This window comes from Streptomyces sp. NPDC047108, assembly GCF_040643575.1.
GTDB lineage: Bacteria > Actinomycetota > Actinomycetes > Streptomycetales > Streptomycetaceae > Streptomyces.
The window spans coordinates 458,078-515,748 of record NZ_JBEYUP010000003.1; the positions used below are offsets into that span (position 1 = coordinate 458,078).

The window sequence follows — 57,671 nt, forward strand, 5'->3', positions numbered from 1 at the left end:
CTTCGTGTGCCCCGGCACGAGATGATCAGGCGGCGATCCCCGGTCACCTGTGACGGGGGTCACAGACCGCGCGGCCCCGGTTCCCGTACGCACGGGAACCGGGGCCGCCTGGCCGGTGATCGGCGATCAGCCGCGACCGCGGGGCAGCGCCCTCCTGGGAGGCGCCAGCTGCTCCGCGGGCGCCGCCTCGAGCCGGAGCGCCAGCGCGGGGCACCGCCGTACGGCGCGCTGCGCGCTTCCCCTCAGGTGCATCGGTACGGCCGCGTCCGCCAGAGCCGGATAGCCGTCGGGGCCGAGGCGGATCAGCTCCGGCACGAGCTCCGCGCACACCCCGTGGCCCTCGCACAGCGTCCAGTCCACGGCGAGCTTCTCGCCGCTGGGGATGCCCTCCTCCTCGTAGCCCGGGACGGGCAGCGGCAGCACGCCGTGCGTCGGCCGTCCGCAGCCGCCGCCCAGGACGTGCGCCGCGAGGTCGTCGGTGAAGACCTGCAGAGCGGACTGGATGAAGCGCACGGAGCCGTCCGGGTGCTTGCACGCCCCCCGGCCCCGTACGGCCTGTGTGACCTGGCGTACGGCCTCCAGGGCGGTCGGGCCGCCCCCGCCCAGGACCTCGGAGAGCCCGGCGGCCGCCGCCGGGAGGCCCAGCTTGCAGGGCCCGCACTGGCCGGCGGTCTCGGCGGCCAGCCAGTTCACCACGCGCAGGGACTCGCCGAGCGGACAGGTGTCGGGGCCGATGGGCAGCAGCGCGCCCGCGCCCAGCGCCCCGCCCGCGGTGGCCAGGGCCTTGCGGGAGACGATTGCGCCCTGCGCGGTCATGCCGTCCATCCAGTTGCCGTGGTAGCCGCCGGAGAGGACGGCCTGCGGCATCGGCGGAGCCCCGCACAGCTCCATCACGTACCGCAGCGGCACCCCGACGGGCACCTCGAGGACGGTGGGGCGGGCCACCGAACCGGAGACGGTCAGCATGACCGTGCCCGGCTCGTCGGTCAGGCCGGTGTTGCAGTAGCGGTTGGGTCCCAGCCGTGCGGCGATGGCGAGTTGGGCGTACGTCTCGGCGTTCGACAGCAGCGTCGGGGCGCCGGCGACACCCGCGTCGGAGGCCCGCACCTTCCGGCCGGGAGGCAGGGACGGACCGCCGTTGACGGCACGGACCACGGCCGACGCCTCACCGGAGACCATGCGCTCCGGCGTCCTGACGACCCGCGCGCGCAGGCCCCTGCCGCGCCGGTCGCTCAGGCCGCGCTCGGCGAGGGCCTCGCGCATCGACGCCTCGGTCGAGTCGCGCGTCACCGCGATGGCGAGCTGGCGGGCGCCCAGGGCCTCGGCGGCCAGCAGGGCGCCGTCCAGGATGAGGTGCGGGGCACGGCACAGCAGCACCGTGTCCTTGCGGCACGCGGGCTCGCCCTCACTGCCGTTGACGACGACGACCGGGCGCACACCGCGCCGGATCGCGCTCTTGGCCACGGCCCGCAGCTTCCTGGCGAACGGGAAGCCCGCGCCGCCCCGCCCGTTGAGCGAGATGGCCTCGGCCAGCTCCGCGAGCCGTTCGCCGACCATCGGCTCCAGTGCCCCGTGCACCTTCAGGTGCATGGGCAGGTCGAGGCGGTGGACCAGGTCGAAGCCACTGGTCAACTGGGGCAGGCCGACGACCCGGACCTCCGGTACGTCGGGCAGGGGTGCGTTCATGGCCGGTCTCCTGCGTGCTCGTTCCACGGCTCACCGGGTGGCGGGGGGTAGGGCGGTCCTGACCGGCGGCGGGAGACCGGGTCCGGTTCGGCCGGTGCGGGTGGTGGCGGCGAAGGCGCCGGCCAGCGCTGCGCCTGCGGTTCGGGTGCGGAGGCGCCCGGCCAGAACTCCGAGGAGTCGTCGTCGAACGGGAAGGACCCGGGCGGGGTGGGCGTCGCGTAGGAGCCCATGGTCGGCAGCGGGTCCGCGGACGCGGCGGCACCGGACCCGTAGAGCGAGTTCGTCCCGTAGAGGGAGCCCGTCTCGTACAGGGAGCCGGTGTCGTAGAGCGAGGACTGCTCGGGCATGCCCGACAGCGGCGTGGGTGTCGGGAAACTGCCGGTGTCGGAGACGCCGGGGAAGCTTCCCGTGTCCGAAACGCCGGGGAAGCTCCCGGTGTCGGAAACTCCGGGGAAGCTGCCGGTGCCGCCCATGCCGGGGAAGCCTCCCGTGTCCGAGACGCCGGGGAAGCCTCCCGTGTCCGAGACGCCGGGGAAACTGCCGGTGTCCGAGACACCGGGGTAGGAGCCGGTGTCCGCGGGCCTCGGGAACGAGCCCGTGTCCGCCGGCCTGGAGAAGGACCCCGAGTCCATAGGTCGCGGGTCCGGCACCGGCGACAAGGGGCCCGTGTCGAAGAGGGGCCCCGACACCGTGGTGGGAGCTTCGGTGAAGCCCGGCGGCGGGGGCGGGGGCAGGGACGACAGCGGCCGTGCTGGCGGCGCCGCGAACGGCTCCGTGGGCTGGGACGTCGAGGAGACCGCGCGGTATGCCGCGGATATGCCTGCGCCCCGGGTCGCGGATATCGGCGGGGGGCGCGTCGAGTCGAGACGCAGCGGCGGCTGGCCGACCGTGGGGTCGACCCGCTGGCCTGGCACCTTGCGCGATCCGGGAAGGGGGGCGACCCCCGGGTCCCGCGCGGGCGGGGGCGCGTCCAGGCCCGACAGGGCTTCCGGACGGGTGAACGACATCAGCAGCCGGGCGATGCGCCGGCGCTGGGGCTGGGGGAGCAGCCGGATGACCAGGGCGCCGCCCACGGCGAGCAGCATCAGGGAGTACATGGTGACGACCCAACCGGCGGCAGGTCGTCCCGCCTGGAGGCCGTGCACGAGAGCCGCACCCCACGCGGGGTAGGCCAGGGCGTGCAGCGAGCGCCACCGCCCCGCCGACTGCCCGGGGTTGGCGAAGGCGCTGCGGGCCGCGCCCGTGGCGCCCGCGATCACCATGAGGTACGCCGCGAGGGAACCGAGACCGATCAGGATGCCCGGGCCGCGCAGGCCGAGCCCGAAGGGAACCAGCACTCCGAGCATGCCGACGTGGCTCAGGAACACCTTGGTCGTGATGTGCACGAGCAGGAACGCCAGCGAAGAGACCGCGAGAACACGGTGGATGGCCTGGGCGAGCAGACGCTGCCGCGGCTCCAGCAGAACGCGGTCGGTGGCTATCAGCCCCCATATGACTGCCGAGGTCAGGGACACCAGCGTGAGGACGCCGGTGGTGAAGTCCAGAGCGGTACGGAACGCGTCACCGGTCGCAAGTGCAAGCACGGGGATGACGACGATGACCGCGACGGTTCCTGCGATGAGGACCGGGCGGGGCACGTTCGTCGGTGGTCGGATCTTGCGATGAGGGTTCATGCGGACGACTCCAGTGGTGCGGGGAGAGGGGTCCCGGCACCGCATGCTAAGTCCGTACGGGAGCCTCGTCGTAGCCCTTTCGTTATTTGCTCGAATGTCAATTGCAGACGGTCCGTGGTTCCGCGCGGTACTCAGGAGCCCTGCAAACAGGGCTATTTGAGGACTAAACGTCCAGGCGGAATCGGACAGTCTGTGAGAAAACTGTGATGACTCGTTGCCCTTCGAATGCAAAGCGGCGGCCCCCTCCGGCCACCCCTCGATGTGACGTGGATCTCGTTTCGATTCGCCCCGTCCGGGGGCACTATGGCGCCTTCGGCGCAGCCGCGAACCGGAACCCGCGGACCGTTGATCGCAACGGTTGCTGTCCGCAAGCGGAAGGTGGCTCTGTGCGGCCCGAGCGCCCCCTGCGGTACCCTGAGCCCATGCGTGCCGTACGCCTTCTGCTTAGCGGGCCGCGCTGATCAGTCCCGGCCGGTGAACATCCCGGCCGGAATCGGCGCGGCGTCCCCTCCTGTGCGAGGGGTTTTTTCGTTTCCGAACCGCCGGCAGAGACGATCGATGGAGCCTTAAGGATCATGAGCGAGACGAATTCGTCCCCTGCCCCGGGCACGGGAGGTGCCCCCGCGGAGGTGGCCGCGCCGCACCGCTACACGGCCGCCATGGCCGCCGAGGTCGAAGCACGCTGGCAGGACTTCTGGGACGACGAGGGCACGTACGAGACGCCGAATCCCAGCGGTGACCTGGCGGGTGACGCGGAGCGCGCCGCGCTGCCCAAGAAATACATCATGGACATGTTCCCGTACCCCTCGGGCGCGGGACTGCACGTCGGCCACCCCCTGGGCTACATCGCCACCGATGTCTACGCCCGCTTCAACCGGATGACCGGCCACAACGTCCTGCACACCCTGGGCTTCGACGCGTTCGGCCTGCCCGCCGAGCAGTACGCGGTGCAGACCGGCACGCACCCGCGGGTCTCCACCGAGGCCAACATCGAGAACATGAAGGCCCAGCTGCGCCGGCTGGGTCTGGGCCACGACAAGCGCCGGTCGTTCGCGACGATCGACCCGGACTACTACCGCTGGACCCAGTGGATCTTCCTGCAGATCTTCAACTCCTGGTACGACGAGGAGGAGAACAGGGCGCGCCCCGTGGAGACCCTGGTCGAGCAGTTCGCCTCCGGCCGCCGCGCGACGCCGGACGGCAGGTCCTGGAGCGAGCTGACCCCCGCGGAGCGGGCCGACGTCCTGGGCGAGTACCGCCTGGCATACGCCTCCGACGCGCCCGTCAACTGGTGCCCGGGGCTGGGCACCGTGCTGGCCAACGAGGAGGTAACGGCCGAAGGCCGGTCCGAGCGCGGCAACTTCCCCGTCTTCAAGGCCAAGCTGCGCCAGTGGAACATGCGCATCACCGCCTACGCGGACCGGCTGCTGGACGACCTGGACGCGCTGGACTGGCCCGAGGCCATCAAGCTGCAGCAGCGCAACTGGATCGGCCGCTCCGAGGGCGCCCGCATCGACTTCCCCGTCGGTGACGAGGGCTCCATCACCGTCTTCACGACCCGTCAGGACACCCTGTTCGGCGCCACCTACATGGTGCTGGCGCCCGAGCACGACCTGGTGGACGCGATCGTCCCCGCGGCCTGGCCCGAGGGCACCCGGGACGCGTGGACCGGCGGGCACGCCACCCCGGCCGAGGCCGTCGCCGCGTACCGCAAGCAGGCCGCGGCCAAGTCCGACGTCGAGCGGCAGGCCGAGGTCAAGGACAAGACCGGCGTCTTCACCGGCGCGTACGCGACGAACCCGGGCAGCGGCGAGCGCATCCCCGTCTTCATCGCCGACTACGTGCTGATGGGCTACGGCACGGGCGCCATCATGGCCGTCCCCGCGCACGACTCCCGTGACTTCGCCTTCGCGCGCAGCTTCGACCTGCCCATGGCTTGCGTCGTGGAGCCCCCGGACGACCGGGGCACCGACCCGTCGACGTGGGACGACGCCTTCGTCTCGTACGACGCGAAGATCGTCAACTCCTCCGGCCCCGGCGTCTGCCTGGACGGCCTGGGCGTCGTCGACGCCAAGGCCAGGACGACCGAGTGGCTGGCGGCGCAGGGCATCGGCGAGGGCACCGTCAACTTCCGCCTGCGGGACTGGCTGTTCAGCCGCCAGCGCTACTGGGGCGAGCCCTTCCCGATCGTCTACGACGAGGACGGCACGGCCCACGCCCTGCCCGACTCGATGCTGCCCGTCGAGCTGCCCGAGGTCGACGACTACGCGCCGCGGACCTTCGACCCGGACGACGCCGACACCTCCCCGGAGACCCCGCTGTCCCGCAACGAGGACTGGGTCCATGTGGAGCTGGACCTGGGCGACGGGCCGAAGCGGTACCGCCGTGAGACCAACACCATGCCGAACTGGGCGGGTTCGTGCTGGTACGAGCTGCGCTACCTGGACCCCGGGAACGGCGAGAAGGTCGTCGACCCGGCCGTCGAGTCGTACTGGATGGGCCCGCGAGACGACCGTCCCGCGGGCGGCGTCGACCTGTACGTGGGCGGTGCGGAGCACGCCGTCCTGCACCTGCTGTACGCCCGCTTCTGGCACAAGGTGCTGTACGACCTGGGCCACATCTCCTCGTTCGAGCCGTTCCACAAGCTGTACAACCAGGGCATGATCCAGGCCTACGTCTACCGGGACAGCCGCGGTGTCGCCGTCCCGGCGGCCGAGGTCGAGGAGCGGGACGGCGCGTACTTCTACCAGGGCGAGCAGGTCTCCCGGCTGCTGGGCAAGATGGGCAAGTCCCTGAAGAACGCGGTCACTCCGGACGAGATCTGCGCCGAGTACGGGGCGGACACCCTGCGCCTGTACGAGATGGCCATGGGCCCGCTGGACGTCTCCCGGCCGTGGGACACGCGTGCCGTCGTCGGCCAGTACCGGCTGCTGCAGCGCCTGTGGCGCAACGTCGTCGACGAGAACACGGGCGAGGTCACCGTCGCGGAAACCGGGCCCGACGAGGACACGCTGCGCGCCTTGCACAAGGCGATCGACGGCGTCCGGCAGGACATGGAGAACCTGCGCTTCAACACCGCCATCGCCAAGGTGACCGAGCTGAACAACCACCTGACGAAGGCGGGCGGCGCGGTTCCGCGCGAGGTCGCGGAGAAGCTGGTGCTGCTGGCCGCCCCGCTGGCGCCGCACATCGCGGAGGAGCTGTGGCACCGGCTGGGGCACGAGTCGTCGGTGGTGTACCAGCCCATGCCGGTCGCCGATCCGGCGTACGTCGTGGACGAGACCGTGACGTGCGTGGTGCAGATCAAGGGCAAGGTCAGGGCGCGACTGGAGGTGTCGCCGTCGATCGGCGACGAGGAGCTGGAGAAGCTGGCACTGGGCGACGCGGCGGTGCAGTCGGCGCTGGGCGGGGCGGGCATCCGCAAGGTGATCGTGAGGGCACCGAAGCTGGTGAACATCGTTCCGGCGTGAGGCGGGCCGGCCCGGCCCGCGGGCCGGCCGGCTTCCGCGTGCGGCGGGTCCGGGCGGTTCCCGCGTGAGGTGGGTTCGGATGGTTCGTGCGTGAGGCGGGTTCGGATGGTTCCCGCGTGCGGCGGGTTCGGGCGGCTGTTGTCCGGGCGGCCCGGTGGGCGCGGGCGCTTCCGGCCGGTGACCGGCCGCCGGGGCGCTGGAGATACCGGACTGAGGGCATTCCCCTACGGGCCGGTTGGGGGTTCCGCAGGAACCCTCGACCGGCCCTGGCCGTTTAGGCTGGAGACACGACCTCGTCACGGCCATGACCGGCCGGTCCCCGCGCGTCAGGGGCCCGTCCCGGCCGGGCCATGACCGGTAGCGCCGGCCCGGCATCGTCACCGCGAAGGAGCGACCGCCCATGGACATCGCGATCCTCATCATCGCGCTGCTCTTCGTCGCTTTCGTGGCGCTGGGTGCCTACGCGACGGTGAAGGCCGTGGGCGCGGCGAAGCGGGGCGTGGACCGCACGGTCGCGCAGGCACGCCGTGCCGTCGAGGACACGACCCTCAGGGCGCGCCAGATCGCCCAGCCCGGCCCTCAGGGGCAGCTTGCCGAGCTGCGTCTCTCGCTGCGCACGTCGATGCGGGCCACCCAGGACGTGCTGCGCGCCGGGCGCCATGAAGACGCGTCGCTGGCCGAGGCCCAGGGGCTCTTCGAGCGGCTGAGCACCCACGGGCGCGAACTGGACGACGAGCTCAGGCGGCTGGAGCGTGAGCCGGACCGGACCTCGCTGGCGGCCCGGCTGCCGGACCTGCGTGAGCGGACGCACCAGATCATCGGTCACGCGGACTCGCTGCGCTGGGCGGCGCAGGACCGGGCGCAACGGTTCGCGGACGACGACCTCTCCACGCTCGGGACCCAGATCGACATCGAGACGGGGGCGCTGCGGCACTGGAAACCGGCGACGTCCGCGGCGGCCTCCGCTGCGGCGACGCCTTCGGGGGCTTCCGCCTCGCCGGGGGCGTCCGAGTCGTCATCGGCATCGGGATCGGCATCGAGATCGGGATCGCCATCGGCATCCGGGCCCGCGCCCGCGTCGCCCTCCTCGCCGACGCCCACCTGGCCGGATGTCTCGCAGCCGGGAGCCGCGTCACAGGAGCCGCCGCCCGCGATCACCGCGCGGGACCCCCGGGAGCAGCGGGCCCCGTATCCCTGGGAGAAAGCCGCCCGGCGGCCCGAGAGCACCACGTGAGCGGTTCGTCGTCCGGGGTCTCCCGGGAGGCCGAACCGAGAGGCACGTGACACCGAGAGTTGAGCAGGCGGCGCAGCAGTGGGCGACTCGACCGGGGATGTGAGGGTGGACGGTAGCGCGGGCCCGGACTGTCGGCCGTCGGCGCGCCCGGATAACCTCCCAGTCATGTCCCGGCTTGTCGCTATCGTCACCGATTCCACGGCGTACCTGCCCCAGCAGGCGATGGAGCGGCACGGCATCACAGCGGTGCCGCTGACGGTGGTGCTGGGCAACGAGGCGCTGGAGGAGGGCACGGAGGTCTCCGCCCGGTCCGTGGCGCAGGCGCTGCAGCGCCGCACTCCGGTGACCACCTCCAGACCGAGCCCCGCGACGTTCGCCGAGGCCTACCGCGCGGCGGCGGACGCGGGCGCCGAGGGGATCGTGTCGCTGCATCTGTCGGCGGAGATCTCCGGCACGTACGACGCCGCTGTGCTCGCCGCGAAGGACGCGCCCGTGCCTGTACGGGTGGTGGACACCGGCATGGTCGCCATGGCCCTCGGGTTCTGCGCCCTGGCGGCCGCGGAGACCGCGGAGGCGGGCGGCACGCTGGACGAGGCGGTGGCCGCGGCCGAGAAGCGCGCCGAGGGGACCTCCGCGTACTTCTACGTCGACACGCTCGACTATCTGCGGCGGGGCGGGCGGATCGGCGCGGCGCAGGCTCTGCTGGGTTCGGCACTGGCGGTGAAGCCGCTGCTGCAGCTCGACGGCGGCCGGATCGAGCTGCTGGAGAAGGTGCGCACGGCCTCGAAGGCCATCGCGCGTCTCGAGGAACTCGTCGTCGAGCGGGCCGGCACGACGCCCGTGGACCTCGCGGTGCACCACCTCGCCGCGGCCGAGCGCGCCGATCAGCTCGCCTCCCGGCTGCGGGCCCGTGTGCCCGGTCTGCGGGAGCTGCACGTCAGCGAGGTGGGCGCGGTGATCGGCGCGCACACCGGTCCGGGGCTGCTGGGCGCGGTGCTCTCGCCGAAGGGCTGAGCGACGCGCACGGGCATACGGGTCGGCATGACCCCGGTGTTCGGTGACGGTTTCCGGTGCCGGTGCCGGTGCCGGTGCCGGTGCTGGGAGCGGCCACGATCTGTCACTCGTGCGGGTGGTGAGGTTGTCCACAACACGTGGACTGTCCACGGGATTTGGCCCTGCCGAGCGGGTGTCGCGGATCGTGCCTACGGTCGGTGGCCATGGAGATGCGAGCACGCAGCGTAACGAGCGGACCTGGCCGGGCACCGGACTCGGATCGGCGCACCCGCCGGCGCCATGGGGCGCGTCGGGCCGGGGCGCGGGGGTTCGGCAGCCGAAGCCCGGGTGTGAACCGAGGTGGTTCGCACCGGGCCGGGGCACACCGTGCGGACCGTGCCGGTGCGCTGCCAGGTGGTCGGCGTCGTACGGGCGCGGCAGGGAGAGGTGTGACGCTCGGGGTGACGGGCTCTGCCGCTCTGCGCGCCCGCGCGGAGGCGCTCTTCGGCCCACCGGGTGCGGCTCCTTCCCCGCCGCAGTCCACCGGTCCCGTCGGCGAACGTACGGTGCCCGGCGGCATGCCCTCGCCTCCTCCCGGCCGTCCGGACGCGTTCGTTCTCCCGCGCGGAGCGGTCCAATTACGGCCCGCGCTGGCGCAGTTGTCCCCGCAAAGGGAAGCGGCTCGGGCTGCCACCGCTGAGCGGGTCGTGAACAGCCGTGGAGGGAGCTGCCGGGTCCCGAGCTGGGCCCGGCAGGACATGGAGGAGGCCCCGGAGGGATCGATCGAGCGGGGCACTCGGGAGGCCGGACCGGAGCGAGAAGCACCCGCAGGGGCGGCCGTTCGGCCGGCAGGCGAGAGCGGCGCAGGATCCGGGCGGCAGGACGTCGTGCGAGCGGGGCAGGTGAGGACTGCTCCCGTTCGGCCTGCGCCCTCACCGGGGGACCGGCTCGAGGCGGACATGGCCGGGCCGACCGCCGGGCCGTGGGTGCCGAGCTGGTCCGCCTCACGGGTGTCGGCTTCCGTACGGGTGGGAGCGGTGGGTGCGATCCCGGCCCAAGCGGCGCCGGAGCATGCGGAGTCGAACGCGTCGATGGCGGTTCTCGGCGCGGTGCGAACCGGACCCGGTGGCGGGCGGAATGGCGCGGCGGCGGGACACCTCGTCCCCGGGCAGCGGAAGCAGGGAGGGCCCGGAACGGCGACGGAGGTGCCTAGCGGGGGAGGGCACGGCCGCGGAGAGGCACGTCCGATCGAGCCCCAGTCCGGCGAATCCCACCGGCAGTCGCGGCCAGTGCCGAGCCGACCGACGCGTCGACCGGCGAGGCCCGGCGCTGAGGACGCGCCCACGGTCGAGTTGGCGCTCGACCCCGCACCGGCAGCACGGGCTCCGGGGACGGCGCGGGCGGCGACGGTCGAGCAGACGCAGGCGTGGTCGTCGGCGGGGGAGCGGGACGCCGTTCGCGCATGGCGGGACGGGGCTCCGCCTCTACGGCCGAAGTCCTCGCGGCAGGGCCGACTCCGGGCGCCCGCGTCGGGGCGGAAGCGCGTGCAGCAGGAGCTGGGACGCGGGGAGTCCGAGCAGCAGGAGTCCGAACGGCGGGAGTCCGAACGGCGGGAGTCCGAACGGCGGGGCGGGCGGCCCAAGCCTGTCCCCGAGCCGCCGGAACGGGCCGGGTCGGGGGTGGACGTGACCCGGACGGACCTCGGTGCTTCCGACGATTCGTCCGCGGGCCCGCTGCCTCTCCGGCTGCGGTGGCAGTGGGCGCTGCGCGAACGGTTGCCGTTGTGGCTGCAGTTGAGGTGCGGCATCGAACCGCGGACACTGGCCGCACTCGCCGTCGTCCTCGTGCTGGCGGGCGGCATGGCCGCGTTTCACTTCTGGACCGGCCGACCTGAGACGGTACGGGCCCCGGCGGCCGAACCTCCGCACCGTCATCAGCCTGCCCCGGGCTCCGTCGAGCCAGGTCCCTCGCCCCATGTGCCGGGCGCAGGCGGAGCCCGACGTGTCGTGATCGATGTCGCGGGGAAGGTCCGCAAACCCGGCATCTTCCGGCTGCCTGCCGGTTCGCGGGTCGCCGACGCCCTGGAGGCGGCCGGCGGAGTGCGGCCGGGCACGGACACCCGGGCGCTGAACCGGGCCCGTGTCCTCAACGACGGTGAGCAGATCGTCGTCGGCGGACCGACCGGTGCGGGGGCCGCGCCCGGAGCGGGAGGCGGTGCCGCGGGTTCCGTCGGTGCCTCCGGCCCTGGTGGCAGCGGCACCGCCACCCCGATCAGCCTGAACTCCGCCACCGCGGAGCAACTCGACGCACTGCCCGGCGTCGGACCCGTACTGGCCCGGCACATCCTCGAATACCGCGAGCAGAACGGCGGATTCACCTCCGTCGCGCAGCTCCGCGAGGTGAACGGCATCGGGGACGCTCGCTTCGCCGATCTCCAGCCCCTCGTCCAGCCATGACGACGACACGGACGATGGCGCACACGGACCCGGGGCACGGCCCCGCGGGCGCCGTCCTGCATCCAGGAGAGCCCGCGTCGCATCCGGGAGGGCCCACGCCGCAGCAGGAGGAAGGACCGGCGGACCTGCGTCTCGTCCCGCCGGCGCTCGCCGCCTGGGCCGCCGCGGCGTTCGCCGTCACCGCCCCCGCAGGGTGGGCCGTCGGGGTTGTCGCGCTCTGCCTGTCAGCGGCACTGGGCGTGCTGCTGGGTGGCGCGGCGGTTCGCCGAGCCCGTCACCGCGTGGGGATCCGGGCCCGGTTGGTGGCGGCGACGGCACTGCTCTGCGCGGCTGCGGCCGGTGCGTCCGGGATCCTGCACGCGGCGGACCTCCGGCGCGGGCCGCTGCCGGACCTGGCCCGTGAACAGGCCTACGTCACGGCGGATGTGACCCTGACCGGCGACCCGCGGCTCACTCGCCCGCGCGTGGTCGGGGCGCAGCGCGCCCCGACGGCCGTCGTCCTGGAGGCCGACACGGACCGCTTGACGGCCCCGGACGGCTCGGTCACGGACATGCGCACACCGGTGCTGGTCATCGTCCAGGCGTCGGCCTCTCGGTCTCCATCACGCCCCGGTCGAACGGGCGTTGGCGGAGCCACGGTCGGCAGCGGCCACAGCGGTACGGCCGCCCCACCCCATGCATCCGCTCGCCCGCGGGCGGCCTCGCCACAGCAGCGGTGGCTCTCGCTGCTGCCGTCGACCCGCCTGCGGGTGCGGGCCCAGGCGGTGACGCCGCTGCCCGGTGGAGGCGGGGAACCGGTCGCCGTCGTCCTGCGCGTCGCCGAGAGCGGACGCGCAGCACCGCTGGTGATCGACGGGCCGAGTGCCGTGCAGCGCGTCGCCGGAGACCTGCGCGCCGGGCTGCGCGAGGCCACCGACGGGCTCTCGTCCGACGCCCGGGCCTTGCTGCCCGGACTGGTCATCGGCGACACCAGCAGAATGCCGCCCGATCTCGACGAGGCGTTCCACGCAACCGACCTGGTGCATCTGACTGCCGTCAGCGGTGCCAACTTCTCGATCATGCTCGCGCTGCTCATCGGGCCTCCCCACCTGGCGATCCGTGCCGAACGCCGCGGCCTGGCACCGCTGCTCGGCGCGTCCCTGCGCACGACCGCGTTCCTCGGCGGGCTGCTGACCCTGTCGTTCGTGGTGGTCTGCCGGCCCGAGCCCAGTGTCCTGCGGGCCGCGGCCTGCGGGCTGGTCGCGCTGCTGGCCATCGCCACAGGCCGCCGCAGATCGCTCCTCCCCGCGCTCTCTGCGGCCGTCCTGCTCCTCGTCCTGTACGACCCGTGGCTCGCCCGCTCCTACGGGTTCCTGTTCTCCGTCCTCGCCACGGGCGCGCTGCTGACCCTCGCTCCCCGATGGAGCGTGGCACTCCAGCGGCGTCGCGTACCGCCCAGGCTCGCCGAGGTGCTGGCGGCCGCGGCAGCCGCGCAGGCGGTCTGCGCTCCGGTCGCCGCGATGCTGGCGGCGCGCGTCAGCCTCGTGGCCGTTCCGTGCAATCTCCTGGCCGAGCTGGCCGTCGCGCCCGCCACCGTCCTGGGCTTCGCCGCACTGGCCCTAGCCCCGGTCGCCCTGCCTCTCGCCAAGTGCATGGCGTGGGTGGGCGGTTGGCCCGCCGAGTGGATCGCCACGGTGGCCCGTACGGGTGCGGACCTGCCCGGGGCCGAACTGGACTGGCCGGGCGGCTGGACCGGCGGGGTGCTGCTCGCTGCCGCCACGGTCGTCGCCGTCCTCGCAGCGCCCCGGCTGCTGCGCCGCCCGTGGATGTCCGGAGCCTGCGCGCTGATCCTGCTGGTGGCCATCGCCCGTCCCGCGCCGCTACCGCGGCTGATCTCCGGCTGGCCGCCGCCGGGCTGGCGCTTCGCGGTGTGCGACGTGGGCCAGGGGGATGCCCTGGTCCTGGCCGCCGGAGAGGGGACGGCCGTGGTCGTGGATGCCGGTCCCGACCCCCGGCTGGTGGACCGCTGCCTCCGCGCGCTGGCCGTCACGCGGATCCCGCTGGTCGTGCTGACACATTTCCACGCCGATCATGTGGCCGGACTGCCCGGGGTGTTGCGAGGCCGCAGCGTCGGCGCCATCGAGACCACGACGCTGGGAGAGCCCGAGGATCAGGCCGGTTTCGTACGGCGGGTGGCGGCCGGTGCCGGTGTGCAGATGGTCCGTACGGCACCGGGGGAACGGCGGCTCGGCCCGCTCCGCTGGCGAGTCCTGTGGCCACCCGCCGATGGGCCGACGGTCGCCGTCGCGCCGTCTGCTCCGTCCGGGCTCCCTGAGCCGGGGTTCGCGGGGCCGCCGCCAGGGGATCCGAACGACGCGAGTGTGACGCTGCTGGTCCGTACGGCCGGTCTGACCCTGCTTCTGCTCGGTGACCTCGAACCCCCGGCCCAGCAGGGGTTGTTGACGGCTGTTCCCGACCTACCGCCCGTCGATGTCCTCAAGGTCGCCCACCACGGTTCCGCCTACCAGGACCCCCAGCTCCTGAGCCGGGTCCGTCCCCGCCTGGCGGTGATCTCGGCCGGACGGGACAACCCGTACGGGCATCCGTCCCCTCGTACCGTCGCGGCGCTCCGTCAGAACGGCGCCACGGTGCTGAGCACCGACGCGGTCGGCGCGATCGCCGTGACCGGAGGTCCGTCGTCGGGCCTGGCCGCAGCGGTGAGGGGACGCGTGGGCGGGCGGGGCGCCACCGTGCGCGGGCACCACGGTCCGCGGCCGCCCGCACCCGCGCCTCGCCGGTGCGGGTCACCCGGCATGTCCGGTCGGCGACGCCAGGGCGACGTGCCCGGCATCCTCCGCGACGTCGTGCGAGGTCCCAGGGCCAAAGACCGATGGCACGCGCCCGCCGCGTGCGCGATAAAGGGGACATGGATTCCGCACAGACCGACGCGTACCTCCGGCGGATCGGCGCGACGCCCCCCGCCAGGGCCGATGACGATGCGCTGCGCGAGCTGCAACTGCACCACCTGCGGTCCGTCCCGTTCGAGAACCTCTCCATCCACCTCGGCCAGGAGATCGTCCTCGAGGAGACCTCGCTCGTCGACAAGGTGGTGCGGGACCGGCGAGGAGGGTTCTGCTACGAACTCAACGGCGCGTTCGCCGCGCTGCTCACCGCCCTCGGCTGGTCGGTGACGCTTCTCGCCGCCCGGGTCTTCACCGAGCCGGGACACGTCGGCCCGCCGTACGACCACATGACGTTGCGAGTCGAGAGCCCGGACGGAGGTGAACCCTGGCTCGCGGACGTGGGATTCGGAGACCACAGCCACCATCCGCTCCGCTTCGCCGACCGGGGGGACCAGGCCGACCCGAGCGGCACCTTCCGGATCGTCGAGGCCCCGGACGGGGACCTGGACGTCCTCAAGGACGGTGAACCGCAGTTCCGTCTCGACACGCGCCCGCGCGAGCTGGGCGACTTCGAGGCGACCTGCTGGTGGCACCGCACCTCACCGAAGTCCCACTTCACCCGCTCCCTCGTCTGCTCGCGACTGACCGAGGACGGCGGCCGGATCACGCTCAGCGGCCGCAAGCTGGTCACCACCACGGCGGACGGTCGCCGGAAGGAGGAACTGACGACCGACGACGACGTGTTGTCCGCCTACCGGTCGCACTTCGGCATCGAGCTACGCCAGGTCCCGGAGGTGCGGGAGCCGCTGAGCCCGGTCTCCGGGCGTTAGGCAGCGGCGCCAGGCGTCACTCCTCCTCGAGCCAGCCCTCGTGCTCCTCCGCGAAGGCGGCGAAGGCGGAGGCGTCCAACCGTCCGTCCGGGTCGTCGACGACGACCAGCCACTGGGCGTCCTCGGCGTCGTCCTCACCGGCGAGCGCGTCCCGTACGAGCTGCGGCTCGCCGCTCAGGGCGAAGCGGCCGACGACCTCCTCGGCTGCCTCCTCCGCCGTGTCGCGGTCGAGGAACACGAGGACGTGGTGCGGGGGTGCGGTGTCGCCGGAGGGGACGGGGGAGTGGTCCGTCTCGGGAGGGCGGGACGCGGCGCTGCTCATCCGCCCATTGTGCGTGACGGGTACCGGTCGCCCCGCGGCACCGTCGCGGGAGCTCGACAGCGTCGGCGAAGGCGGTACAGCCGCGGTGGATGCCTGGCTCCGGCCTGGACGGTCCCCCCTGGCGGCTGTGACCGGGGCGCAGCCGCGGCGGCACTCGTCCGGCGGGGACTCCTGACCAGGCACCCCCAGCACCGGCTCTTGACCGGGAGCCCTCGGCAGCGGTCCCTGACCCGGCATCCCCGGCACCGGTCCCTGACCCGGCATCCTCGGCACCGGTCCCTGACCCGGCATCCTCGGCACCGGTCCCTGACCCGGCATCCTCGGCACCGGTCCCTGACCGGGCGCCCCAGGCACCGGCTCCCGGGCGGGGCGCCCTGCCCGCACCGGTTCCTTGACGGGATTCCTCTCCGGAACTGGTCTCGGCCTCCGGCACTGGTCCCTGGCGGACGTCCGCCGCAACCCTTCCCCGCGATGGCTGTCGGTGGCCCGTGGGATGCTGGGTCGCGATGGCCAGGAAGACTGCGACCCAAGACGATCCCCTCGCCCCCATCACGCTCGCCGTGGGCCAGGAGGACCTGCTCCTCGACCGTGCTGTGCAGCAGGTCGTCGCCACCGCGCGCGCGGCCGACGCGGACACCGATGTGCGCGAGCTCACGCCCGACGCGTTGCGGCCGGGCACGCTCGCCGAGCTGACGAGCCCGTCGCTGTTCGCCGAGCGCAAGGTCGTCGTGGTGCGCGACGCGCAGGACGTCTCCGCGGACGCGATCAAGGACGTGAAGGCCTATTTCGCGGCCCCGGCCGAGGAGATCACCCTCGTCCTGCTCCACGCGGGCGGCGCCAAGGGCAAGGGGCTCCTGGACGCCGCACGCAAAGCGGGAGCCCGCGAGGTCGCCTGCCCGAAGATGACCAAGCCCGCGGACCGGCTGGCCTTCGTGCGTTCGGAGTTCCGTGCAGCGGGACGTTCCGGGACGCCGGAAGCGTGCCAGGCCCTGGTCGACGCCATCGGCAGCGACCTCCGCGAACTCGCCAGTGCCTGCTCGCAGTTGGCGGCGGACGTCGAGGGCACCATCGACGAGGCAGTCGTCGCCCGCTACTACACGGGCCGTGCCGAGGCGTCGAGCTTCACCGTCGCCGACCGGGCTGTGGAGGGCAGGACCGCCGAGGCACTGGAGGCGCTCCGCTGGTCGCTCTCCACCGGCGTCGCGCCCGTTCTGATCACCAGTGCGCTCGCCCAGGGCGTACGGGCCATCGGCAAACTCGCCTCCGCCCCGCGCGGCATGCGTCCCGGCGACCTGGCGCGCGAGTTGGGGATGCCGCCCTGGAAGGTCGACCGCGTGCGGCAGCAGATGCGAGGTTGGTCGGCCGACGGCGTCTCCGTCGCCCTGCGGGCGGTGGCCGAGGCGGACGGTGCGGTCAAGGGCGGCGGGGACGATCCCGAATACGCCCTGGAGAAGGCCGTGGTGACGATCGCGCGCGCCGCACGCCCCTCCCGCCCGCGGTGACCCGCCCGCGCTGAACCGGACACGCTGCCCCGCCCGCGCTGAACCGGACGCCTTGACCCCGGCCGGGGCTCCGACCCGACTCGCCCCGACCAGACCCGAGCCGAACGTCCCGTTCCGCGCGGCGGTGCGACGCCCGGCCCCTTCCGCCCCAGGGTCCCACGTCTCACGTCCCGGCGTGGTCCGCAGCAACGCGCACCGCGAGGTCAGCCCTGCTTCTCTCCCGACCGGCGCTGCGGCCGTCCCGGCCACTTGTCCCGGCGGTGCAGGATCAGCCAGGCCGCCCACCCGACGGCCAGAACGACCGTTGGCCAGCGCGTGAAGCCGCCGTCCTCCCACCTCCACAGCACCAGGGAGAACACGAGCACCGCCAGGATGAACCCTTGGCGGTTCCATTCCAGTGCCTTGCGCGACGGACGCGCGACGCGGCCGTCGTCCACCAGACGCAGGGCGTACTGCTCCACGTCACCGAACGCGTCGTGCGGTCGTGTGCCCGTCGCGACCAGATGTGCCCGGGCCTCTGCCACCAACTGCCGTGCTCCGGCGCGCGGAACGCGGTGGCGGATCCGCAGCAGTGCCTCCAGACGGCGCAGCCAGCGACGGGCTCCGCCGTCCAGCGCGAATCCCCCCTCCTTTCCGGTCCCGGTCCCGGCCCCGGCCCTGTCGTCCCCGTCCCTGTCGTCCCCGGCCCCGACCGGCGGCTCGTCTCCGACCAGCCGAATCCGCCCCGGCCCGGAGCTGCGGCTGGGCTCGCCCCCCGCGGCCCAGGCCGGTCGCTTGATGCGCGAGCCCAGCCAGCCGAGGAGAAGGCCCAACGGGATCAGCAACCCCGATGGAACGCGCCCGAGTTCGGTGTGGGACAGGTGGTCTCCGGTCAGCGGCACCAGCGCCCCGAGCCCGACCGCGACGAGGAACGCCCCCGCAGCGACTCGCGGACGCGCGTCCGCCCACAGCAAGAAGAAGCATCCGGCAAGGACGAAGGCCAGACACAGCAGGGCACCGCCGGTGAGTCCGGCGGGGGTCACCGTCAGCCACATGCCCTCGGAGACCCACAGCACGATCCCGCCGAGCACCATGAAATAGCCCGGCACCGTCACCGGCGCTCCCCAGTACTCGTCCACGGAGACGCGGTCGAGATAGTCGGCCCGCGCGCGCCGGTCGGTACCGATGCCCGGGATCTGCTCGGCGTACTGTCTGGGCTCGCCGAAGGCCTGTTCCGGGGTCTCCCCGGTCTCGGCGCACCGCGCCAGCGCCTCCGCGACGACCTTCCTGGCCGCGTCTCCGCTCATGTCGCGCCGTACGAGATGCAGCAGGAGGGCGTCCGCCCACGCCTTCGTGCCGTTGTCGGCGTGCGCCATGTCGTTTCCCTGCCTCCTGCGACGGTGTGCCTCGGCACATCTCCACCCGGCACCGAACCGGACCCATGCACCCTCTGGGACGTGAACCGTGCGGAGCCGGTTCGGTGCGCGCGTGGAACGTCCGGCCGAGCCCGCCCGCCGGTACCGGAAAACCGGGAGATAAGAGACAAGTGAACGGGGCCGGCGACTCCGGATCAGCCGCCGAGCTTCCTCAGCGTCGCCTTCGTGTCCTGCTTCAGCATCTCCTCGATCTCCGACAGGTCCGGCTCCGAGACGCCGGTGTCGCTGGACGAGACGTAGTTGCTGAAGCTCATCTGGTACGTCATCCAGCCGTCGCGCACCGCGAGGTACGCCGACGAGCCCGTCTCGCGCGGCTCTTCGGGCGTCACCAGGTACGCCACGTCGCCGATGCCGGGGACCTTGCGCACCGAGAAGGTGTTCCCGCTGTCGCCGCGCTGGTCGAAACTCTCGTACTGCGCCTCGAAGTTGGCCGTCGGGTCGGTCGCTTTGTAGAGCCACATCTCGACGGTCACCGTCGCGCTGGAGTACTGGGCACCCGACGGTTCGAGCGAGGTCGTGCACCACATGGCGTCGAGCGCCTTGTGCGTGGCCGCGTCGCTCTTCGGCGACGCCTTCTCCTCGGGGTACTGCTTCTTGGCGGCGGAGAGGTCGGTGTCCGGGCAGATGTCCTCGCGGAAGGTGTACCCGGCGAGGTCCGGACTCCCGTCGTCCCGCCCCGGGAAACCTCCGGTCGCGAATACGACGGCCGCCCACACCACCGAGGCGACGCCCGCTCCGCCGAGCGCCCACAGCCAGCCGCGCCCCGCGGCGGAAGAGGGGGCGGGCGGAACGGGCGGCCCGAACCCGTAGCCACCGGGCTGCGGTTGCGGCGGCACGTACGGCACGGGCTGTCCGCCCGGCTGCGGCTGGTACGCGGGAGGCGGCTGGGACTGCTGAGGCTGCTGAGGCTGATGCCCAGATGGCTGCGGCTGTGGCTGAGCATGCGCGCCGTACGGCTGCGCGGCATACGGATTCGACTGATCCCCCGGTATCGACATGCCGTGAAGATAGCGGACCTGTCCGCATACGACACCGGCGCGCGCACCGCTCCCAGCGCCCCACTCGCGAGCCCGCGAACGCCCCCCACTCGCGAGCCCGCGAATGCCCCCCGCCCGCAACCCCGCGCCCGCCCGTCCCCACCGGAGGCGCACCCCCGACCCGAACTCCCCTCCCCGGGACGCACCGAAGGCCCGGTGCCGCCCTGGGGAAGGGACGAGCACCGAGCCTTCGGTTACGAACTCGGGTGCGCCGCACCCGCGTGGCGAACGCAGGCCGCGTGCGGCGCGAGGGTTGCCGTTCCGGAGCGGTTGAGAGGGTCCGCTGGATCCGGGCCGGCAGGGTCGGGGCCGTGGAAGACCCCTGGGGCCGGAGCCCCGTACATCACGTCACTGTGGAGATGTGAGGCGTGTGAAGCAGGTGGTGCGGGTGTCAGGCAGAGAGGGTGGCGACCCGGTGAGCCAGAGCAGCCTTCTTGTTGGCGGCCTGGTTCTTGTGGATCACGCCCTTGCTGACGGCCTTGTCGAGCTTGCGGGACGCCTCGCGAGCGGCCACGGTGGCCTTCTCGACGTCGCCGGCCTCGACGGCCTCACGGGTCTTGCGGATCGCGGTCTTGAGCGAGGACTTGACGGCCTTGTTACGCAGGCGCGCCTTCTCGTTCGTCTTGTTCCGCTTGATCTGGGACTTGATGTTCGCCACGAAAGAGCCTTTGCAGGTTCGTCTGGATTCTTGAGCAGTGCCCCGTCCCGTTTGAGAGGGCACGAGGCACAGTGGTCCAGGCTACCAGCCGCCCCGAGAGCCTCCCAAACCCGTCGCTCCCTCGTGGGCGTGGGACTATGGAGGCTACGTATCGATCCGACCAGAGGCTGCAGACGCCTCAAGAAACAGGACCCTGCGTGCCCGCGACCCCAAGTAATGTGCCGGAGCCGAGCCGTACCGACCCGGCGCGCATCCGTAACTTCTGCATCATCGCGCACATCGACCACGGCAAGTCGACGCTCGCCGACCGCATGCTGCAGCTCACCGGCGTCGTCGATCAGCGGCAGATGCGCGCCCAGTATCTCGACCGGATGGACATCGAGCGCGAGCGCGGCATCACGATCAAGTCCCAGGCGGTGAGGCTGCCGTGGGCGCCGACCGCGGGGGAGGGTGAGGGCACCACCCACATCCTCAACATGATCGACACCCCGGGCCACGTCGACTTCACCTACGAGGTCTCCCGCTCGCTCGCCGCCTGCGAGGGCACGATCCTTCTCGTGGACGCCGCCCAGGGCATCGAGGCGCAGACCCTCGCCAACCTCTATCTGGCGATGGAGAACGACCTCGCGATCATCCCCGTCCTGAACAAGATCGACCTGCCTGCCGCGCAGCCCGAGAAGTTCTCCGAGGAGCTCGCGCACCTCATCGGCTGCGAGCCCGAGGACGTGCTCAAGGTCTCTGCGAAGACCGGTGACGGCGTTCCCGACCTGCTGGACAAGGTCGTCGAGACCGTCCCCGCCCCCGTCGGCGTGAAGGACTCCCCGGCCCGCGCGATGATCTTCGACTCGGTCTACGACTCGTACCGCGGTGTCGTCACCTACGTCCGGGTCGTCGACGGTCAGCTCAACAAGCGCGAGCGGATCAGGATGATGTCGACCGGCGCCTCGCACGAGCTGCTGGAGATCGGCACCAACTCGCCGGAGATGACCCCGGCCGACGGCCTGGGCGTCGGCGAGGTGGGGTATCTGATCACCGGTGTGAAGGATGTCCGCCAGTCCAAGGTCGGCGACACCATTACTCAGTTCCACAAGGGCGCCGACCAGCCGCTCGGCGGCTACAAGGACCCGAAGCCGATGGTCTTCTCGGGCCTGTACCCGATGGACGGTTCGGACTACCCCGAGTTGCGCGAGGCCCTGGACAAGCTCCAGCTCAACGACGCCGCGCTCGTCTACGAGCCGGAGACCTCCGCCGCGCTCGGCTTCGGCTTCCGCGTGGGCTTCCTCGGTCTGCTGCACCTGGACGTGATCCGGGAGCGCCTGGAGCGCGAGTTCGGGCTCGACCTGATCGCCACCGCCCCCAACGTGGTCTACCGCGTCAACATGGAGGACGGCGACGAGCACACGGTCACCAACCCGAGCGAGTTCCCCACCGGGAAGATCGCCGAGGTCCACGAGCCGGTCGTGCGCGCCACCCTGCTGGCCCCCAGCGAGTTCATCGGCGCGATCATGGAGCTGTGCCAGTCCCGGCGCGGCTCGCTGCTCGGCATGGACTACCTCTCCGAGGACCGCGTCGAGCTGCGCTACACCCTCCCGCTCGCCGAGATCGTCTTCGACTTCTTCGACCAGCTCAAGTCCAAGACCCGCGGCTACGCCTCGCTGGACTACGAGCCCACCGGCGAGCAGACGGCCGACCTGGTCAAGGTCGACATCCTGCTGCACGGCGACAAGGTCGACGCCTTCTCGGCGATCACCCACAAGGAGAAGGCGTACGCGTACGGCGTGCGGCTCGTGGCCAAGCTGCGCGAGCTGATCCCGCGGCAGAACTTCGAGGTGCCGATCCAGGCCGCCATCGGCAGCCGCGTCATCGCCCGCGAAACCGTCCGCGCCATCCGCAAGGACGTCCTCGCGAAGTGCTACGGCGGTGACATCTCCCGTAAGCGGAAGCTGCTGGAGAAGCAGAAGGAAGGCAAGAAGCGGATGAAGATGGTCGGCAGTGTGGAGGTCCCGCAGGAGGCCTTCATCGCGGTGCTGTCCACGGATTCCGAGGGCGGCGAGGCCAAGGCCAAGAAGTAGCGGTCGGTCCGGAGGCCCGAAGGCGTTCGGACGGAACCGGGCAGAAGCCGAGCAGAAGCCGCGACCGGAAGGCCGGGCAGAAGCGGGGCGGAAGCCGAGAAGAAGTCGCCACGGCGTAAAGGCGCCCGTCACCGGATCCCCGGAGGCGGGCGCCTTCGTGCGGCATACGGGTGAATGCCGGGCCTTCCGGTTTCTCGCGGCAGAAGCGTGCCGTTACGCACTGCGGCAGCGGTGATCCGGGCGGCGCCAGCGCGGTCCCGGGCGGGCACGACGGTCGTGCCGCGCAGACACCGCTCGGGAAGGGATCCTCCAGTGAAGTACACGAAGGCTGCCGCCGTCGTCGTCGGCTCCGTCATGGCACTCGGAACCGGCTCCGCGGCCGTGGCCCACGACGGGCCTCCGGCCTCCGCTCGGACCCCGCAGGGCCAGACGGCTCTGCTCAAGGACCAGCCGCTGGGTGATGTGAAGAACCCGGTGGAGAAGCCGCTCAACGGCCTTCTCTCCGTGATCACCGGACCGCTGCAGGGCGGCCAGAAGATGGATCCGCGGATGGTGGACAACGACATCCGCAAGTCGGTCCTGGAGAAGGTCGGGCAGGGCCACGACGCGGCCGCGAACCCGTCCGCCGGAACGTTCGGCGGCGGACAGGGCGGACAGGGCGGACAGGGCGGTCAGGGCGGTCAGGGCGGACTCGGCGGGCTGCTCGGCGGTCTGCCCATCGGCCGCTGAGCCTGGTTCATCCCTGGCATCACCGTGGGAAGCGTGCGAGCGGGTCCGGACATGTCGATCCGGGCCCGCTTCTCCTTGTTCGTTGTCCATGACTGGCAGATGACGGATTCGTGCCGTCCACTGGGTGAAACGCACTTCAACGAGTGCGCAGTCCCCCCTTACGCAAAGGCGGAACGCGCCCTACTCTGATGGCTGCTCGAGGTTACTCGTCAGTTAAACAACTGGCATGGAACAGCTCCCACTCACAGCACTTGCCGCGGGGCACGGAGGATGTCGTGAGCGACACGCAGACCCTTATCGAAAACCGGCCGCCCTCCGTGGCGACGCTCTTCCTGGAGCGGGTCGAGGCCACACCGGAGCGGGAGGCATTCCGCTACCCCGTGCCGCCCGCTTCGGGTGACGGCCCGGACGAATGGCGCTCGCTCACCTGGAGGCAATCCGCGGACCGCGTCCTGTCGATCGCCGCGGGCCTGATCGCGGTCGGCGTACGTCCCGAGGAGCGGGTGGCCATCGCCTCCGCCACCTGTCTGGACTGGATCCTGGCCGACCTCGGCGTGCTCTGCGCGGGCGCGGCGACCACCACGGTCTACCCGTCCACCAACGCGGAGGAGACGGCGTACATCCTGGCGGACTCGGGCAGCCGGGTGATGATCGCCGAGAACGCCGAGCAGGTGGCCAAGGCCCGCGCGCAGCGCCCCCAGCTCCCCGATCTGGCGCACGTCGTGGTGATGAACGAGGCCGACGCGCTGACGGCCCCGGGCGACCCCGAGGACTGGGTGCTCTCCCTCGCCGAGCTCGAACGGCGCGGCGCCGCCTACCTGGAGCAGAACCCGGACGTCGTCCGCAAGCGGATCGCCGCGATCACCGCAGACCAGCTCGCCACCCTGATCTACACCTCCGGCACCACCGGCCGTCCCAAGGGCGTACGCCTGCCGCACGACAACTGGGCCTACATGGCCCGGGCCATCGAGTCGACCGGCCTCGTCACCGGCGAGGACGTCCAGTACCTGTGGCTGCCCCTGGCGCACGTCTTCGGCAAGGTCCTGACCTCGGGCCAGATCGCGGTCGGCCACGTCACCGCCGTCGACGGCCGCATCGACAAGATCATCGAGAACCTGCCGGTCGTCCGGCCCACCTACATGGCCGCGGTGCCCCGCATCTTCGAGAAGGTCTACAACGGCGTCGCGGCCAAGGCCCGCGCGGGCGGCCCGGCCAAGTACAAGATCTTCATGTGGGCCGCCGGTGTCGCCCGGGACTACGCGAAGGTCACCCAGGACAATCTCCGCCGCACCGGCAGCGGGACGGCGCCCCTCGGCCTCACCGTGAAGCACGCCATCGCCGACAAGCTCGTCTACGCCAAGCTGCGCGAGGCGTTCGGCGGCCGGCTGCGCGCCGCCGTCTCCGGTTCCGCCGCGCTGGCACCGGACATCGGCTTCTTCTTCTCCGGCGCCGGCATCCACATCCTCGAGGGCTACGGCCTCACCGAGTCCAGTGCCGCCAGCTTCGTGAACCCGGGCGACACCTACCGCACCGGTACGGTCGGCAGGCCGCTGCCCGGTACCGAGGTCCGCATCGCCGACGACGGAGAGATCCTGCTCCGCGGCCCCGGCATCATGGAGGGCTACCACGGCCTGCCGGACCGGACGGCCGAGGTGCTGGAGCCCGACGGCTGGTTCCACACCGGCGACATCGGCGAGCTGTCGTCGGACGGCTTCCTGCGGATCACCGACCGCAAGAAGGACCTGATCAAGACCTCGGGCGGCAAGTACATCGCGCCGGCGGAGGTCGAGGGCCAGTTCAAGGCCGTCTGCCCGTTCGTCTCCAACATCCTGGTCCACGGCGCCGACCGGAACTTCTGCACGGCGCTCATCGCCCTCGACGAGCCCTCGATCGCGTCCTGGGCGGCCGACCACGGCATGGCGGGCAAGCCGTACAAGGATGTCGTCACCTCCAAGGAGGTCGAGGACATGATCGGCGGCTACATCAGCCGCCTGAACGAGGGCCTGCAGCGCTGGCAGACGATCAAGAAGTTCCGGATCCTGCCGCGCGACCTCGACGTCGAGCACGGCGAGCTGACGCCCAGCCTCAAGCTCAAGAGGCCGGTCGTGGAGCGGGAGTTCAAGCACCTGATCGACGAGATGTACGACGGGACGCGCGAGGCGTAGCCGCTCCGCGTCGCTGACGTGACGGGCCCCGGGCGCACCGCCCGGGGCCCGTTCGTCTCCCCGGCCCCCGAAGGTCCGGGGCGCCGTGACCGGCCGGGCCGGGGCCATCCGTTCGGCAGTGGACAATGGGGGCATGCCCTCCGCACTGCCCGACGGCGAGCCCGTGCCCCATGACGGGACCCTGCCCGGCCACGCCCTCGACGGCGCCGCCGGCCGTCCGCTCGGCTTCTACCTGCACGTCCCGTACTGCGCGAGCCGCTGCGGCTACTGCGACTTCAACACCTACACCGCGAGCGAGCTGCGCGGCTCCGGCGGCGTCCTGGCCTCGCGCGAGAACTACGCGGACACCCTCACCGAGGAGATCCGGCTGGCCCGCAAGGTCCTCGGCGACGACCCGCGCCCCGTCGAGACGGTCTTCGTCGGCGGTGGCACGCCGACCCTCCTGCCCGCCGCCGACCTCGGCCGGATGCTCGCCGCGATCCGGGACGAGTTCGGTCTCGCTGACGGTGCCGAGATCACCACCGAGGCCAACCCGGAGTCCGTCGACCCGCGCTATCTCACCGGACTCCGCGAGGCGGGCTTCAACCGTGTCTCCTTCGGCATGCAGAGCGCGCGCCGCCACGTCCTCCAGGTCCTGGACCGCAACCACACCCCCGGGCGGCCCGAGGCCTGTGTCGCGGAGGCACGGGCCGCCGGGTTCGGCCATGTGAACCTCGACCTGATCTACGGGACGCCGGGGGAGAGCGAGACGGACTGGCGCGCCTCGCTGGACGCCGCGATCGGCGCCGGCCCCGACCATGTGTCCGCGTACGCCCTGATCGTCGAGGAGGGCACCCAGCTGGCCCGCCGTATCCGGCGCGGCGAGGTGCCGATGACCGACGACGACGTGCACGCCGACCGCTACCTCATGGCCGAGGAGACGCTGTCGGCCGCCGGGTTCGGCTGGTACGAGGTGTCGAACTGGGCCACGTCGGAGGAGAGGCGCTGCCGCCACAACGAGCTGTACTGGACCGGCGCCGACTGGTGGGGTGCGGGACCGGGCGCCCACAGCCATGTCGGCGGCGTCCGCTGGTGGAACGTCAAGCACCCGGGCGCGTACGCCCAGGCCCTGAGCGAGGGCCGCTCCCCGGGAGCGGGCCGCGAGGTCCTGGCCGGTGAGGACCGCAGGGTCGAACGCATCCTGCTGGAGCTCCGCCTGAAGGACGGCTGCCCGATGGACCTGCTCGCGCCGGCGGGCGCGCGGGCGGCCGGGCGCGCCTTGGAGGACGGGCTGCTGGAGCCGGGCCCGTACGCGTCCGGCCGGGCGGTGCTGACCCTGCGCGGACGCCTGCTCGCCGACGCCGTAGTGCGCGATCTGGTCGACTGAGGTGCGCGAGACGCGGCGGGAGCGGTGAGGGCCGGAGGAACGCGGGGAGTCCCCCGCCCGGCGCAAGGCGGCCGCCGCCGGGATGCCGTGTCCCGTGAGCTCCCGGAGAATCCTGTGATGTGAGTGACACGAGGGGCCCTTCGGGCCCTCAGCCACCTCCGTCATCACCTCGGGAGCCGGAGCGCACGGCCGAGGGGGAGGCACCGCGCGAGTCCGTGGCCCTGGCGGCCATGATGTTCGCGGTCGCGATGACCTTCATCGACCAGACCATCGTCTCCATCGCCGCGCCGAGCATCATCGAGGAGCTGAACCTCTCGTCCTCGGGCATGCAGTGGGTCGTCAACGCCTATCTGCTGACCCTCGCGGCCTTCTTCGCCCTCGGCGGGCGGCTGTCCGACGTCTTCGGGCACAAGCGGCTGATGCTCATCGGCACCGTCCTGTTCGTGGTCTCCTCCACGTTGTGCGGCGCCGTGCCCACCGGGGACGGTGCGCAGGCCTGGCTGATCACCTTCCGGGCGACCCAGGGCATCGGGGCGGCGTTCATGTTCCCGGCCGCGCTCGCCGTGGTCGTCGCCGTGTTCCCGGTGGAGCGGCGCGGCCGGGCGCTCGCGCTGTTCTTCGGGGTCTCCGGTGCGCTGACCGCCCTGGGCCCGCTGCTCGGCGGCTGGCTGACCACCTGGACCTGGCGCGCGATCTTCTGGGTCAACATCCCGGTCGCGATCATCGCCATCGCGCTGACGTTCGCGGCCCGTATCCGGAACGAGCGCCGCCGCGAGCCCGTCGACTGGGTCGGAGCGGCGCTCGTCGTCATCGGGATGGGCCTGAGCGTCCTGGGCCTGCAGCAGGCCAGCGCGTGGGGCTGGAGCAGCGCCGCGACCTGGGTGTGCATCCTGGGCGGCCTGGTGGTCCTCACGCTGTTCGTGGGCTACGAACTGCGGGCCCCCCACCCGCTCATCAAGCTGCACGTCTTCGCCGACCGGGCCTTCTCCGCCGACGTCGCCGTGCTGTTCTTCGCGATGATGGCGTTCGTCCCGGTGTTCTTCTTCACCTCGGTCTACGCCCAGGTCTCGCTCAGTTCGTCGCCCAACCAGGCCGCGCTCTTCCTGCTCTACTTCTTCGTCGGCTTCGCCATCGCCTCGCAGTGGGGCGGCCGCATCCTCGACAAGCAGGGCGCCAAGCCCGCCCTGCGGATCGGCACCGCGCTCGGCGCCGTCGGCTTCGCCCTCTGGGCCAACAAGCTCACCGATCTCTCGCTCCACGACCAGTGGCCGTACGCCGCGATGGCCGGCGCCGGAATCGGTTTCCTGCTCGCCCCCGCCTCGACCGATGCCGTGAACCGCTCCATCGGCGCCTCGTACGGCGAGGTCACCGGCATCACGCAGACCGCGCGCAACTACGCGGCCAGCATCGGCCTGGCGGTCTTCGGCACGGTGCTGACGCACACGATGACCGACCGCGTCGCCGGCACCCTGACGGCGCGCGGCGTGTCCGAGGCGGAGGCGCAGGCGTCGGCGCGGAGCATCGCCGAATCGGTCACCGGTCAGGCGGACGACCGCACGCCCACGGGCGAGAGCCCGCTCGCCCAGCTCGGCAGCGAGGCCATGAGCAGCATCCGCATGGACTTCGCCGAGGCGAACCAGGTCGTCTTCTACTGCATGGCCGGGGCGCTCGCCGTCGCGTTCCTCTGCTCCGCCTTCCACCCCGGGACGCGGGTCACGGGCGGCGAGCAGGAGCCGCAGGAACCGGGGGCCGGAACCGCCGCTACGGAGCGGTGACGAAGTCGATCAGCTCCTCGACCCGGCCCAGCAGCGCGGGCTCCAGGTCCTTGTAGCTGCCGACCGAGCCCAGGATGCGCTGCCACGCGGCACCCGTGTTCTCCGGCCAGCCGAGCGCCCGGCAGACGCCCGTCTTCCAGTCCTGGCCGCGCGGCACGGTGGGCCAGGCGGGGATGCCCACCGACGAGGGCTTCACCGCCTCCCAGATGTCGATGTACGGGTGGCCCACCACCAGCACGTCGTCGCCGGTCACCTCCGCGGCGATCCGGGACTCCTTGGATCCGGGCACCAAGTGGTCGACCAGCACGCCCAGTCGGGCGTCAGGGCCCGGCGCGAAGCCGTCGACGATGGCCGGGAGGTCGTCCACGCCCTCCAGGTACTCGACGACCACGCCCTCGATGCGCAGATCGTCGCCCCAGACCCGTTCGACGAGTTCGGCGTCGTGGCGCCCCTCGACGTAGATGCGCCCGGCGCGCGCGACCCGCGCCCGCGCGCCCGGGACGGCGACGGAGCCCGACGCCGTACGGGCGGGGGGACGCGGCGCGGCGACCGCGGGCCGTACGAGCGTGACGACCCGGCCCTCCAGCAGGAAGCCGCGGGGCGTCATGGGGAAGACGCGCTGCTTGAGGAAGCGGTCCTCCAGGGTGACGACCGGGCCCTCGGCCGTCTTCTCCCAGCGCACCACGGCGCCGCAGAAGCCGGTCGTGACCTCCTCCACCACCATGTCCGACTCCACCGGCACCTCGGGTGCGGGCTTCTGCTTCTTCCACGGAGGGGTGAGGTCGGGCCCGTAGCTTCGCTTGCGCATCCGACCGACCTTACGGAGCCGGGGCCGCCGGCGCCTACGACACGCCGAACCGCTCGGCCAGCTCGCCGCGCTGAGCCCGTACGAAGCCCGCGTCGACCACCGCTCCGTGGCCGGGCACGTACAGTGCGTCGTCCCCGCCGAGGTCCAGCAGGCGGTCCAGTGCGGCCGGCCACCGGGCCGGGATGGCGTCGGGACCCGCCTGCGGCTCGCCCGACTCCTCCACCAGGTCGCCGCAGAAGACGACGCTGCGCTCTCCCCCGCGCCCGGGCACGAGCACCGCCAGGTCGTGGCCGCTGTGCCCGGGACCGACGTTGACCAGGACCGCGTCCCTGCCGTCGCCGAGCGGAACCGTCATCTCCCCGCTGACCAGATGGTCCGGCCGCAGCAGCATCTCGGCCGCCTCGGCCGCGCTCTCCCCGTCGACCCCGTGCCGCACCGCGTCCTCGCGCAGCGCCTCGCGCGCTCGCGTGCCGCCCAGCATCAGGTCCATCCGGATCGCGCCGTAGACCTCCGTCCCCGCGAACGCCGCGGCGCCCAGGACATGATCGAAGTGCGGGTGCGTGAGTGCGAGATGCGTCACCCGGCGCCCCAGCATCTCCTCCGCCTGCTGCCTCAGCTGGGCGCCCTCGCGCAGGGTGGCGCCCGCGTCCACCATCAGCACGGCGGAAGGACCGTGGACCAGACCGGCCGTCGCGTCCCAGCCCGGCAGGCGGCGGCGGGCGACGCCCGGGGTGAGCTGCTCCCAGCCCGCCTCTTCCCAAGTGCGGTTCATACGACGACGCTAGTCCCAGCCAGGTAGCGTTGCTCGCTGCCGAATTCACCGGACCGCCGGCGCGGGACGGGGGCCGGCGGGCGAGTCGGCCGCCCTTGCCCTGGTCATACCACCGCGCCGTACACTGGCCCGGGGGAAGCTGGCACTCAGGCACAGGGAGTGCCAAGCCCGGACCGAGGAACCGAAGCTGGAGGTGCGCATGCTCAGCGAACGCAGACTCGAAGTGCTGCGCGCCATCGTCCAGGACTACGTCGGCACGGAGGAGCCCGTCGGCTCCAAGGCGCTCACGGAGCGGCACGGCCTCGGTGTCTCGCCGGCCACCGTCCGCAACGACATGGCGGTGCTGGAGGACGAGGGGTACATCGCCCAGCCGCACACCAGCGCGGGCCGTATCCCGACGGACAAGGGCTACCGCCTCTTCGTCGACAAGCTGGCCGGCGTCAAGCCGCTGTCCCAGGCCGAGCGCCGCGCCATCCAGAACTTCCTGGACGGCGCCGTCGACCTCGACGACGTGGTCGGCCGTACGGTCCGGCTGCTGGCGCAGCTCACCCGTCAGGTCGCCGTGGTGCAGTACCCGTCGCTGACGCGCTCGACCATCCGGCATGTGGAGCTGCTGTCGCTGGCTCCCGCCCGGCTGATGCTGGTACTGATCACGGACACCGGCCGCGTCGAGCAGCGCATGGTCGACCTGCCGGCGCCGTTCGGCGAGACCTCGCTGGCCGACCTGCGGGCGCGGCTCAACAGCCGGGTCGTCAGCAGGCGGTTCGCGGATGTGCCCCAGCTCGTACAGGACCTCCCCGAATCCTTCGAGGCGGAGGACCAGCCCGCGGTCTCCACGGTCCTGGCGACGCTGCTGGAGACCCTGGTCGAGGAGACCGAGGAGCGACTGGTGATCGGCGGCACCGCCAATCTCACCCGCTTCGGGCACGACTTCCCCCTGACCATCCGGCCGGTGCTGGAAGCCCTCGAGGAGCAGGTGGTGCTCCTCAAGCTGCTCGGGGAGGCCAAGGACCCGGGCATGACCGTACGAATCGGGCATGAGAACGTTCATGAGGGGCTGACGTCCACATCGGTCGTCGCGGTCGGCTACGGTTCGGGCGACGAGGCAGTGGCCAAACTCGGCGTGGTCGGACCGACCCGCATGGACTACCCCGGAACGATGGGAGCGGTACGCGCAGTGGCACGTTACGTCGGACAGATCCTGGCGGAGTCGTAAGTGGCCACGGATTACTACGCCGTACTAGGCGTGCGCCGCGACGCAGGGCAGGACGAGATCAAGAAGGCGTTCCGGCGCCTCGCCCGTGAACTGCACCCGGACGTCAACCCGGATCCGAAGACCCAGGAGCGGTTCAAGGAGATCAACGCCGCTTACGAGGTGCTCTCCGACCCGCAGAAGAAGCAGGTCTACGACCTCGGTGGCGACCCGCTCTCCGGCGCCGCCGCGGGTGGCGCGGGCGGCTTCGGGGCGGGCTTCGGCAACTTCTCCGACATCATGGACGCCTTCTTCGGCACCGCGTCCCAGCGCGGGCCGCGGTCCCGTACGCGGCGCGGCCAGGACGCCATGATCCGGCTCGACATCGAGCTGGACGAGGCGGCCTTCGGCACCACGAAGGACATCCAGGTCGACACCGCCGTCGTGTGCACCACGTGCTCCGGCGAGGGCGCGGCACCCGGCACCTCCCCGCAGACCTGCGACATGTGCCGCGGGCGCGGTGAGGTCTCGCAGGTGACGCGGTCCTTCCTCGGCCAGGTCATGACCTCGCGGCCGTGCCCGCAGTGCCAGGGCTTCGGCACGGTCGTGCCCACCCCGTGCCCGGAGTGCGCGGGCGACGGGCGCATCCGCTCGCGGCGCACGCTGACCGTCAAGATCCCGGCGGGCGTCGACAACGGCACCCGGATCCAGCTCGCGGGCGAGGGCGAGGTCGGCCCGGGCGGCGGCCCCGCGGGCGATCTGTACGTCGAGATCCACGAGATGCCGCACCCGGTGTTCCAGCGGCGCGGGGACGACCTGCACTGCACGGTCACCATCCCGATGACCGCGGCCGCCCTCGGCACGCAGGTGCCGCTGGAGACGCTCGACGGGCTGGAGGAGGTCGACATCCGTCCCGGCACGCAGTCCGGGCAGTCGATCCCGCTGCACCAGCGCGGCATCACGCATCTGCGCGGTGGCGGGCGCGGTGACCTGGTGGTCCACGTCGAGGTCCAGACGCCGTCGAAGCTCGATCCGCCGCAGGAGGACCTGCTGCGGCAGCTCGCGAAGCTGCGCGGCGAGGAGCGTCCCGCGGGGCACTTCCAGCCGGGACAGCAGGGGCTCTTCTCCCGTCTGAAGGACGCCTTCAACGGCCGCTGACCGGAGTTGCCGGCAGGTGTCCGCCCGGGGCCCGGCCCCGGCGGACGCCCGCTCGCACCGGGGCTGACCCGATCAGCCGCGGGACGGCACCGCGTGACACCATACGGCCATGCCCTCCGTGTTCTCCGATCTGTCGCCGTACCCGATCGTGCAGGCCCCCATGGCCGGCGGGGCCTCCTGCCCCGAGCTGGCCGCCGCCGTGTGCGACGCGGGCGGCCTGGGTTTCCTCGCTGCCGGGTACAAGACGCCGGAGGCGATGTACCAGGAGATCAAGCAGCTCCGCGGGCTGACCGAGCGCCCCTTCGGGGTGAACGTCTTCATGCCGCAGCCCTCCCTCGCCGACCCGGGCGCGCTCGAGGTCTACCGCGAGCAGCTCTCCGGCGAGGCCTCCTGGTACGAGACGCCGCTCGGCGACACCGACGGCAGCCTGGACGACGCGTACGAGGCCAAGCTCGCGATCCTGCTCGACGACCCCGTCCCCGTCGTCTCCTTCACCTTCGGCTGCCCCTCGCGCGCCGCCCTCGACGCGTTCACCAAGACCGGCACGCTCACGGTCGTCACCGTCACCAGCGCCGCCGAGGCGCAGGCGGCACAGTGGGCGGGCGCCGACGCCGTGTGCGTCCAGGGGATAGAGGCCGGAGGCCACCAGAGCACCCACCACGACGACCCGCAGGCCGACGGCACCTCGTCCGGGGTCGGTCTGCTGACGCTCGTCACGCAGGTCAGCGAGGCCGTACAGCTTCCGATCATCGCCGCGGGCGGGCTGATGCGGGGCAGCCAGATCGCGGGTGCCCTGGCCGCCGGTGCGGAGGCGGCCCAGCTCGGCACCGCCTTCCTCGTGGCCCCCGAGTCGGGCGCCAACGCCCTGCACAAGCGGGCCATGACCGATCCGCTGTTCCCGCGGACCGAGTTGACCCGGGCCTTCTCGGGCCGCCCGGCCCGCGGCCTGGTCAACCGGTTCATCCGGGAGCACGGGCGCTACGCCCCGGCCGCTTACCCTCAGATCCACCACATGACCGCGGGACTGCGTAAGGCCGCAGCCACGGCGGGCGACCCGCAGGGCATGGCGCTCTGGGCGGGGCAGGGCCACCGGATGGCCCGTCAGCTCCCTGCCGGTGAGCTGGTCGAGGTGCTGGTGGCCGAACTGGAGTCGGCGCGCGAGTCGTTGGTGACCGGAGCCCCGTCGTGACGGCACCGGTCTTCCTGGCCGAGCGCGACCTGCTGCACCGGCTCCGGCAGGAGGGCGCCACGACCGTCACGCTGGACGGGCCCGAGGGGCGGCACGCGGTGTCGGTACGGCGGCTGCGCGCCGGCGAGGAGATCGTGCTGACGGACGGTGCGGGCACCGGCGCGTACGGGACCGTGGCCGCCGTGGAGGGCAAGGACCGCCTGGAGGTCGCCGTCTCCGCGTGGCACGAGGAGCCCGCGCCGCGGCCCCGCATCACCGTCGTGCAGGCGCTGCCCAAGGGCGACCGGGGCGAACTCGCCGTCGAGACCATGACGGAGACCGGCGTCGACGCCATCGTGCCCTGGACGGCGGCGCGTTGTGTCACGCAGTGGCGGGGCGAGCGCGGCGCGAAGGCGCTGACGAAGTGGCGGAACACCGCCCGCGAGGCGGGCAAGCAGGCCCGCCGCCTCCGCTTCCCGGACGTGACCGAGCCGATGACGACCTCCCGGGTCGCCGGGCTGCTCGCGAAGGCGGAGTTCGCGGCGGTGCTCCACGAGGAGGGCGGCGAGCCGCTGGCCACCGCCGAACTCCCCGCCGAGGGCGACCTCGTGCTCGTCGTCGGCCCCGAAGGCGGCGTCTCCCCCGAGGAGCTGGCCGCGTTCGGGGAGGCGGGGGCGAAGCCGTACCGGCTCGGCCCGACCGTGCTGCGCACCTCCACGGCGGGTACCGCGGCGACGGCCCTGCTGCTGGGCCGTACGGGCCGCTGGTCCTGAAACGGGCGGCGGACCACGAGCGCGGGGGCCCGTAAGGCGTCGTGCCGTTCGCCCGGGCCGTGGACCACGCACGGTCGCCCCGGCCGGAGCGTTGCCGTCCGGTGCGGCGCGCCCCCATCTCGCCCCCGCCGCCACCGCATTCAGGCCATCGAGTACCGGAAATTGCTGGTAGGGCCCCTGGCGCGTGATTAGTGTGGCGGGCGTGACGCAGCCTTCGACGCCCTCTTCGCCGCAGCCCTCGTACCTCCGCCATCCGCATCTGCACGGTGAGTCGATCACCTTCACCGCAGAGGACGACGTCTGGGCGGCGCCCCTGGACGGGGGGCGCGCCTGGAGGGTCAGCGCCGACAACATGCCCGTCTCGTCGCCGCGGATCGCGCCGGACGGCGAGCACATCGCCTGGACCTCCACCCGCGACGGGGCGCCCGAGGTGCACGTCGCGCCGGTCGACGGCGGTCCCTCCAAGCGCCTCACCCACTGGGGGAGTTGGAAGACGGCCGTCCGCGGCTGGACACCGGACGGCGAGGTGCTGGCGATCAGCACCTACGGCCAGGCCTCGCTCCGCCGCACCTGGGCGCGGGCGCTCCCACTGGACGGCGGGCCCGCCCGCACGCTGCCGTACGGGCCGGTCGGTGACGTGGCGTACGGCCCGCGCGGCGCCGTGCTGCTGCTGTCCGCCACCATGGGCCGCGAGGCCGCCGCGTGGAAGCGCTACCGCGGGGGCACGGCGGGCAAGTTGTGGCTCGACAGCGACGGGTCGGGCGAGTTCGGGCGGCTCCACGCGGACCTCGACGGGAACATGGAGTTCCCCCTCTGGGTGGGTGACCGGGTCGCGTTCCTCTCCGACCACGAGGGCACCGGCGCGCTCTACTCCTCGCACCCCGACGGCTCGGACCTCCGCCGCCACACACCACTCGACGGCTTCTACGCCCGCCACGCCGCCACCGACGGCACCCGCGTCACCTACTCCTCCGGCGGCGAACTCTGGCTGCTGGACGACCTGGAGAGCGCCGAGCCGCGGCGCCTGACCGTCCGTCTCGGCGGCCAGCGCACCGACCTCCAGCCGCATCCGGTGCGGGCCGCCGCCTATCTCGGCGACGCCCGCCCCGACCGTACGGGCCGGGGCAGTGCCGTCGAGGTGCGCGGCAGCATCCACTGGGTCACCCACCGCGAGGGCCCCGCCCGCGCGCTCGCGGCCACACCGGGCGTACGGGGGCGGCTGCCCCGGGTCTTCCGGGCGGGCGGCGGCAGCGAGGAGCACGTCGTCTGGGTCACCGACGCGGAGGGCGAGGACGCCCTGGAGTTCGCGCCTTCCGCCGGCACGGCACCGGGCGCGGCCCCCCGCCGCATCGGGGCAGGGCAGTTCGGCCGCGTCCTCGACCTCGCCATGGCACCGGACGGCAGCCGCGCGGCCGTCGCCTCCCACGACGGGCGGGTCCTGCTCGTCGAGCGCGAGTCGGGAGAGGTGCGCGAGGTCGCCCGCAGCGAGTTCGGCGACGCCGACGGGCTGATGTTCTCGCCCGACTCCGGCTGGCTCGCCTGGTCCCACCCGGGCCCCGGCCCGCTGCGCCAGCTCAAGATCGCCAACGCCACGGACCTCTCCGTCGCCGATGCCACCCCACTCCGCTTCAACGACTTCTCGCCCGCCTTCACCGCCGACGGCAAGCACCTGGCGTTCCTCTCCGAGCGTGCCTTCGACCCGGTCTACGACGCGCACGTCTTCGACCTGGCCTTCGTCGGCGCCTGCCGCCCGCACCTGATCACGCTCGCCGCGACCACGCCGTCGCCCTTCGGACCGCAGCGCCACGGCCGCCCCCGCGAGGACGACAAGCCGGACCACGACGGCGGCGACCAGGACCAGGACCAGACACCCCCCGCCACCCGGATCGACCTCGACGGGCTCGCCGACCGCATCGTGCCCTTCCCGGTCGAGGCCGGCCGGTTCTCCACGCTGCGCTCCGCGGAGGACGGCGTGCTGTGGCTGCGCCATCCGATGCGCGGCGTCCTCGGCTCGGGGCTGGCCACGCCCGAGGACGACGGGCCGACCACGGCGCTCGTCCGCTACGACCTCGCGCAGCGGCGGCTGGAGGAACTGGCCGGTGACGTCGACGACTTCGCGGTCAGCGGCGACGGCAAGCGGGTCCTGCTCTCCACCGACGGGAAGCTGCGGGCCGTACCGGCCGACGCCAAATCCAACGACGACGAGGAGAGCGACAACAGCGTCACGGTCGACCTCTCCCGGATCCGGCTGACCGTCGACCCGGCCGCCGAGTGGCGGCAGATGTACGACGAGGCCGGGCGCCTCATGCGCGACAACTTCTGGCGCCCGGACCTCGGCGGCACGGACTGGGACGCCGTCCTGGACCGCTACCGCCCGGCGCTCGCCCGCGTCGCCACCCACGACGACCTGGTGGACCTGCTGTGGGAGGTCCAGGGCGAACTGGGCACCTCCCACGCGTACGTCACCCCGCCGGGCGGCTGGGGCGACCCCGCGCACCGTCAGGGGCTGCTCGGCGCCGATCTCGCGCGGGACGACGAGGGCGCGTGGCGAATCGAGCGCATCCTGCCGTCCGAGACCTCCGACCCGGGCGCGCGCTCCCCGCTGGCGGCCCCGGGCGTGGCCGTACGCGCCGGGGACGCGATCCTGGCCGTCGACGGCCACCGGGTCGATTCGGTGACCGGACCCGGGCCGCTGCTCGTCGGCGCCGCGGGCAAGCCGGTCGAACTCACCGTCGCCCCGTCCGGAGGGGGCGACCCGCGGCACGTCGTGGTCGTCCCGACCGAGGACGAGGAGCCGATGCGCTACCACGCCTGGGTCGCGGGACGGCGGGCGTATGTGCACGAACAGTCCGGCGGGCGCCTCGGCTATCTGCACGTCCCCGACATGCAGGCGCCGGGCTGGGCCCAGATCCACCGCGACCTGCGGGTCGAAGTCGCCCGCGAGGGCCTGGTGGTGGACGTCCGAGAGAACCGCGGCGGCCACACCTCCCAGCTCGTCGTGGAGAAGCTGGCCCGCCGCATCGTCGGCTGGGACCTGCCGCGCGGTATGCAGCCGGTCAGCTATCCGCAGGACGCGCCGCGTGGGCCGGTCGTCGCTGTCGCCAACCAGTTCTCCGGCTCCGACGGCGACATCGTCAACGCGGCCGTCAAGGCCCTGGGCCTCGGACCGGTGGTCGGGGAGCGCACCTGGGGCGGCGTCATCGGCATCGACCGCCGCTACTCGCTGGTCGACGGTACGGAGGTCACCCAGCCCAAGTACGCCTTCTGGCTGGAGGGTTACGGCTGGGGCGTGGAGAACCACGGCGTCGACCCGGACGTGGAGATCGTCCACGCCCCTCAGGACTCGGCGGCGGACCGCGACCCGCAGCTCGACGAGGCGATCCGTATCGCCCTGGCGGCGCTCTCCGAGAACCCGGCGAAGATCCCGCCGGAGCTCCCGCAACTCCCGTAGCCCTTGGGCGGCTTGGGGTGGTGGCTCTCCGGCCCGGTTGTTGCCGGACCGGGGAGCCGCGCCGAGCGTGTGCCCGTGGACGGTCGGCAGACCGGACCGGGGGCCCTCGGTATGCACGGGGCGCACCTCGCCCCGCGCCGGGGGGCGTCAGGCCCCAGCAGCTGGGCGGCTGCGGGCTCTTCCGGGTGTCTGGAGCCAGCCGTTCGTCCCCGGGGGTTCCCTGGCGGGCGGCACCGACCGCGTACGCACCCCTCGGTGGACGCCGCACCGCCCGGTGGACGCCGCGCCGCCTTGCCGGGGTCGTCGGCGCGGGAGCGGCCGAGCCGTGCGGCCTGCCCCGGGGCATTGCCCGCCCCGTGGCGTTGTCCCGGGGCGACCTGGCGTTCTGCGCGTCAGGGGCCCTCCGTAGGGTGGTGCCATGGCCGAGGAGACACCGCTCATCCGCAGTCTGCGTTCCGCCGTCGACGCCGCGCCGGACGATGTTCCCCTCCGGCTGCACCTGGCCGAGTTGCTGCTCGGCGCCGAACGGGCGGACGAGGCCGTGGCCGAGATCGCGGCCGCCCTCCAGCGCGCCCCGGGCGACGCGCAGGCGCGTGCCCTGATGGCGCGGGCCATGGGCGGCGGGCCGACGGTGACCCCGGACTCCCCGGACGCCCCGACACCCCCGACCCATGCCCCGAAACAGCCCGAACACCGGGGCCACCAGGGCGGGTTCGACTGGCAGGCGGCCGAGCGCGAGGTCGGGGACGTCGTTCCGCCGCGTTTCGTGGAGTCCACCGGCGACGACCCACGAGGCGACGACCCACGAGGCGACGACCCACGAGGCGACGACCCACGAGGCGACGACCCACACGGCGGCGACTCGCGCCGGGGCGACTCACACCACGGCCACGACGGACCGCGCCGGGAGCGGCCCCTCGCCGCCGAAGGCCCCGCCGATCCCGGCGGCGCCTCGACGTGGGACGTCGAGGCCGCCGGCGCCGTGCGCCTCGCCGACGTCGGCGGCATGCACGAGGTCAAGGAGCGCCTGGAGGCCGCCTTCCTCGCGCCCATGCGCAACCCCGAACTGCGCAAGCTGTACGGCAAGAGCCTCCGCGGCGGGCTGATGCTCTACGGTCCGCCGGGCTGCGGGAAGACGTTCATCGCCCGCGCCGTCGCGGGCGAACTCGGCGCGCGGTTCCTGTCCGTGTCGCTCAGCGACGTCCTCGACATGTGGATCGGGGCCAGCGAACGGAATCTGCACGACATCTTCCGGACCGCCCGTTCCTCCTCCCCCTGCGTCCTCTTCCTCGACGAGATCGACGCCCTCGGCGCCAAGCGCAGCCGTATGCACCACAGCGGGCTCCGCAACACCGTCAACCAGCTCCTCACCGAGCTGGACGGGGTGAACGGCGACAACGACGGCGTCTTCGTCCTCGCCGCCACCAACCACCCCTGGGACGTGGACACCGCCCTGCGCCGCCCCGGCCGCTTCGACCGCACCCTGCTCGTGCTGCCGCCCGACGCGCCCGCCCGCGAGGCGATCCTCCGCTACCACCTGCGTGAACGCCCGGTCGCCGGGATCGACTTGGGCAAGCTCGTCCGCCGGACCGACGGCTTCTCCGGCGCTGACCTCGCCCACCTCTGCGAGTCCGCGTCCGAGCGCGCGCTGCTGGACTCCGTCAGGACCGGTGAGGCGCGGATGATCGGCATGCCGGACCTGCTGGAGGCGGCGAAGCAGCTCCGGCCGTCCACCGACGCCTGGTTCGCCTCCGCCCGCAATGTCGCGATGTTCAGCAACGAGGGCGGCATGTACGACGACCTGCTCGCCTATCTCAAGCGCAAGAGGAAGCTGTGACACGGCCCGTGCCCGCCGGAAGGGGCGGGCGCCGGTGACCGCGGCCGTCGAGACCCTGCGCCGCGCGCAGGCCCTCGCCGACGTCGGCCGGTACGCACAGGCGGCCGAACTCCTCGTCCAGTACCTCGCCTCGGACCCCGGCAGCGCCCCCGCCTGGGCCGAACTGGCCCGCTGCCGCTCCCTCCTCGATGACAACGAGGGCGCCCTGCACGCCGCCGACCAGTCCCTCGCCGCCGATCCTTCGCAGGCCCGGGCCTGGCAGACGCGCGCCGCCGCACTGGCCGACCTCGGCCGCTACCCGGAGGCGCTGGCCTCCGCGCAGGAGGCCGTACGGGCCGAACCGGGCTATTGGGGCGGTCATCTGGTCCTCGCCAGCACCCTGCTCCGCCAGGGGCGTTCGGCCGACGCGTACGAGGTCGCCCGCCGCGTCGTCCATCTGGAACCGGAGGAGTCCCGTGCGCACTACATGGTCGGCATCAGCGCCCAGATGCTGCGCAACTACCCCGTGGCGGAACAGGCTTATCGCGAGTCCCTGCGTCTGGACCCGGAGAACACCTACGCCCGCAACAACCTCTCCGTGCTCCACATGAACCGGCGGCTCGGCAACCGCAGCCGCTGGAGCCTGGCCCTGGAGGGGTTCGCCGATGTGGCCGCCGTCGACCTCGAGGACCGCACCGCCCGCTACAACCTCGAGGTCATGGTCTTCGGCGCGGTCGCCAAGACCCGGTGGATCGCCGCGCTCGGCCTCTTCGCCGCGGTGATCTGCGCCTCCGCGTCAGGGGCGGGCCAGGGCTTCCCGCCGGAGCCCGGTGCGCTCGGCCCCCGCCTGGCCGCACTCGCCGTCATCGCCGCGCTCTGGGCCGCCTGGGCGTGGCGCGTGCGCTCCCGCGTCCCGGTACGGCTGCGGCGCCCGCTGGTCGCGCTGGGCCGCCGCAGCGTGCCCGTCATGGTCCTGGCCGGTGTCGTCGCCCTGATGGCCCTGGTGTCGGTGCTGATCGTGGCCGTGCCGTGGACCGACGCCGCCTTCCTCGGCGCGACCGTCGCGCCGTCCGTCTGGCTGGTGGTCCTGTCGTACTGGATCTGCCGGGCGGCGCTGCGGCGGCGCAGGCCCAAGGATTGAATCAGGGCAGGTACGGGCCGCTAGCATGCGATCCGTACACGATCGACACGGATGATCCGCGGCACGGTCCGCCCGTACGGGGCGGTGCGGTGATCGGCGCGAAGGAGGCCCGGACCATGGCCGGAGAGCGGCAGGACGACTGCCTGTTCTGCAAGATCGTCGCGGGGGAGGTCCCGGCGGACGTGGTCCGCGAGACCGGCACGACGCTCGCGTTCCGCGACATCAACCCCCAGGCGCCGACGCACGTCCTCGTCGTCCCCAAGGCCCACTACCGTGACGCCGCGTCGCTGGCGGCCGCCGACCCTCAGGTGACGGCGGACGTGCTGCGCGAGGCGGGCGAGGTCGCGGCCGGGGACAAGGTCGACGGGACGGGCTACCGCATCGTGTTCAACACCGGCAGCGGCGCGGGCCAGACCGTGTGGCACGCCCATGCCCACGTCCTGGGCGGCCGCGGCCTCAACTGGCCCCCGGGATAAGGCGAAGCGTCCATGTCCGCCCGCGAACTCGTCGTCCTCGGCACCGCGAGCCAGGTGCCCACCCGGCACCGCAACCACAACGGCTATCTGCTGCGGTGGGACGGCGAGGGCATCCTCTTCGACCCCGGTGAGGGCACCCAGCGGCAGATGCTGCTCGCGGGCGTCGCCGCCCACGACATCAACCGGATCTGCATCACGCACTTCCACGGCGATCATTCCCTGGGCGTGGCCGGGGTGATCCAGCGCATCAACCTCGACCGGGTGCCGCATCCGGTGACCGCGCACTTCCCGGCCAGTGGCGAGCGCTTCTTCGGGCGGCTGCGGTACTCCACGGCGTACCACGAGCGGGCCCGGATCGTGGAGCGGCCCGTCGGCGGCGAGGGCGAAGTGCTGGTCGAGGGGCCGCCGTTCACCCTCGAGGCCCGTCTCCTCTCGCACCCGGTGGAGGCCTACGGCTACCGCCTCACCGAGCCCGACGGCCACCGCATGCTGCCGGAGCGGCTGGCGGCGTACGGGATCGGCGGGGCCGACATCGGGCGGCTCCAGCGCGACGGCGCCCTGGAGGTGGCCGGTCACGGCACGGTCGCCCTCGGACAGGTCAGCGAGGCGCGGCGGGGGCAGCGGTTCGCGTTCGTGATGGACACCCGGATGTGCGAGGGCGTGCACGCGCTGGCCGAGGGCTGCGATCTGCTCGTCATCGAGTCCACGTTCCTGGACGAGGCGGCGGACATCGCCGAGGAGCACGGTCATCTGACGGCAGGTCAGGCGGGCCGGGTGGCGGCGGAGGCGGGCGTACGGCATCTGGTGCTCACCCACTTCTCGCAGCGGTACGCGGAGCCGGCCGACTTCGAACGGCAGGCGCGGGCCGCCGGGTTCGACGGTGAGCTGACCATCGCCCGCGACCTCGACCGCATTCCGTTCCCGAAGCGGATCTGAACGCTCCGGCGGGCTCGCCGGTCACCGCGCGTACGCCCGCGGCCCGCACCCTCTCGCCGGGCGCAGCCTGACACGCCGTCGTAGCCTGGAACCGAGCGCCCTTCAGGGCGCCGCCGCACCGGCGGGGAGCGCGGGTTCACCATGAGGCCGACCGTCCGCAGCAGCATGCCGGCCGCGGCGCTCATGGCGCTGCTGGCCGTCCTCGGCGCCGGATCCGCCGGGCACACCGGCCGGCCGGAGCCCGTCGCCGCGTCGACGGAGGCCCGGACCCACGCAGGTCCCACCCGCGTCGCCTACGACGTCTCGCTGCGCAGCGACACCACCGGCTCGCGCTGGACCGGGCGGGAGAGCGTGACGTTCACCAACACCTCGGGCACACCGCTGCGCGAGGTGTATGTGCGGCTGTGGGGCAACGCGTGGGACGGCTGCGGGCCGACGGCTCCCGTACGCGTCACGCGGGTCGAGGGCGGCACGTCCCGTGAGCTCACCGCCGACTGCACCGCCCTCCGCGTCGGGCTGCCGCGCCCGCTCGCGCACGGGGAGCGGACGACGGTCGCCCTCGACGTGGCGATCACCGCGCCCCGCCGCACCGAACGGTTCGGCCGCGACGGCCCGTACACGTACCTCGGCAACGCCCTGCCCGTGCTGGCCGTGCGCGATGCGCAGGGCTGGCACCTCGACCGCGATGCCGGCGTCGGCGAGAGCTACTACTCCCTGGCCGCGGACTTCCGGGTCCGCCTCGACCATCCCGCGGACCTGAGGGTGCCCGCCACGGGAACCGCCGTCACCGCGCGCGGTGACGGCGACGGCACCGGGGAGGGTGACGGCACCGGAGAGAGGGACGGCGACCGCACCGGGGAGGGGGACGCCGCCCGGTCCGTCACCACCGCCACCGCCCACCGCGTCCGCGACTTCGCCTGGGCAGCCGGGCCCTTCGTCACGTCGACGACCCGTTCCCCGGGGGGAGTCCGCATCACCGCCTACCGCCCCGAGGGCACCCCTGCCGCCACCGCCACAGCGTCGGCCCGCGTCGCCGCCGACGCCGTGGACGACTTCGGCGCGCGCTTCGGCCGCTACCCCTACGGCGAGACGGACCTCGTCCTGCACGACGGGTTCGCCAGGACATCCGGCGACATGGAGTACCCCGGCCTCGTCCTCCTCAACTCCCGTGCCGCGGGCGGCGCGACGGTGCACGAGATGGCCCACCAGTGGTGGTACGGCATCGTCGGCAACGACCAGTTCGACGCGCCCTGGCTCGACGAGGGCTTCGCCGTCTACGCCGAGGACGTCTTCCGAGGGGACCGCCGCCCCGGCTGCCGCCCCGCCACCGGCACGACCCGCTCCATGGGCCACTGGGCGGAGCACGAGGGCACCTGGAAAGCGGCCGTCTATCAAGGAGGTTCCTGTGCGCTGCACGCCCTGGAGCGGGAGATCGGCCGGCCCGCCATGGCGCGGCTGCTGAAGGACTACGCCCGTGACCACTGGTACGGGGTGTCGACCACAGCCGCCTTCCGGCGGGCCGCACAGGCCGTCACCGACCGCGATCTGGGCCCCTTCTGGCGCGCGTACGGCATCCGCTGACCGGAACCGGATCGCCCGCCGTGACCGACGGCGTACCGTACGGAGCGCACTTGGCCGGATCCGCGCAGCCGGATCCATAATCTGTTCATCCGGTGCGACCTGCACCGATCGCCGTCCGACGAGGAGTGGAGCGTGACGCGACGCGACGAGAACCGGCCGCTCCGCCCGTGCGGTGCGCCGCCCCGGTCCGTGACGGACGGCGGCGGGCCCGGAGGGGGCCGGGCCGCGCCCGGCGACCCCGAGGGCGGTACCCCGGCGACGGAGGGCCACCTGGTCGACCCGCTCGCCTCGCTCCGCACCCCCGACGATCCGCCCGTCGACGTCTACCTCACCGGCACCGTCTTCCTGGACATCATCTTCACCGGGCTCGACAGCGCCCCCGTCCGCGGTACGGAGTCCTGGGCGCGCGGCATGGGCTCCAGCCCGGGCGGCATCGCCAACATGGCCACCGCGCTCGCCCGGCTCGGCCTGCGCACCTCGCTGGCCGCCGCCTTCGGCGACGACGTCTACGGCGACTACTGCTGGGACAGCCTGGAGAACGGCGAGGGCATCGACCTGACCCCGTCGCACCGGGTGGCCGGCTGGCACTCCCCGGTCACCGTCTCCATGGCGTACGAGGGCGAGCGCACGATGGTCTCCCACGGGCACGAGGCGCCGCCGCCCGACCCGGTCCCCGGCTGCCCGCCCCGCTCACGCGCCTGCGTCGCCGCGCTGGCCCCTGGGCGCCAGGAGGACTGGATCGCGGCGTCCGCGCGCGACGGCAGCCGGATCTTCGCCGATGTCGGCTGGGACGACACGGGCCGCTGGGAACTGGCCGCGCTCGCCGACCTCGGGCACTGCGAGGCCTTCCTGCCCAACGCCGAGGAGGCGATGCGCTACACGCGGACCGTGAGCCCCCGCGCCGCCGCCCGTGCGCTGGCCGAGAAGGTGCCGCTGGCCGTGGTGACGCTGGGATCCGAGGGCGCGTACGCGGTGGACGGCGCGACCGGCGAGACCGCGTCCGTGCCCGCCATCCAGGTCGAGGCGCTCGACACCACGGGCGCCGGGGACGTCTTCGTCGCCGGTTTCGTCACGGGCACGCTCGCGGGCTGGCCCCTCGCCGACCGGCTGGCTTTCGCGGGCCTGACCGCCGCCCTCTCCGTCCAAGAGTTCGGCGGATCGCTCTCGGCCCCCGGATGGGTGGAGATCGCCGGCTGGTGGCAGCACGTGACCTCCCACGAGGGCCAGGCGGCCGCCCTGCGCCACTACGGCTTCCTCGGCGATCTGCTGCCCTCGGCCTCCCGCCCCCTGCCGCTGCGCCGCGCCGTCCCCACGGTCGGCTTCCGGCGGCGGTGAGGGAGGGCCCGCACGGCAGCCGGGGAAACGGCGGGCGGGCGGGGGAGGAGCGGCGGAGAACGCCGGTGAAAAGGGCTCGGGCGTTGTCGGTGCTCCGTCGTAGGCTTGGAGCACAGGGTCGTACGAAATGGCGTACGGCATGTCGAGCACAGAAGGCGGGGTCAGCAGGCCAGAGAGCCGGCCCATGACTCAGACACCCACACGATCGCAGGCAACCGCCCACTTCACCGTCTCGCCCAAGCACCCCATGGTGATGGTTCTGGGGTCCGGGGACTCCCTTCTGCGCGTGATCGAGCAGGAGTTCCCGTCGACCGACATCCATGTGCGGGGCAACGAGATCAGCGTGACCGGGGACTCCAAGGAAGTCGCCCTGGTCCAGCGCCTGTTCGACGAGATGATGCTGGTACTCCGCACCGGCCAGCCCATGTCGGAGGACGCGGTGGAGCGCTCGATCGCCATGCTCCGCGAGGAGGAGGGCGGGGGCGGCGCGGCCGAGACCCCTTCCGAAGTGCTGACGCAGAACATCCTGTCCAGCCGCGGCCGCACGATCCGCCCGAAGACGCTCAACCAGAAGCGCTACGTCGACGCGATCGACAAGCACACCGTCGTCTTCGGCATCGGCCCCGCCGGCACCGGCAAGACGTATCTGGCCATGGCCAAGGCGGTCCAGGCGCTCCAGTCCAAGCAGGTCAACCGGATCATCCTGACGCGGCCCGCGGTCGAGGCGGGCGAGCGGCTCGGCTTCCTGCCCGGCACGCTCTACGAGAAGATCGACCCGTATCTGCGCCCGCTCTACGACGCGCTGCACGACATGCTCGACCCCGACTCGATCCCGCGCCTGATGGCGGCCGGGACGATCGAGGTGGCACCGCTGGCATACATGCGCGGGCGCGCCCAGCCGCTCTTCACCAATGTCCTGACCCCCGACGGCTGGCGCCCCATCGGCGACCTCCAGGTCGGCGACCTGGTGATCGGCTCGAACGGCGAGCCCACCCCGGTCCTTGGCGTGTACCCGCAGGGTGAGAAGGACATCTACCGCGTCACCGCCCAGGACGGCGCCTGGACGCTGTGCTGCGGCGAGCACCTGTGGACTGTGAGGACCGCTTCGGACAGGCGTCGCGACAAGCCGTGGCGCGTCCTGGAGACGCAGGAGATGATCGGCAACCTGCGTGCGGCTCACGCACACCGCTACGAGCTGCCGCTGCTCACGGAGCCCGTGTGCTTCCCGGAGCGCGAGGTCCCCATGGACCCGTACGCGCTGGGTCTGCTGCTCGGAGACGGGTGCCTCACCGGTTCCACCACGCCGTCATTCGCCACGAACGACCCGGAACTCGCCTCCGCCCTGGAAGCGGCGCTGCCCGGCGTCGAGGTCCGGTGGAAGGACCGGGTGAACTACACCCTGAACCGCGTGAAGGCACCCGGCGATGTCATCACACTGGAGAATCCGGTCACGGGAGCTCTCCGAGCCCTGGACCTGCTCGGCACCAGGTCCTCATCGAAGTTCGTGCCGGATGCCTATCTCCACAACTCCGCGGATGTCCGCCTGGCCCTGCTCCAGGGGCTGCTGGACTCCGACGGTGGGCCCGTGCCCCAAGCGGGCCGGACGTGCCGTATCCAGTACACGACCACCTCGATCCTGCTCCGTGACGATGTCATCTCACTCGTCCAGTCGCTGGGAGGCGTCGCCTACGCCCGCCGGAGGCTCGCGGAGGGCCGCAAGCCGGGGAAGGCCGACGGACGGGACGTTCACTACCGCAGTGACGCGCATATCGTCGACATCCGCCTCCCGGAGGGCATCGAGCCCTTCCGGCTCGCGCGCAAGCTCGAGACGTACCGGGCTGCCGGGGGCGGGGGACGGCCGATGCGCTTCATCGACTCGATCGAACCCGCGGGCGTGGAGGAGACGGTGTGCATCCAGGTCGCAGCCGCAGACTCGCTCTACGTCACCGAGAACTACCTGCTGACGCACAACACGCTCAACGACGCGTTCATCATCCTCGACGAGGCGCAGAACACGAACCCCGAGCAGATGAAGATGTTCCTCACCCGGCTCGGCTTCGACTCCAAGATCGTCATCACCGGCGACGTCACCCAGGTCGACCTACCCGGCGGCACCAAGAGCGGCCTCCGCCAGGTGCGCGACATCCTCGACGGGGTGGACGACGTCCACTTCTCCCTCCTCAACAGCAGCGATGTGGTCCGCCACAAGCTCGTCGGCCGTATTGTCGACGCCTACGAGCAGTACGACAGCCGCAACGGGCAGTGACACCGAAAGAGCCTGACACCCACCTCATGTCGATCGACGTCAACAACGAGTCCGGCACGGACATCGACGAGCAGGCGATCCTGGACGTCGCCCGCTACGCCCTCGCCCGGATGCGCATCCACCCGCTGTCCGAGCTGTCGGTGATCGTCGTCGACGCCGCCGCCATGGAGCAGCTCCACATCCAGTGGATGGACCTGCCAGGGCCCACCGATGTCATGTCCTTCCCGATGGACGAGCTGCGTCCGCCCGCGAAGGACGACGAGGAGCCCCCGCAGGGCCTCCTCGGCGACATCGTGCTCTGCCCCGAGGTCGCCACGAAGCAGGGCGAGGAAGCGCCGACGCAGCACTCCATGGACGAGGAGCTCCAGCTCCTCACCGTCCACGGCGTGCTGCACCTGCTCGGCTACGACCACGAGGAGTCCGGCGAGCGCGCCGAGATGTTCGGCCTGCAGAAGGCGATCATCGACGGCTGGCGCTCCGAGCGCGGCCTCGAAGGCCCCTCACCTGCCCCCACCACACGATGACGGGACGGACGACACGATGACCGGTCAGTTCATCGCGGTGGCCGTCCTGCTGGTCGTGATCGCGTGGCTCGCCGCCTGCGCCGAGGCGGGCCTCGCCCGCACGACCCGCTTCCGCGCGGAGGAGGCCGTACGCTCCGGGCGGCGCGGCAGCGCGGGGCTCCTCGCCGTCGCCGACGACCCCACCCGCTATCTGAACGTCGCGCTGCTCGTGCGCGTCGCCTGCGAGATGGGCGCCGGCGTCCTGGTGACGTACGTCTGCCTCCAGGACTTCGACAAGACCTGGGAGGCCCTGGCCGTCGCGCTCGGCGTGATGGTCCTCGTCTCCTACGTCGCCGTCGGCGTCTCGCCGCGCACCATCGGCCGCCAGCACCCGCTGAACACCGCCACCGCCGCCGCGTACGTCCTGCTGCCGCTCGCCCGCATCATGGGCCCGATCCCGCAGCTGCTGATCCTCCTCGGCAACGCCTTCACCCCCGGCAAGGGCTTCCGCAAGGGCCCGTTCGCCTCGGAGGCCGAGCTGCGCGCCATGGTCGACCTCGCCGAGTCCGAGCAGCTCATCGAGGACGACGAACGCCGCATGGTGCACTCGGTGTTCGAGCTGGGCGACACCCTCGTCCGCGAGGTGATGGTGCCGCGCACGGACCTGATCGTGATCGAGCGGGCCAAGACCGTGCGCCAGGCCCTCACGCTCGCCCTGCGCTCCGGCTTCTCCCGCATCCCGGTGACCGGCGAGAGCGAGGACGACATCGTCGGCATCGTCTATCTGAAGGACCTCGTCCGGAAGACGCACATCAACCGCGACGCCGAGAGCGACCCGGTCTCCACCGCGATGCGTCCCGCGGCGTTCGTGCCCGACACCAAGAACGCGGGCGATCTGCTGCGCGAGATGCAGAAGGAGCGCAACCACGTCGCGGTCGTGATCGACGAGTACGGCGGCACGGCCGGCATCGTCACCATCGAGGACATCCTCGAGGAGATCGTCGGCGAGATCACCGACGAGTACGACCGTGAACTCCCGCCCGTGGAGGAGCTGGACGAGGGGCGCTACCGCGTCACCGCCCGCCTCGACATCGGCGACCTCGGCGAGCTGTACGGCCTGGAGCTGGACGACGAGGACGTGGAGACCGTCGGCGGCCTGCTCGCCAAGTCCCTGGGCCGGGTGCCGATCGCCGGGGCGACGGCGGAGGTCGATCTGTCCGAGGACGCCTCCGACCCGGAGCTGAAGGCGCTGCGGCTGACGGCGGAGGCCGCCGCGGGCCGCAGGAACCGGATCGTCACGGTCCTGGTCGAGCCGGTGCGCTCCACGGTCGCGGGCGAGGACGGCGACTCCGGCGGCACGGACGGCAAGGGCTGACGGCGGGGCCGTCAGCCGGCGTGATCCTGCGTGAACGTCCAGACCAGCACGGTCCGATCCGGCTCGGCCGCGCCGCCCGCCGCGGTGTACGTGGCCAGGGCGGCGGTGTTGTCGCCCTCGGTCGCGACCCACATCCCGTAACAGCCGCGCTCGCGGGCGAGATCCGCGAGCGCGGCCGTGAGCGCGCGGCCGATGCCGCGGCGCCGGTACGGCTCGTCCACGCCCAGTTCGTAGAGGAACATCTCGGTCCCCTTGTCGGGGTGCGTCGTCTCGACGCCGGTGACCATGCCCGCGGGGACGCCGTCCACGTACGCGACGAGGAGGTGGTGGCCCGGGGCCGCGAGGAAGCGCTCGGTCGCCTCCGGCTTCGGCGGCCCGTCGAAGAGGTGGCCCGCGGCCCTCACGTCGTCCGGCCGGGTCACTCGACGGATCTCGCTGCGGGGCGCCATGCGGGCGAGCGTAGCCAGCCGCGCACGGCTCCGCAGCAGGACCGCAGCAGGACCGCGGCAGGACCGCGGCAGGACCGTGGCAGGACCGCGGCAGGACCGTGGCAGGACCGCGGCAGGGCACAGACGAGGCCCCCGGCCGGTCCCGGGCCGGGGGCAGTGCCGGGCCGTCGCGTCCCGGCCACGCGTGGCTCTCTATGATCGGCCTCATGAGCGACAGCGACGCCCTGACCCCCGAGGACCGCAAGATCATCACCCTGGCCCGCTCCGCGCGAGCGCGGAACGGCGTCCCCGAGGGTGCGGCCGTACGGGACGAGACCGGCCGCACCTATGTCGCCGGGACCGTCGGCCTCCCGTCGCTCACGCTCAGCGCGCTCCAGACCGCCGTGGCCATGGCGGTCGCCAGCGGCGCCACGTCCCTGGAGGCGGCCGCCGTGGTCACCGACGCGGACGCCGTACGGGACGAGGACCGCGCGGCCGTACGGGATCTGGGCGGCGCCGCGACGCCGGTGCTGCTCGCGGGCAGCGACGGCGCGCTGCGCACCACCGTCACCGCGGGCTGAGCCCCGCTCCCGCGCCCAGGGCCCAACTCATCTGCCGGTGCGGCCTGTTCGGTCAGGACCGGCGCCGGGCGCGTACGGGACGGTGGCGCTCTCCACCCCCGGTGTTCCCGGTCGGCAGTGCGACGCGGCGGAGGCGGCCCGGCAGGCCGTCACGGGCGGGTGCTCCGGCCGGGCCGGGAGGCTCGCATGGTCGGCCGTGGTCCGGCCATCGGGGAGAATGGGCCCCATGACTGCAGCTTCCTCCACCGGCCAGGACCACCACCGCGCGGGATTCGCGTGCTTCGTCGGCCGTCCCAACGCGGGCAAGTCGACCCTGACCAACGCGCTGGTGGGGACGAAGGTGGCGATCACCTCCACACGGCCGCAGACCACCCGGCACACCGTCCGCGGCGTCGTGCACCGCCCCGACGCCCAGCTCGTCCTCGTCGACACTCCCGGTCTGCACAAGCCGCGTACGCTGCTCGGCGAGCGCCTCAACGACGTCGTGCGGACCACCTGGGCCGAGGTCGACGTGATCGGCTTCTGCCTGCCGGCCGACCAGAAGCTCGGCCCCGGCGACCGCTTCATCGCCGGTGAACTCGCGGGGATCAAGAAGACGCCCAAGGTCGCCATCGTCACCAAGACAGATCTGGTGGACTCCAAGCAGCTCGCCGAGCAGCTTCTCGCCGTCGACCGGCTCGGCAAGGAACTGGGCATCGAGTGGGCCGAGATCGTCCCCGTCTCGGCCGTCGCGGAGTCCCAGCTCGGGCTGCTCGCCGACCTCCTCGTGCCCTTGCTGCCCGAGGGCCCGGAGCTGTACCCCGAGGGCCACCTCACCGACGAGCCGGAGCAGGTGATGGTCGCGGAGCTGATCCGCGAGGCCGCGCTGGAGGGCGTACGGGACGAGCTGCCGCACTCGATCGCGGTCGTGGTCGAGGAGATGCTGCCCCGCCCGGACCGTCCGGCAGACCGCCCGCTGCTGGACGTCCACGCCAACATCTTCATCGAGCGGCCGAGCCAGAAGGGCATCATCATCGGCCCGAAGGGCGCCCGGCTGAAGGCCGTCGGCACCACCTCGCGCAAGCACATCGAGGCGCTGCTCGGGACCCCGGTCTTCCTCGACCTCCATGTGAAGGTCGCCAAGGACTGGCAACGGGACCCCAAGCAGCTCCGCCGACTGGGCTTCTGAAGGACGCGGCCGCCCACGCGGACGCCGACGGCGATCGCGATCGTGTCCGCGCAGGCGTCACCGCACCTCGTACGCCGCGCCGTGCTCCCTCCGCGTGCCTGACGTGCCCTACGCGCCTTCCTTCAGAACGCGGGTGATCAGCGTGCGCTCCGCCTCGCTGAGGCGGGGGTCCGCGCAGTAGATCGTGCGGTCCCCGACCGTGACCTGGTAGCTGAAGCCGTCCGGCACACCCACCGGCGGAGTGTCCCGCCCTTCCGCGAGCGCTCGCTCGGCCAGGGCCTGCCAGTCCTGCGCGTCGGACCGTCCCGCGGTGTCCACCTCGGCATTCCGGGGGATTCCCGTGAACCCCCCGGTGCGCTTCACCTGAATTCGCATGGGTCCATCTGTACCCCCTTCGGGGCCCGCGTCCCGCGCGGTTCGGGGCCCGCGCCCCGGTCGGCTTCCCGTCACGTCCGCTCGGTCGTCTCCACGCCGACCTCCTCCCACGCCTTCACCAGCGCCTCCCGCTCCTCGTCGTCGCCGTAGCGCTCCTCGGCGGCGGAAACGGTGAGCCGGGCGAAGTCGGCGAAGTCCGCGTCGGAGGCCAGCTCGCCGCCGGTCAGCACGTCGTACCAGATCTGCCCGGCCCGCTCCCAGGCGTGTCCGCCCAGGCTCTTGGCGGCGAGGTAGAAGGCGTGGTTCGGGATGCCGGAGTTGATGTGCACGCCGCCGTTGTCGCTGCCGGTGCGGACGTAGTCGTCCATCGTGGCGGGCTGCGGGTCCTTGCCCAGCACGTCGTCGTCGTACGCCGTGCCCGGGGCCTTCATCGAGCGCAGCGCCTCCCCGGTGACGCGCGGGGCGAGCAGCCCGGCGCCGATCAGCCAGTCGGCCTCGGCGGCGGTCTGGCCGAGCGCGTACTGCTTGATGAGGGATCCGAAGACGTCGGACACCGACTCGTTGAGCGCGCCGGACTGGCCGAAGTACTCGAGGTTGGCGGTGTACTGCGTGACGCCGTGGGTCAGCTCGTGGCCGATCACGTCCACCGGGATGGTGAAGTCGAGGAAGACCTCGCCGTCGCCGTCGCCGAAGACCATGCGCTCGCCGTCCCAGAAGGCGTTGCCGTAGTCCTCGCCGTAGTGGACGGTCGCGTCCAGCGGCAGGCCCGAGCCGTCGATCGACACCCGGCCGTACGCCTTGAGGAACAGCTCGAAGGTGGCGCCGAGGCCGGCGTAGGCGCGGTTGACGGTGGCGTCCTTCACGGGCTCCTGGCCCTCGGTCCGCACCTCGCGGCCCGGCAGGTCCTCGCGTCCCTGGGCGTCGCTGATCGTGCGGTCCGGGCGGTCGTCGGGGCCTCGCCGGCCGGCCGCGGCCGTCAGGCCCGCGACGGTGGTCAGCCGGCGCCGGGTGCGCTGGGCGGCGTCCCGCTCCAGGGTGCGGCGGGCGGGGCCCGCGACGGCCGTCTCCCCGGACCGGGCCAGCCGGTCGAGGAGATGCGGCGGGACGATCGTGCAGAAGACGGGATGTACGGGGTGTACGGTCATGGAGCGCAATGTGGCACAGAGTTGTGGAAGTGTCACCGGTTGCAACAGGACTTAGTGAAATGGAGTGATCCGTCACTCTTTGCCCGGTGAGGTATGCGCGTCTTGCATACTGAAACGGACTCGGTGCCTCGCGCCTGCTCGGTTAAGCTTCTGCGCATCATGCGTTTCGGGCTGCTTCTTCTTAGCTGCCGCGGCGAGGGCCTGTAGTCGAAGGCCGACCCCCTCCCCGCGGAGTCCGGTGTTGCCCACCGCCGTCGTCGGCCGTCGAAGCCCATTCGACAGGAGCCCAGCCCCCATGACGACCTCCCCGAGTTCCGCGTCCGGGAATTCCGTAGGCCGCCCCACCCCCGTCACGGCCGCGACCGTGACCCAGAAGCCCTCCGGCATGCCCGTCCACAAGTACGGGCCGTACGAGGCCGTGGACATCCCCGACCGCACCTGGCCGAACCGCCGCATCACGCAGGCACCCCGCTGGCTCTCCACCGACCTGCGGGACGGCAATCAGGCCCTGATCGACCCCATGTCGCCCGCCCGCAAGCGCGCGATGTTCGACCTCCTGGTGCGGATGGGCTACAAGGAGATCGAGGTCGGCTTCCCCTCGTCGGGCCAGACGGATTTCGACTTCGTCCGCTCGATCATCGAGGAGGACGCGATCCCGGAGGACGTGACGATCTCCGTCCTCACCCAGGCCCGTGAAGAGCTGATCGAGCGCACCGTCGAGTCCCTGAAGGGCGCGCACCGGGCCACCGTCCACCTCTACAACGCGACCGCCCCGACCTTCCGCCGCGTCGTCTTCCGCGGCACCCGCGAGCAGGTCAAGGCCATCGCCACGGACGGCACCCGGCTGGTGATGGAGTACGCGGAGAAGCTGCTCGACGACCGTACGTCCTTCGGCTACCAGTACAGCCCGGAGATCTTCACCGACACCGAGCTGGACTTCGCCCTGGAGGTCTGCGAGGGCGTCATGGACGTCTGGCAGCCCGAGCCGGGCCGCGAGATCATCCTCAACCTGCCCGCCACCGTGGAGCGTTCGACGCCGAGCACGCACGCCGACCGCTTCGAGTGGATGTCGCGCCACCTGTCACGGCGCGAGCACGTCTGCCTGTCCGCGCACCCGCACAACGACCGCGGCACCGCCGTCGCCGCAGCCGAACTGGCCGTCATGGCAGGTGCGGACCGTATCGAGGGCTGCCTGTTCGGCCAGGGTGAGCGCACCGGCAACGTCGACCTGGTCACGCTGGGGATGAACCTCTTCTCCCAGGGCGTCGACCCGCAGATCGACTTCTCGGAGATCGACGAGATCCGTCGCACCGCCGAGTACTGCAACCAGATGACCATCCACCCGCGCCACCCCTACGCGGGCGACCTGGTCTACACGTCCTTCTCCGGCTCCCACCAGGACGCCATCAAGAAGGGCTTCGAGGCGATGGACACGACCGCGGCCGACCAGGGCGTGACGGTCGACGACATCGAGTGGACCGTGCCCTACCTGCCGATCGACCCGAAGGACGTGGGCCGGTCCTACGAGGCCGTGATCCGCGTCAACTCGCAGTCCGGCAAGGGCGGTGTGGCCTACGTCCTGAAGAACGACCACAAGCTGGACCTGCCGCGCCGGATGCAGATCGAGTTCTCGAAGCTCATCCAGGCGAAGACCCATGCGGAGGGCGGCGAGATCACGCCGCAGGAGATCTGGGCGGTGTTCCAGGACGAGTACCTGCCGAACCCGGACAACCCGTGGGGCCGTCTCCAGCTGCGTGCCGGGCAGGCGACCACCGACAAGGACGGCATCGACACCCTCACCGTCGAGGCGGTCGTGAACGGCGAGGACACCGTGCTGAACGGTACGGGCAACGGTCCGATCTCGGCGTTCTTCGACGCCCTGGCGCACGTCGGGGTCGACGCCCGGCTCCTGGACTACCAGGAGCACACGATGAGCGAGGGCGCCAGCGCACAGGCCGCCTCGTACATCGAGTGCGCCATCGACGGAAAGGTGCTGTGGGGGATCGGTATCGACCCCAACACCACCCGCGCCTCGCTGAAGGCCGTGGTCTCCGCGGTCAACCGCGCGGCCCGCGCCTGATCATGCCCGCGCCCGGTCGCGCACGCCCGTGATCGCGCACGTACGTGATCGCGTACGCCCGGGATCGCACACGTACGTGATCGTGCACGCACTTGATTGCGTGCGCGTCGTGCGCGCTCCTGATCGCGTACGCGGTTCCTGACCCCGTACGCGGCCCCGGCCGGGTCGCGTACGGGCGCGCGGGGCCGGCCGTGTGCCGGAAAACACCCCGCACGCGCCGGAACGCCCCGGCGTGCGCCTGACCTGCCGCGCTCGCCCCGCGCCCCTCGCGCGGGGCGAGCGCCGTGGCCACCGTTTCCCGCCATCCCTCCGTGCGAGGTGCTGACGTCACCTCGACGATGTGGTTAACATCACCTCCAACACGGCGCCGTTGCCGAAGAGTCACCGCGTCACGGCGTTCCGTGGCCATCAGGATTCGGGAACTCTTGGGCCTACGCGCCGGAGGTGCGCTTATGCAGCGCGTATGGGGTGTGCGCACGACCTGGCACACGGTCGGAGACGGTGAGTTCTTCTGTCCCGACTGCGGCGGCGACCGCAACTACCGCCGCCGCACGGGCCGCCGCCGTCTCGCCGTGCTCGGTCTGCCGCTCCTCCCGCGCGGATCCGCCGCCCCGGTCGTCGAATGCTCCTCGTGCCGCACCCGGTTCGGCGCCGATGTGCTCGACCACCCCACCACCCACCGCTTCTCGACCATGCTCCGCGACGCCGTCCACACCGTCGCCCTCGCCGTGCTCGCGGCGGGCGGAGCGGAGGACCGCACGGTCCGCGAGGCCGCGGTCGACGCGGTGCGCGGCGCCGGCTTCGAGGAGTGCACCGGAGAGCAGCTCCTCACCCTCGTCGAGGCGCTGGCGGCCGACACCGGCCGTCTGCCCGACCGGTACGAGGACGGCGGCGACGGCGGCACCGCGCTCGCCATCGAACTCCACGAGGCCCTCGAACCCCTGGCCCCGCACCTCGCCGCCACCGGCCGCGAGGGCATCCTGCTGCAGGGGGCCCGTATCGCCCTCGCCGACGGCCCGTACAGCCCTGCCGAACGCGAAGCGCTGGGTGCCGTCGGCCGCGCGCTGCTGATCGGCGAGCGGGAGACCGAGCGTCTACTCACGGCCGCCGCCCGCATGCCCTCCTGACCGCCGCACACCTCAGGTCCGCCGCTTCGGGCCGGCCGTCACCGTGACAGCCGTCCGTCGCCCGCGAGGGTTCCGAGTACGCCCCTTCCGCCCGCCCGGGCATCGCCGTACGGGACAATGGCCGCATGAGTCTGTTCCGCGACGACGGCATCGTGCTGCGCACCCAGAAGCTGGGTGAGGCGGACCGGATCATCACGCTGCTCACCCGCGGCCACGGACGCGTCCGGGCGGTCGCCCGCGGAGTGCGGCGCACCAAGTCGAAGTTCGGGGCGCGGCTGGAGCCGTTCTCCCACGTCGATGTGCAGTTCTTCTCGCGCGGCAGTGAACTCGTGGGCCGCGGCCTGCCGCTGTGCACACAGAGCGAGACCATCGCTCCGTACGGTGGCCGCATCGTCACCGACTACGCCCGCTACACCGCCGGCACCGCCATGCTCGAGACCGCGGAGCGGTTCACCGACCACGAGGGCGAGCCCGCCGTGCAGCAGTACCTGCTGCTGGTCGGGGGGTTGCGGACGCTCGCCGCGGGCGAGCACGCCCCGCATCTGGTCCTCGACGCCTTCCTGCTGCGCTCCCTCGCGGTCGGCGGCTACGCGCCGAGCTTCGACGCCTGCGCGCGCTGCGGCATACCGGGCCCCAACCGGTTCTTCTCGGTCGCAGCCGGAGGCGTGGTGTGTGCCGACTGCCGCGTGCCGGGAAGCGTCGTACCCTCGGCGGAGTCCCTGACCCTGCTCGGTGCGCTGCTGACCGGCGACTGGGAGACGGCGGACGCGTGCGAGGCGCGCCACGTACGGGAGGGCAGCGGACTCGTGGCGGCGTACCTGCACTGGCACTTGGAGCGGGGTCTGCGGTCGCTCCGGTACGTAGAGAAGACGTAGGAACGCAGAGAACCACCGAATGGGAGACGTGAACCGCATGGCACGACGCGGGATTCTGGGCCGCAACCGCCGCACCTATCAGGCCCCCGAGCCGCACCCGTCCGGTGCGCGCCCGCCGAAGATCCCCGGCGAGCTGGTCCCCAACCACGTCGCGTGCGTCATGGACGGCAACGGCCGCTGGGCGAAGGAGCGCGGGCTGCCGCGCACCGAGGGGCACAGGGTCGGCGAGGGCGTTGTCCTCGACGTCCTCAAGGGCTGCCTGGAGATGGGGGTCAAGAACCTCTCGCTGTACGCCTTCTCCACCGAGAACTGGAAGCGCTCGCCCGACGAGGTGCGCTTCCTGATGAACTTCAACCGCGACGTCATCCGCCGCCGCCGCGACGAGATGGACGCGCTGGGCATCCGCATCCGCTGGGTCGGCCGGATGCCGAAGCTGTGGAAGTCGGTCGTCCAGGAGCTCCAGGTCGCCCAGGAGCAGACGAAGGACAACGACGCGATGACGCTCTACTTCTGCGTCAACTACGGCGGTCGCGCGGAGATCGCCGACGCGGCGGCGGCGCTGGCCGCGGACGTGAAGTCCGGGAAGCTCGACCCGTCCAAGGTCAACGAGAAGACCTTCGCGAAGTACCTCTACTACCCGGACATGCCGGACGTCGACCTCTTCCTGCGCCCGAGCGGCGAACAGCGGACGTCCAACTACCTGATATGGCAGAGCTCGTACGCGGAGATGGTCTTCCAGGACGTCCTGTGGCCGGACTTCGACCGGCGCGACCTGTGGCGCGCGTGCCTGGAGTACGCGCAGCGCGACCGCCGCTTCGGCGGTGCCCTCCCCAACGAGACGCCGGAGGCGGACCAGCCAGGCGCCGCACCGGCCTG

General features: G+C 72.4%; 42 protein-coding genes and 1 pseudogene (1 of these 43 cut by a window edge). 32 read left to right on the plus strand and 11 right to left on the minus strand.

Features of this window, described 5'->3' with window-relative positions:
* Positions 1 to 126: 126 nt before the first annotated feature.
* Together ABZ822_RS10225 and ABZ822_RS10230 are read right to left on the minus strand one after the other, a co-directional pair.
* Positions 127 to 1,686, minus strand: a complete 1,560-nt coding sequence (locus ABZ822_RS10225) for an NADH-ubiquinone oxidoreductase-F iron-sulfur binding region domain-containing protein (protein ID WP_360849876.1) — start codon at positions 1,684 to 1,686, stop codon at positions 127 to 129.
* Positions 1,683 to 3,359, minus strand: a complete 1,677-nt coding sequence (locus ABZ822_RS10230) for a hypothetical protein (protein WP_360849879.1) — start codon at positions 3,357 to 3,359, stop codon at positions 1,683 to 1,685. The genes ABZ822_RS10225 and ABZ822_RS10230 overlap by 4 nt, the downstream gene beginning before the upstream one ends.
* Positions 3,360 to 3,934: 575 nt before the next feature.
* Between ABZ822_RS10230 and leuS the strand changes: the two genes are divergently transcribed.
* The 6 genes and pseudogenes from leuS (at position 3,935) to ABZ822_RS10260 (ending at position 15,224) form a co-directional block, all read left to right on the plus strand.
* On the plus strand, positions 3,935 to 6,829 hold the full coding sequence (gene leuS, locus ABZ822_RS10235; protein ID WP_360849882.1) for a leucine--tRNA ligase: 2,895 nt from the start codon (positions 3,935 to 3,937) through the stop codon (positions 6,827 to 6,829).
* Between the two features lie 400 nt (positions 6,830 to 7,229).
* A complete protein-coding gene (locus ABZ822_RS10240) occupies positions 7,230 to 8,063 on the plus strand; it encodes a hypothetical protein (RefSeq protein WP_360849885.1) in 834 nt (277 codons plus the stop codon).
* 165 nt (positions 8,064 to 8,228) lie between these two features.
* Positions 8,229 to 9,077: a DegV family protein gene (locus ABZ822_RS10245; protein ID WP_360849888.1), complete on the plus strand. Its 849-nt coding sequence runs from the start codon at positions 8,229 to 8,231 to the stop codon at positions 9,075 to 9,077.
* Positions 9,078 to 10,600: 1,523 nt separating this feature from the next.
* Positions 10,601 to 11,512, plus strand: coding sequence for a ComEA family DNA-binding protein (locus ABZ822_RS10250; protein WP_360849891.1), 912 nt, complete (start codon positions 10,601 to 10,603; stop codon positions 11,510 to 11,512).
* A 56-nt stretch (positions 11,513 to 11,568) separates the two neighbouring features.
* A pseudogene (locus tag ABZ822_RS10255) lies at positions 11,569 to 14,181 on the plus strand (ComEC/Rec2 family competence protein); the annotation flags it as partial.
* Between the two features lie 236 nt (positions 14,182 to 14,417).
* Positions 14,418 to 15,224 (plus strand): arylamine N-acetyltransferase, encoded by an 807-nt coding sequence (locus ABZ822_RS10260; protein ID WP_360849894.1) that lies wholly within the window; start codon positions 14,418 to 14,420, stop codon positions 15,222 to 15,224.
* A gap of 16 nt (positions 15,225 to 15,240) precedes the next feature.
* Here the strand turns inward: ABZ822_RS10260 and ABZ822_RS10265 are convergent, their stop codons facing one another.
* Complete coding sequence (locus ABZ822_RS10265; protein ID WP_360850475.1) at positions 15,241 to 15,462, minus strand: hypothetical protein; 222 nt, start codon at positions 15,460 to 15,462, stop codon at positions 15,241 to 15,243.
* Positions 15,463 to 16,052: 590 nt separating this feature from the next.
* On the opposite strand from ABZ822_RS10265, the gene holA reads away from it, so the two are divergent.
* A complete protein-coding gene (holA, locus tag ABZ822_RS10270) occupies positions 16,053 to 17,048 on the plus strand; it encodes a DNA polymerase III subunit delta (RefSeq protein ID WP_360849897.1) in 996 nt (331 codons plus the stop codon).
* A gap of 203 nt (positions 17,049 to 17,251) precedes the next feature.
* Here holA and ABZ822_RS10275 read toward each other — a convergent pair whose 3' ends face one another.
* From ABZ822_RS10275 to rpsT, 3 genes are all read right to left on the minus strand, one after another.
* On the minus strand, positions 17,252 to 18,403 hold the full coding sequence (locus ABZ822_RS10275; RefSeq protein ID WP_360849900.1) for a hypothetical protein: 1,152 nt from the start codon (positions 18,401 to 18,403) through the stop codon (positions 17,252 to 17,254).
* 194 nt (positions 18,404 to 18,597) lie between these two features.
* Positions 18,598 to 19,308: a hypothetical protein gene (locus ABZ822_RS10280; protein WP_360849903.1), complete on the minus strand. Its 711-nt coding sequence runs from the start codon at positions 19,306 to 19,308 to the stop codon at positions 18,598 to 18,600.
* A 583-nt stretch (positions 19,309 to 19,891) separates the two neighbouring features.
* Entirely contained in the window at positions 19,892 to 20,158 is a 267-nt protein-coding gene (gene rpsT, locus ABZ822_RS10285; RefSeq protein WP_360849906.1) for a 30S ribosomal protein S20, read from the minus strand.
* A gap of 197 nt (positions 20,159 to 20,355) precedes the next feature.
* Here rpsT and lepA point away from each other — a divergent pair, with 197 nt between their 5' ends.
* The 5 genes from lepA (at position 20,356) to ABZ822_RS10310 (ending at position 28,265) form a co-directional block, all read left to right on the plus strand.
* Positions 20,356 to 22,230, plus strand: a complete 1,875-nt coding sequence (gene lepA / locus ABZ822_RS10290; protein WP_360849909.1) for a translation elongation factor 4 — start codon at positions 20,356 to 20,358, stop codon at positions 22,228 to 22,230.
* A 312-nt stretch (positions 22,231 to 22,542) separates the two neighbouring features.
* Positions 22,543 to 22,959 (plus strand): hypothetical protein, encoded by a 417-nt coding sequence (locus tag ABZ822_RS10295; RefSeq protein WP_360849912.1) that lies wholly within the window; start codon positions 22,543 to 22,545, stop codon positions 22,957 to 22,959.
* Between the two features lie 275 nt (positions 22,960 to 23,234).
* Positions 23,235 to 25,124, plus strand: coding sequence for an AMP-dependent synthetase/ligase (locus tag ABZ822_RS10300; RefSeq protein ID WP_360849915.1), 1,890 nt, complete (start codon positions 23,235 to 23,237; stop codon positions 25,122 to 25,124).
* A gap of 133 nt (positions 25,125 to 25,257) precedes the next feature.
* The gene (hemW, locus tag ABZ822_RS10305) at positions 25,258 to 26,490 is read left to right on the plus strand and encodes a radical SAM family heme chaperone HemW (RefSeq protein ID WP_360849918.1); all 1,233 of its coding nucleotides are present in this window, start codon (positions 25,258 to 25,260) and stop codon (positions 26,488 to 26,490) included.
* 230 nt (positions 26,491 to 26,720) lie between these two features.
* A complete protein-coding gene (locus ABZ822_RS10310; protein WP_360850478.1) occupies positions 26,721 to 28,265 on the plus strand; it encodes an MFS transporter in 1,545 nt (514 codons plus the stop codon).
* Here the strand turns inward: ABZ822_RS10310 and ABZ822_RS10315 are convergent.
* Positions 28,252 to 29,073 (minus strand): DUF3097 domain-containing protein, encoded by an 822-nt coding sequence (locus ABZ822_RS10315; protein WP_360849921.1) that lies wholly within the window; start codon positions 29,071 to 29,073, stop codon positions 28,252 to 28,254. The genes ABZ822_RS10310 and ABZ822_RS10315 overlap by 14 nt on opposite strands.
* A gap of 34 nt (positions 29,074 to 29,107) precedes the next feature.
* A complete protein-coding gene (locus ABZ822_RS10320) occupies positions 29,108 to 29,845 on the minus strand; it encodes an MBL fold metallo-hydrolase (RefSeq protein WP_360849924.1) in 738 nt (245 codons plus the stop codon).
* Between the two features lie 199 nt (positions 29,846 to 30,044).
* Here ABZ822_RS10320 and hrcA point away from each other — a divergent pair, with 199 nt between their 5' ends.
* The 14 genes from hrcA to ABZ822_RS10390 all read left to right on the plus strand — a co-directional run bounded on the left by hrcA (position 30,045) and on the right by ABZ822_RS10390 (position 49,016).
* Positions 30,045 to 31,061 (plus strand): heat-inducible transcriptional repressor HrcA, encoded by a 1,017-nt coding sequence (gene hrcA / locus ABZ822_RS10325; RefSeq protein ID WP_360849927.1) that lies wholly within the window; start codon positions 30,045 to 30,047, stop codon positions 31,059 to 31,061.
* The gene (gene dnaJ, locus ABZ822_RS10330) at positions 31,062 to 32,195 is read left to right on the plus strand and encodes a molecular chaperone DnaJ (protein ID WP_360849930.1); all 1,134 of its coding nucleotides are present in this window, start codon (positions 31,062 to 31,064) and stop codon (positions 32,193 to 32,195) included.
* A gap of 109 nt (positions 32,196 to 32,304) precedes the next feature.
* Positions 32,305 to 33,384, plus strand: coding sequence for a nitronate monooxygenase (locus ABZ822_RS10335; RefSeq protein WP_360849933.1), 1,080 nt, complete (start codon positions 32,305 to 32,307; stop codon positions 33,382 to 33,384).
* A complete protein-coding gene (locus ABZ822_RS10340) occupies positions 33,381 to 34,136 on the plus strand; it encodes a 16S rRNA (uracil(1498)-N(3))-methyltransferase (protein WP_360849936.1) in 756 nt (251 codons plus the stop codon). The genes ABZ822_RS10335 and ABZ822_RS10340 overlap by 4 nt, the downstream gene beginning before the upstream one ends.
* Before the next feature lie 202 nt (positions 34,137 to 34,338).
* Positions 34,339 to 37,587, plus strand: coding sequence for a PDZ domain-containing protein (locus tag ABZ822_RS10345; RefSeq protein ID WP_360849939.1), 3,249 nt, complete (start codon positions 34,339 to 34,341; stop codon positions 37,585 to 37,587).
* 418 nt (positions 37,588 to 38,005) lie between these two features.
* Entirely contained in the window at positions 38,006 to 39,424 is a 1,419-nt protein-coding gene (locus ABZ822_RS10350; protein ID WP_360849942.1) for an AAA family ATPase, read from the plus strand.
* A gap of 34 nt (positions 39,425 to 39,458) precedes the next feature.
* Entirely contained in the window at positions 39,459 to 40,544 is a 1,086-nt protein-coding gene (locus ABZ822_RS10355) for a tetratricopeptide repeat protein (protein ID WP_360849945.1), read from the plus strand.
* Between the two features lie 116 nt (positions 40,545 to 40,660).
* Positions 40,661 to 41,020: a histidine triad nucleotide-binding protein gene (locus ABZ822_RS10360; protein WP_360849948.1), complete on the plus strand. Its 360-nt coding sequence runs from the start codon at positions 40,661 to 40,663 to the stop codon at positions 41,018 to 41,020.
* A gap of 12 nt (positions 41,021 to 41,032) precedes the next feature.
* Entirely contained in the window at positions 41,033 to 41,956 is a 924-nt protein-coding gene (locus ABZ822_RS10365) for a ribonuclease Z (protein ID WP_360849951.1), read from the plus strand.
* Positions 41,957 to 42,097: 141 nt separating this feature from the next.
* The gene (locus ABZ822_RS10370) at positions 42,098 to 43,537 is read left to right on the plus strand and encodes a M1 family metallopeptidase (protein ID WP_360849954.1); all 1,440 of its coding nucleotides are present in this window, start codon (positions 42,098 to 42,100) and stop codon (positions 43,535 to 43,537) included.
* 270 nt (positions 43,538 to 43,807) lie between these two features.
* Positions 43,808 to 44,872, plus strand: coding sequence for a PfkB family carbohydrate kinase (locus ABZ822_RS10375; RefSeq protein WP_360850481.1), 1,065 nt, complete (start codon positions 43,808 to 43,810; stop codon positions 44,870 to 44,872).
* A gap of 184 nt (positions 44,873 to 45,056) precedes the next feature.
* On the plus strand, positions 45,057 to 47,138 hold the full coding sequence (locus tag ABZ822_RS10380; protein WP_360849956.1) for a PhoH family protein: 2,082 nt from the start codon (positions 45,057 to 45,059) through the stop codon (positions 47,136 to 47,138).
* A gap of 26 nt (positions 47,139 to 47,164) precedes the next feature.
* Positions 47,165 to 47,662, plus strand: coding sequence for an rRNA maturation RNase YbeY (ybeY, locus tag ABZ822_RS10385; protein ID WP_360849959.1), 498 nt, complete (start codon positions 47,165 to 47,167; stop codon positions 47,660 to 47,662).
* 16 nt (positions 47,663 to 47,678) lie between these two features.
* The gene (locus ABZ822_RS10390) at positions 47,679 to 49,016 is read left to right on the plus strand and encodes a hemolysin family protein (protein WP_360849962.1); all 1,338 of its coding nucleotides are present in this window, start codon (positions 47,679 to 47,681) and stop codon (positions 49,014 to 49,016) included.
* An 11-nt stretch (positions 49,017 to 49,027) separates the two neighbouring features.
* On the opposite strand, the gene ABZ822_RS10395 is transcribed toward ABZ822_RS10390, so the two are convergent.
* A complete protein-coding gene (locus tag ABZ822_RS10395) occupies positions 49,028 to 49,465 on the minus strand; it encodes a GNAT family N-acetyltransferase (RefSeq protein ID WP_360849965.1) in 438 nt (145 codons plus the stop codon).
* 206 nt (positions 49,466 to 49,671) lie between these two features.
* On the opposite strand from ABZ822_RS10395, the gene ABZ822_RS10400 reads away from it, so the two are divergent.
* Together ABZ822_RS10400 and era are read left to right on the plus strand one after the other, a co-directional pair.
* Positions 49,672 to 50,025, plus strand: a complete 354-nt coding sequence (locus tag ABZ822_RS10400; protein ID WP_360849968.1) for a cytidine deaminase — start codon at positions 49,672 to 49,674, stop codon at positions 50,023 to 50,025.
* A 226-nt stretch (positions 50,026 to 50,251) separates the two neighbouring features.
* Positions 50,252 to 51,193 carry a GTPase Era gene (gene era / locus ABZ822_RS10405; RefSeq protein WP_360849971.1) on the plus strand — a complete coding sequence of 314 codons (942 nt, stop codon included), beginning with the start codon at positions 50,252 to 50,254 and terminating at the stop codon, positions 51,191 to 51,193.
* A gap of 108 nt (positions 51,194 to 51,301) precedes the next feature.
* Here the strand turns inward: era and ABZ822_RS10410 are convergent, their stop codons facing one another.
* Both ABZ822_RS10410 and ABZ822_RS10415 read right to left on the minus strand, forming a co-directional pair.
* Entirely contained in the window at positions 51,302 to 51,568 is a 267-nt protein-coding gene (locus tag ABZ822_RS10410; protein WP_360849974.1) for a protealysin inhibitor emfourin, read from the minus strand.
* 71 nt (positions 51,569 to 51,639) lie between these two features.
* Positions 51,640 to 52,713: a M4 family metallopeptidase gene (locus ABZ822_RS10415; RefSeq protein ID WP_360849977.1), complete on the minus strand. Its 1,074-nt coding sequence runs from the start codon at positions 52,711 to 52,713 to the stop codon at positions 51,640 to 51,642.
* Between the two features lie 295 nt (positions 52,714 to 53,008).
* Between ABZ822_RS10415 and leuA the strand changes: the two genes are divergently transcribed.
* The 4 genes from leuA to ABZ822_RS10435 all read left to right on the plus strand — a co-directional run.
* Complete coding sequence (gene leuA, locus ABZ822_RS10420; RefSeq protein ID WP_360849980.1) at positions 53,009 to 54,793, plus strand: 2-isopropylmalate synthase; 1,785 nt, start codon at positions 53,009 to 53,011, stop codon at positions 54,791 to 54,793.
* Positions 54,794 to 55,245: 452 nt separating this feature from the next.
* Complete coding sequence (locus ABZ822_RS10425) at positions 55,246 to 55,920, plus strand: TerB family tellurite resistance protein (RefSeq protein ID WP_360849983.1); 675 nt, start codon at positions 55,246 to 55,248, stop codon at positions 55,918 to 55,920.
* Between the two features lie 125 nt (positions 55,921 to 56,045).
* Entirely contained in the window at positions 56,046 to 56,795 is a 750-nt protein-coding gene (gene recO / locus ABZ822_RS10430) for a DNA repair protein RecO (protein WP_360849986.1), read from the plus strand.
* A 37-nt stretch (positions 56,796 to 56,832) separates the two neighbouring features.
* Positions 56,833 to 57,671 carry the 5' portion of an isoprenyl transferase gene (locus ABZ822_RS10435; protein ID WP_360849989.1) on the plus strand. It continues 1 nt past the right edge of the window, so 839 of the gene's 840 nt are visible here — the first part of the coding sequence; it begins with the start codon at positions 56,833 to 56,835; only part of the stop codon is in view: it crosses the right edge, with 2 bases visible at positions 57,670 to 57,671.

Coding starts and splice junctions, on each gene's coding strand:
- ABZ822_RS10225 (WP_360849876.1), bottom strand. CDS start 1,686: ATGAACGCACCCCTGCCCGACGTACCGGAGGTCCGGGTCGTCGGCCTG.
- ABZ822_RS10230 (WP_360849879.1), bottom strand. CDS start 3,359: ATGAACCCTCATCGCAAGATCCGACCACCGACGAACGTGCCCCGCCCG.
- leuS (WP_360849882.1), top strand. CDS start 3,935: ATGAGCGAGACGAATTCGTCCCCTGCCCCGGGCACGGGAGGTGCCCCC.
- ABZ822_RS10240 (WP_360849885.1), top strand. CDS start 7,230: ATGGACATCGCGATCCTCATCATCGCGCTGCTCTTCGTCGCTTTCGTG.
- ABZ822_RS10245 (WP_360849888.1), top strand. CDS start 8,229: ATGTCCCGGCTTGTCGCTATCGTCACCGATTCCACGGCGTACCTGCCC.
- ABZ822_RS10260 (WP_360849894.1), top strand. CDS start 14,418: ATGGATTCCGCACAGACCGACGCGTACCTCCGGCGGATCGGCGCGACG.
- holA (WP_360849897.1), top strand. CDS start 16,053: ATGGCCAGGAAGACTGCGACCCAAGACGATCCCCTCGCCCCCATCACG.
- ABZ822_RS10275 (WP_360849900.1), bottom strand. CDS start 18,403: ATGGCGCACGCCGACAACGGCACGAAGGCGTGGGCGGACGCCCTCCTG.
- hemW (WP_360849918.1), top strand. CDS start 25,258: ATGCCCTCCGCACTGCCCGACGGCGAGCCCGTGCCCCATGACGGGACC.
- ABZ822_RS10310 (WP_360850478.1), top strand. CDS start 26,721: ATGATGTTCGCGGTCGCGATGACCTTCATCGACCAGACCATCGTCTCC.
- ABZ822_RS10315 (WP_360849921.1), bottom strand. CDS start 29,073: ATGCGCAAGCGAAGCTACGGGCCCGACCTCACCCCTCCGTGGAAGAAG.
- ABZ822_RS10320 (WP_360849924.1), bottom strand. CDS start 29,845: ATGAACCGCACTTGGGAAGAGGCGGGCTGGGAGCAGCTCACCCCGGGC.
- hrcA (WP_360849927.1), top strand. CDS start 30,045: ATGCTCAGCGAACGCAGACTCGAAGTGCTGCGCGCCATCGTCCAGGAC.
- ABZ822_RS10335 (WP_360849933.1), top strand. CDS start 32,305: ATGCCCTCCGTGTTCTCCGATCTGTCGCCGTACCCGATCGTGCAGGCC.
- ABZ822_RS10350 (WP_360849942.1), top strand. CDS start 38,006: ATGGCCGAGGAGACACCGCTCATCCGCAGTCTGCGTTCCGCCGTCGAC.
- ABZ822_RS10360 (WP_360849948.1), top strand. CDS start 40,661: ATGGCCGGAGAGCGGCAGGACGACTGCCTGTTCTGCAAGATCGTCGCG.
- ABZ822_RS10365 (WP_360849951.1), top strand. CDS start 41,033: ATGTCCGCCCGCGAACTCGTCGTCCTCGGCACCGCGAGCCAGGTGCCC.
- ABZ822_RS10370 (WP_360849954.1), top strand. CDS start 42,098: ATGAGGCCGACCGTCCGCAGCAGCATGCCGGCCGCGGCGCTCATGGCG.
- ABZ822_RS10380 (WP_360849956.1), top strand. CDS start 45,057: ATGACTCAGACACCCACACGATCGCAGGCAACCGCCCACTTCACCGTC.
- ybeY (WP_360849959.1), top strand. CDS start 47,165: ATGTCGATCGACGTCAACAACGAGTCCGGCACGGACATCGACGAGCAG.
- ABZ822_RS10390 (WP_360849962.1), top strand. CDS start 47,679: ATGACCGGTCAGTTCATCGCGGTGGCCGTCCTGCTGGTCGTGATCGCG.
- ABZ822_RS10395 (WP_360849965.1), bottom strand. CDS start 49,465: ATGGCGCCCCGCAGCGAGATCCGTCGAGTGACCCGGCCGGACGACGTG.
- ABZ822_RS10400 (WP_360849968.1), top strand. CDS start 49,672: ATGAGCGACAGCGACGCCCTGACCCCCGAGGACCGCAAGATCATCACC.
- era (WP_360849971.1), top strand. CDS start 50,252: ATGACTGCAGCTTCCTCCACCGGCCAGGACCACCACCGCGCGGGATTC.
- ABZ822_RS10410 (WP_360849974.1), bottom strand. CDS start 51,568: ATGCGAATTCAGGTGAAGCGCACCGGGGGGTTCACGGGAATCCCCCGG.
- ABZ822_RS10415 (WP_360849977.1), bottom strand. CDS start 52,713: ATGACCGTACACCCCGTACATCCCGTCTTCTGCACGATCGTCCCGCCG.
- leuA (WP_360849980.1), top strand. CDS start 53,009: ATGACGACCTCCCCGAGTTCCGCGTCCGGGAATTCCGTAGGCCGCCCC.
- ABZ822_RS10425 (WP_360849983.1), top strand. CDS start 55,246: ATGCAGCGCGTATGGGGTGTGCGCACGACCTGGCACACGGTCGGAGAC.
- recO (WP_360849986.1), top strand. CDS start 56,046: ATGAGTCTGTTCCGCGACGACGGCATCGTGCTGCGCACCCAGAAGCTG.